This window comes from Ralstonia sp. GX3-BWBA, from assembly GCF_003290055.1.
Taxonomy (GTDB): domain Bacteria; phylum Pseudomonadota; class Gammaproteobacteria; order Burkholderiales; family Burkholderiaceae; genus Ralstonia; species Ralstonia holmesii.
Map to the genome: position 1 here is coordinate 112284 of NZ_QMKS01000004.1, position 56180 is coordinate 168463.

54 protein-coding genes (2 of these 54 cut by a window edge) are annotated in these 56180 nt (G+C 62.6%); 22 read left to right on the plus strand and 32 right to left on the minus strand.

The genetic code is table 11. The annotated features are described in order from the left end of the window. On the plus strand, positions 1 to 678 hold the 3' portion of the coding sequence (gene argF, locus DOD19_RS02270) for an ornithine carbamoyltransferase (protein WP_024974875.1). Its footprint begins 249 nt before the window's first position; only the last 678 of its 927 coding nucleotides appear in the window; the start codon falls outside the window, past its left edge; its stop codon occupies positions 676 to 678. 83 nt (positions 679 to 761) lie between these two features. Here argF and argG read toward each other — a convergent pair whose 3' ends face one another. The 3 genes from argG to murB form a co-directional block, all read right to left on the minus strand. Beyond that, on the minus strand, positions 762 to 2099 hold the full coding sequence (gene argG / locus DOD19_RS02275; RefSeq protein WP_112183791.1) for an argininosuccinate synthase: 1338 nt from the start codon (positions 2097 to 2099) through the stop codon (positions 762 to 764). 42 nt (positions 2100 to 2141) lie between these two features. Next, complete coding sequence (locus tag DOD19_RS02280; RefSeq protein ID WP_024974877.1) at positions 2142 to 2459, minus strand: pyrimidine/purine nucleoside phosphorylase; 318 nt, start codon at positions 2457 to 2459, stop codon at positions 2142 to 2144. 148 nt (positions 2460 to 2607) lie between these two features. Beyond that, positions 2608 to 3636 carry a UDP-N-acetylmuramate dehydrogenase gene (gene murB / locus DOD19_RS02285; protein WP_112183793.1) on the minus strand — a complete coding sequence of 343 codons (1029 nt, stop codon included), beginning with the start codon at positions 3634 to 3636 and terminating at the stop codon, positions 2608 to 2610. Between the two features lie 106 nt (positions 3637 to 3742). On the opposite strand from murB, the gene DOD19_RS02290 reads away from it, so the two are divergent. Further along, a complete protein-coding gene (locus DOD19_RS02290) occupies positions 3743 to 4228 on the plus strand; it encodes a YajQ family cyclic di-GMP-binding protein (protein ID WP_009241389.1) in 486 nt (161 codons plus the stop codon). Positions 4229 to 4294: 66 nt separating this feature from the next. Here the strand turns inward: DOD19_RS02290 and DOD19_RS02295 are convergent, their stop codons facing one another. Beyond that, positions 4295 to 6682 carry an acylase gene (locus DOD19_RS02295; protein ID WP_112183795.1) on the minus strand — a complete coding sequence of 796 codons (2388 nt, stop codon included), beginning with the start codon at positions 6680 to 6682 and terminating at the stop codon, positions 4295 to 4297. A gap of 160 nt (positions 6683 to 6842) precedes the next feature. Between DOD19_RS02295 and DOD19_RS02300 the strand changes: the two genes are divergently transcribed. Then, positions 6843 to 7859, plus strand: coding sequence for a helix-turn-helix domain-containing protein (locus tag DOD19_RS02300; RefSeq protein ID WP_112183797.1), 1017 nt, complete (start codon positions 6843 to 6845; stop codon positions 7857 to 7859). Here DOD19_RS02300 and plsY read toward each other — a convergent pair. From plsY to queG, 7 genes are all read right to left on the minus strand, one after another. After that, a complete protein-coding gene (gene plsY, locus DOD19_RS02305; protein ID WP_112183799.1) occupies positions 7856 to 8479 on the minus strand; it encodes a glycerol-3-phosphate 1-O-acyltransferase PlsY in 624 nt (207 codons plus the stop codon). The genes DOD19_RS02300 and plsY overlap by 4 nt on opposite strands. 70 nt (positions 8480 to 8549) lie before the next feature. Beyond that, on the minus strand, positions 8550 to 9041 hold the full coding sequence (ybaK, locus tag DOD19_RS02310; RefSeq protein WP_112184299.1) for a Cys-tRNA(Pro) deacylase: 492 nt from the start codon (positions 9039 to 9041) through the stop codon (positions 8550 to 8552). A gap of 22 nt (positions 9042 to 9063) precedes the next feature. Beyond that, the gene (gene xerD, locus DOD19_RS02315; RefSeq protein WP_024974883.1) at positions 9064 to 10008 is read right to left on the minus strand and encodes a site-specific tyrosine recombinase XerD; all 945 of its coding nucleotides are present in this window, start codon (positions 10006 to 10008) and stop codon (positions 9064 to 9066) included. Next, entirely contained in the window at positions 10005 to 10481 is a 477-nt protein-coding gene (locus tag DOD19_RS02320; RefSeq protein WP_112183801.1) for a methylated-DNA--[protein]-cysteine S-methyltransferase, read from the minus strand. Before DOD19_RS02320 ends, xerD begins: the two co-directional genes overlap by 4 nt. Positions 10482 to 10541: 60 nt before the next feature. Continuing rightward, a complete protein-coding gene (locus DOD19_RS02325) occupies positions 10542 to 11519 on the minus strand; it encodes a tripartite tricarboxylate transporter substrate binding protein BugE (protein ID WP_112183803.1) in 978 nt (325 codons plus the stop codon). Between the two features lie 123 nt (positions 11520 to 11642). Next, positions 11643 to 12293, minus strand: coding sequence for a chalcone isomerase family protein (locus DOD19_RS02330; RefSeq protein ID WP_024974886.1), 651 nt, complete (start codon positions 12291 to 12293; stop codon positions 11643 to 11645). 257 nt (positions 12294 to 12550) lie between these two features. Then, a complete protein-coding gene (gene queG / locus DOD19_RS02335; RefSeq protein WP_112183805.1) occupies positions 12551 to 13708 on the minus strand; it encodes a tRNA epoxyqueuosine(34) reductase QueG in 1158 nt (385 codons plus the stop codon). Between the two features lie 16 nt (positions 13709 to 13724). Here queG and tsaE point away from each other — a divergent pair, with 16 nt between their 5' ends. From tsaE to DOD19_RS02350, 3 genes are read left to right on the plus strand one after another with little or no spacing between them, the layout of a single operon-like run. Further along, on the plus strand, positions 13725 to 14303 hold the full coding sequence (gene tsaE / locus DOD19_RS02340) for a tRNA (adenosine(37)-N6)-threonylcarbamoyltransferase complex ATPase subunit type 1 TsaE (RefSeq protein WP_112184301.1): 579 nt from the start codon (positions 13725 to 13727) through the stop codon (positions 14301 to 14303). Then, positions 14297 to 15820: an N-acetylmuramoyl-L-alanine amidase gene (locus DOD19_RS02345; RefSeq protein WP_024974889.1), complete on the plus strand. Its 1524-nt coding sequence runs from the start codon at positions 14297 to 14299 to the stop codon at positions 15818 to 15820. Before tsaE ends, DOD19_RS02345 begins: the two co-directional genes overlap by 7 nt. Positions 15821 to 15823: 3 nt before the next feature. Continuing rightward, on the plus strand, positions 15824 to 16369 hold the full coding sequence (locus tag DOD19_RS02350; RefSeq protein WP_112183807.1) for a GNAT family N-acetyltransferase: 546 nt from the start codon (positions 15824 to 15826) through the stop codon (positions 16367 to 16369). Here the strand turns inward: DOD19_RS02350 and DOD19_RS02355 are convergent, their stop codons facing one another. Continuing rightward, complete coding sequence (locus DOD19_RS02355; RefSeq protein WP_112183809.1) at positions 16370 to 17401, minus strand: bile acid:sodium symporter family protein; 1032 nt, start codon at positions 17399 to 17401, stop codon at positions 16370 to 16372. A gap of 119 nt (positions 17402 to 17520) precedes the next feature. Between DOD19_RS02355 and DOD19_RS02360 the strand changes: the two genes are divergently transcribed. Continuing rightward, complete coding sequence (locus DOD19_RS02360) at positions 17521 to 18414, plus strand: LysR family transcriptional regulator (protein ID WP_024974892.1); 894 nt, start codon at positions 17521 to 17523, stop codon at positions 18412 to 18414. 17 nt (positions 18415 to 18431) lie between these two features. On the opposite strand, the gene DOD19_RS02365 is transcribed toward DOD19_RS02360, so the two are convergent. The 7 genes from DOD19_RS02365 to DOD19_RS02395 form a co-directional block, all read right to left on the minus strand. Next, positions 18432 to 19190: a 3-hydroxyacyl-CoA dehydrogenase gene (locus DOD19_RS02365; RefSeq protein ID WP_112183811.1), complete on the minus strand. Its 759-nt coding sequence runs from the start codon at positions 19188 to 19190 to the stop codon at positions 18432 to 18434. 146 nt (positions 19191 to 19336) lie between these two features. Then, positions 19337 to 20005, minus strand: a complete 669-nt coding sequence (adk, locus tag DOD19_RS02370) for an adenylate kinase (RefSeq protein WP_024974894.1) — start codon at positions 20003 to 20005, stop codon at positions 19337 to 19339. A gap of 346 nt (positions 20006 to 20351) precedes the next feature. Further along, the gene (gene kdsB / locus DOD19_RS02375) at positions 20352 to 21158 is read right to left on the minus strand and encodes a 3-deoxy-manno-octulosonate cytidylyltransferase (protein WP_024974895.1); all 807 of its coding nucleotides are present in this window, start codon (positions 21156 to 21158) and stop codon (positions 20352 to 20354) included. A 16-nt stretch (positions 21159 to 21174) separates the two neighbouring features. Continuing rightward, positions 21175 to 21363 carry a Trm112 family protein gene (locus tag DOD19_RS02380; RefSeq protein WP_004631803.1) on the minus strand — a complete coding sequence of 63 codons (189 nt, stop codon included), beginning with the start codon at positions 21361 to 21363 and terminating at the stop codon, positions 21175 to 21177. Between the two features lie 69 nt (positions 21364 to 21432). After that, entirely contained in the window at positions 21433 to 22482 is a 1050-nt protein-coding gene (gene lpxK / locus DOD19_RS02385) for a tetraacyldisaccharide 4'-kinase (RefSeq protein WP_112183813.1), read from the minus strand. A gap of 30 nt (positions 22483 to 22512) precedes the next feature. Next, complete coding sequence (locus DOD19_RS02390; RefSeq protein ID WP_004631807.1) at positions 22513 to 22941, minus strand: biopolymer transporter ExbD; 429 nt, start codon at positions 22939 to 22941, stop codon at positions 22513 to 22515. A gap of 28 nt (positions 22942 to 22969) precedes the next feature. Beyond that, positions 22970 to 23590, minus strand: a complete 621-nt coding sequence (locus DOD19_RS02395) for a MotA/TolQ/ExbB proton channel family protein (RefSeq protein ID WP_024542269.1) — start codon at positions 23588 to 23590, stop codon at positions 22970 to 22972. Between the two features lie 1075 nt (positions 23591 to 24665). Here DOD19_RS02395 and xseA point away from each other — a divergent pair. The 5 genes from xseA to DOD19_RS02420 all read left to right on the plus strand — a co-directional run bounded on the left by xseA (position 24666) and on the right by DOD19_RS02420 (position 32222). Beyond that, the gene (gene xseA, locus DOD19_RS02400; RefSeq protein ID WP_112183815.1) at positions 24666 to 26075 is read left to right on the plus strand and encodes an exodeoxyribonuclease VII large subunit; all 1410 of its coding nucleotides are present in this window, start codon (positions 24666 to 24668) and stop codon (positions 26073 to 26075) included. A gap of 147 nt (positions 26076 to 26222) precedes the next feature. After that, a complete protein-coding gene (gene sodB / locus DOD19_RS02405) occupies positions 26223 to 26801 on the plus strand; it encodes a superoxide dismutase [Fe] (RefSeq protein ID WP_009241368.1) in 579 nt (192 codons plus the stop codon). A 765-nt stretch (positions 26802 to 27566) separates the two neighbouring features. Beyond that, positions 27567 to 28481 (plus strand): TnsA endonuclease N-terminal domain-containing protein, encoded by a 915-nt coding sequence (locus DOD19_RS02410; protein ID WP_162634336.1) that lies wholly within the window; start codon positions 27567 to 27569, stop codon positions 28479 to 28481. After that, on the plus strand, positions 28474 to 30762 hold the full coding sequence (locus tag DOD19_RS02415; RefSeq protein WP_162634337.1) for a hypothetical protein: 2289 nt from the start codon (positions 28474 to 28476) through the stop codon (positions 30760 to 30762). Before DOD19_RS02410 ends, DOD19_RS02415 begins: the two co-directional genes overlap by 8 nt. Next, entirely contained in the window at positions 30759 to 32222 is a 1464-nt protein-coding gene (locus DOD19_RS02420; RefSeq protein ID WP_112183821.1) for an ATP-binding protein, read from the plus strand. Before DOD19_RS02415 ends, DOD19_RS02420 begins: the two co-directional genes overlap by 4 nt. A gap of 448 nt (positions 32223 to 32670) precedes the next feature. Here DOD19_RS02420 and DOD19_RS02430 read toward each other — a convergent pair whose 3' ends face one another. The 8 genes from DOD19_RS02430 to DOD19_RS02465 form a co-directional block, all read right to left on the minus strand. Continuing rightward, positions 32671 to 33177 carry a hypothetical protein gene (locus tag DOD19_RS02430; RefSeq protein WP_204360019.1) on the minus strand — a complete coding sequence of 169 codons (507 nt, stop codon included), beginning with the start codon at positions 33175 to 33177 and terminating at the stop codon, positions 32671 to 32673. 13 nt (positions 33178 to 33190) lie between these two features. Next, the gene (locus tag DOD19_RS27670) at positions 33191 to 34387 is read right to left on the minus strand and encodes a helicase-related protein (RefSeq protein ID WP_204360020.1); all 1197 of its coding nucleotides are present in this window, start codon (positions 34385 to 34387) and stop codon (positions 33191 to 33193) included. Then, the gene (locus DOD19_RS27675) at positions 34372 to 35976 is read right to left on the minus strand and encodes a hypothetical protein (RefSeq protein ID WP_204360021.1); all 1605 of its coding nucleotides are present in this window, start codon (positions 35974 to 35976) and stop codon (positions 34372 to 34374) included. Before DOD19_RS27675 ends, DOD19_RS27670 begins: the two co-directional genes overlap by 16 nt. Continuing rightward, positions 35960 to 38317, minus strand: a complete 2358-nt coding sequence (locus tag DOD19_RS02440; RefSeq protein WP_204360022.1) for a hypothetical protein — start codon at positions 38315 to 38317, stop codon at positions 35960 to 35962. Before DOD19_RS02440 ends, DOD19_RS27675 begins: the two co-directional genes overlap by 17 nt. A gap of 444 nt (positions 38318 to 38761) precedes the next feature. Then, on the minus strand, positions 38762 to 40399 hold the full coding sequence (locus tag DOD19_RS02445) for an N-6 DNA methylase (protein ID WP_112184303.1): 1638 nt from the start codon (positions 40397 to 40399) through the stop codon (positions 38762 to 38764). Positions 40400 to 41182: 783 nt separating this feature from the next. Next, positions 41183 to 41902, minus strand: a complete 720-nt coding sequence (locus DOD19_RS02455; RefSeq protein ID WP_112183829.1) for a site-2 protease family protein — start codon at positions 41900 to 41902, stop codon at positions 41183 to 41185. A 3-nt stretch (positions 41903 to 41905) separates the two neighbouring features. Further along, positions 41906 to 42835: a DUF2167 domain-containing protein gene (locus DOD19_RS02460; protein ID WP_112183831.1), complete on the minus strand. Its 930-nt coding sequence runs from the start codon at positions 42833 to 42835 to the stop codon at positions 41906 to 41908. A gap of 145 nt (positions 42836 to 42980) precedes the next feature. After that, positions 42981 to 43523, minus strand: a complete 543-nt coding sequence (locus tag DOD19_RS02465) for an ester cyclase (RefSeq protein WP_112183833.1) — start codon at positions 43521 to 43523, stop codon at positions 42981 to 42983. Positions 43524 to 43777: 254 nt separating this feature from the next. Here DOD19_RS02465 and DOD19_RS02470 point away from each other — a divergent pair, with 254 nt between their 5' ends. From DOD19_RS02470 to DOD19_RS02500, 7 genes are all read left to right on the plus strand, one after another. After that, entirely contained in the window at positions 43778 to 44308 is a 531-nt protein-coding gene (locus DOD19_RS02470; RefSeq protein WP_024974910.1) for a hypothetical protein, read from the plus strand. A 109-nt stretch (positions 44309 to 44417) separates the two neighbouring features. Then, positions 44418 to 45188, plus strand: a complete 771-nt coding sequence (locus DOD19_RS02475; protein ID WP_112183835.1) for an IclR family transcriptional regulator — start codon at positions 44418 to 44420, stop codon at positions 45186 to 45188. Between the two features lie 59 nt (positions 45189 to 45247). Next, positions 45248 to 46012, plus strand: a complete 765-nt coding sequence (locus DOD19_RS02480; RefSeq protein WP_024974912.1) for a glutamine ABC transporter substrate-binding protein — start codon at positions 45248 to 45250, stop codon at positions 46010 to 46012. Between the two features lie 18 nt (positions 46013 to 46030). Further along, positions 46031 to 46699 carry an amino acid ABC transporter permease gene (locus tag DOD19_RS02485; RefSeq protein ID WP_024974913.1) on the plus strand — a complete coding sequence of 223 codons (669 nt, stop codon included), beginning with the start codon at positions 46031 to 46033 and terminating at the stop codon, positions 46697 to 46699. Then, a complete protein-coding gene (locus DOD19_RS02490) occupies positions 46696 to 47499 on the plus strand; it encodes an amino acid ABC transporter ATP-binding protein (protein WP_112183837.1) in 804 nt (267 codons plus the stop codon). The genes DOD19_RS02485 and DOD19_RS02490 overlap by 4 nt, the downstream gene beginning before the upstream one ends. After that, a complete protein-coding gene (gene hutG / locus DOD19_RS02495) occupies positions 47496 to 48455 on the plus strand; it encodes a formimidoylglutamase (protein WP_037031474.1) in 960 nt (319 codons plus the stop codon). The genes DOD19_RS02490 and hutG overlap by 4 nt, the downstream gene beginning before the upstream one ends. Beyond that, positions 48452 to 49030, plus strand: coding sequence for a HutD family protein (locus DOD19_RS02500; protein ID WP_112183839.1), 579 nt, complete (start codon positions 48452 to 48454; stop codon positions 49028 to 49030). Before hutG ends, DOD19_RS02500 begins: the two co-directional genes overlap by 4 nt. Positions 49031 to 49128: 98 nt before the next feature. Here DOD19_RS02500 and DOD19_RS02505 read toward each other — a convergent pair whose 3' ends face one another. Next, positions 49129 to 49413 (minus strand): HU family DNA-binding protein, encoded by a 285-nt coding sequence (locus DOD19_RS02505; protein WP_003272088.1) that lies wholly within the window; start codon positions 49411 to 49413, stop codon positions 49129 to 49131. 311 nt (positions 49414 to 49724) lie between these two features. Between DOD19_RS02505 and DOD19_RS02510 the strand changes: the two genes are divergently transcribed. Continuing rightward, on the plus strand, positions 49725 to 50477 hold the full coding sequence (locus DOD19_RS02510; RefSeq protein WP_112184305.1) for an oxidoreductase: 753 nt from the start codon (positions 49725 to 49727) through the stop codon (positions 50475 to 50477). A gap of 49 nt (positions 50478 to 50526) precedes the next feature. Here the strand turns inward: DOD19_RS02510 and DOD19_RS02515 are convergent, their stop codons facing one another. After that, positions 50527 to 51858, minus strand: coding sequence for an MFS transporter (locus tag DOD19_RS02515; RefSeq protein ID WP_024974918.1), 1332 nt, complete (start codon positions 51856 to 51858; stop codon positions 50527 to 50529). A 180-nt stretch (positions 51859 to 52038) separates the two neighbouring features. Between DOD19_RS02515 and DOD19_RS02520 the strand changes: the two genes are divergently transcribed. Together DOD19_RS02520 and DOD19_RS02525 are read left to right on the plus strand one after the other, a co-directional pair. Then, positions 52039 to 52404, plus strand: a complete 366-nt coding sequence (locus DOD19_RS02520; RefSeq protein ID WP_080693636.1) for a hypothetical protein — start codon at positions 52039 to 52041, stop codon at positions 52402 to 52404. A gap of 154 nt (positions 52405 to 52558) precedes the next feature. Next, entirely contained in the window at positions 52559 to 53959 is a 1401-nt protein-coding gene (locus DOD19_RS02525; protein WP_024974919.1) for a GntP family permease, read from the plus strand. A 65-nt stretch (positions 53960 to 54024) separates the two neighbouring features. Here DOD19_RS02525 and DOD19_RS02530 read toward each other — a convergent pair whose 3' ends face one another. The 3 genes from DOD19_RS02530 to DOD19_RS02540 form a co-directional block, all read right to left on the minus strand. Further along, positions 54025 to 54468, minus strand: a complete 444-nt coding sequence (locus tag DOD19_RS02530; RefSeq protein WP_024974920.1) for a hypothetical protein — start codon at positions 54466 to 54468, stop codon at positions 54025 to 54027. A gap of 169 nt (positions 54469 to 54637) precedes the next feature. Then, positions 54638 to 55405: a sulfite exporter TauE/SafE family protein gene (locus tag DOD19_RS02535; RefSeq protein ID WP_024974921.1), complete on the minus strand. Its 768-nt coding sequence runs from the start codon at positions 55403 to 55405 to the stop codon at positions 54638 to 54640. Positions 55406 to 55469: 64 nt separating this feature from the next. Then, positions 55470 to 56180, minus strand: partial view of a glycine betaine ABC transporter substrate-binding protein gene (locus DOD19_RS02540; protein ID WP_112183840.1) — the final stretch only. The gene runs 846 nt beyond the window's last position; the window shows 711 of its 1557 coding nt (coding positions 847–1557); its start codon lies off the right edge, out of view; it ends in the stop codon at positions 55470 to 55472.

A 56180-nucleotide genomic window follows, 5' to 3' on the forward strand; every position in this document is an offset into this window, starting at 1 on the left:
CAACTGGGGCGCGGTGAGCCGATTGAAGACGCCGCGCAGGTCATCTCCCGCATGACTGACATCATCATGATCCGCACCTTCGGGCAGGAGATCATCGAACGTTTTGCCGCGCATTCGCGCGTGCCGGTCATCAACGGGCTGACCAACGAATATCACCCGTGCCAGGTGCTGGCCGACATCTTCACCTTCATCGAACAGCGTGGGCCCATCAAGGGCAAGACCGTCACGTGGGTGGGCGATGCCAACAACATGGCGTACACGTGGATCCAGGCGGCTGAGATTCTCGGCTTCCGCTTCCATTTTTCTGCACCGAAGGGCTATCAGCTTGATCCGGCCATGGTGGCTGATTCCGCTTTGCCGTTCGTGCATGTGTTCGAAAGCCCGCTTGAAGCCTGCGATGGCGCGCACCTGGTGACCACCGACGTGTGGACCAGCATGGGCTACGAAGCCGAGAACGAAGCGCGCAAGAAAGCCTTCGGCGACTGGATGGTCACCGAGGCGATGATGCAGCGCGCGCAACCGGATGCGCTGTTCATGCACTGCCTGCCCGCGCACCGCGGCGAGGAAGTCGAGGCGGCCGTCATCGACGGCAAGCAGAGCGTTGTGTGGGATGAGGCGGAAAACCGCCTGCACGTGCAGAAGGCGCTGATGGAATACCTGCTCTGCGGGCGCTATTGAGCCCAGCGGCCAAGCCCGCAGCCATGAAAAAGGCCGCTCCGATTGACGTCGGAGCGGCCTTTTTGCCTTGAAGCGGCAGGCGGTTACTTCTTGCCGCCGTCGAGCTGGGGCAGTGCGTTGGCGGTACCAAGCGACAGCAGGCCGGCCTTCGAGTAGATCGACAGCTTGTCGCGCGTGTCCATCAGGTCCAGGTTGCGCATGGTCAGTTGGCCGATGCGGTCGGCGGGGCTGAACGGTGCGTCTTCAACCTTCTCCATCGACAGACGCTCAGGTGCGTAGGTCAGGTTCGGCGATTCGGTGTTCAGGATCGAGTAGTCGTTGCCGCGGCGCAGTTCCAGCGTGACGGTGCCGGTCACGGCGCGGGCCACCCAGCGCTGGGCGGTTTCACGCAGCATGATGGCCTGCGGATCGAACCAGCGGCCCTGGTACAGCAGACGGCCCAGGCGCAGGCCGTTGATGCGGTACTGCTCGATGGTGTCTTCGTTGTGGATGCCGGTCACCAGGCGCTCGTAGGCGATGTGCAGCAGCGCCATGCCCGGGGCTTCGTAGATGCCGCGGCTCTTGGCTTCGATGATGCGGTTTTCGATCTGATCGCTCATGCCCAGGCCGTGGCGGCCGCCGATGCGATTCAGCTCCAGGAACATCTCCACCGGGTCGGCGATTTCGCGGCCGTTGACGGCGACCGGACGGCCTTCGTCGAAGGTGACCGACACTTCTTCCGCCTTGACCTCGACTTCCGGCTTCCAGAACGCCACACCCATGATCGGGTTGACGATGTGGATGCCGCTGTTCAGGTGCTCCAGGTCCTTGGCCTCATGCGTGGCGCCCAGCATGTTGCTGTCCGTCGAGTAGGCTTTTTCGGCGCTCATCTTGTAGCCGAAACCTTCCTTGGTCATGAAGGCCGACATTTCGGCGCGGCCGCCCAGCTCGTCGATGAAGGCCTGGTCCAGCCAGGGCTTGTAGATCTTCAGTGCGGGGTTGGTCAGCAGGCCGTAGCGGTAGAAGCGCTCGATGTCGTTGCCCTTGAAGGTCGAGCCGTCGCCCCAGATGTTGACGTCGTCTTCCTTCATGGCAGCGACCAGCATGGTGCCGGTTACGGCGCGGCCCAGCGGCGTGGTGTTGAAGTACGTGATGCCGCCGGTGCTGATGTGGAAGGCGCCGGCCTGGATGGCGGCAATGCCTTCATTGGCAAGTTGCGGGCGGCACTCGATCAGGCGAGCCTTCTCTGCACCGTACTCCATGGCCTTGCGCGGGATGGCATCGTAGTCTTCCTCGTCGGGCTGGCCGAGATTGGCGGTGTAGGCGTACGGCAGGGCGCCTTTGTTCTTCATCCAGCGCAGCGCGGCGCTGGTGTCGAGACCGCCGGAGAAGGCAATGCCGACCTTCTGGCCGACGGGAACGTGTTGCAGGATGGTTTCCATACTCTTTCTCTTCAGATGATCGCTGCTGGCGCTTAGGCGCGCTTAGGCATAGTGGCAGATGTAGTGGTAGGCCTCGGTCACCCGAATGTCGAACTTCGAGTTGGCCGGAACCTGGAAGCTTTCGCCAGCGCCGGACGTCTTCCACTCATCGGAGCCGTCGAGCTTGTATTCGCACGAACCGCCCACGCATTCCATGATCTCGGCTGCGGCTGTCCCGAAGGTCAGCGTGGCCGGCAGCACCACGCCCACGGACTTCTTGGTGCCGTCGGGCAGGGTAAAGCTGTGACTGACGCACTTTCCGTCAAAGTACACATTGGCCTTGGTGGTCAGGCGGACGCCGTCAAAGGTTTCGGTGGTCATGAAATGGAACGCGAAAAGGGAAGTCGTAGGGTCAAACCAGCCATTTTAGGCCATTGGGTCGACCGCGGGTACGTCAAGCGAGGGGCAGGCCGGGTCCAGACGGGCGGGATGTGGCGCAAGGCTCTCAAGAAGCCGTCCGCCGGGCTATTTACACCACCACGGGTTCGGGTTCGATGCGTACGCCAAAGCGCGTATGAACCGCGTCCTGGATCTCGCGCGCCAGCGTCATCAACTGGACCGCGCTGCCGCCGCCACGGTGCACCAGCACCAGCGCCTGCTTCTCATACACGCCCACAGCGCCGCTCTGCCGACCCTTGAAGCCGCATTGATCGATCAACCAGCCGGCGGCAAGCTTGTAGGTGCCGTTCGGCTGTGCATATCCGACCAGATTCGGGAAGCGCGCAACCAGCGCATCGCGCGTAGCGGCATCGACGATGGGGTTCTTGAAGAAGCTGCCCGCGTTGCCGATCTCCGCCGGGTCGGGTAGCTTGCGGCGGCGGATAGTGACCACCGCATCGAAGATGTCCTGCGCAGTCGGGCTGGCGATGTTTTGCGCGGCCAGCTCGCGTGCGAGTTCGGCGTAGTGCGTGTCGGGCTGCCAGTCGACCGGCAGGGCGAAGGTCACCTCGGTGATGACGTAGCGATCGGCACCGGCGCGTTTGAAGACGCTGTCGCGGTAGCCAAAGGCGCAATCGGCGGCGGTAAGGGTGACGAACTCGCCGGCGTGGCGGTCGTATGCGCACAGGGAGTGGAAGCGGTCCTTGATCTCGACGCCGTATGCGCCGATGTTCTGGATGGGGGCCGCGCCCACCGTGCCGGGAATCAGTGCGAGGTTTTCCAGCCCAGGCAAGCCATGGGAGACGGTGTGAGCCACCAGGCCGTGCCACGATTCGCCGCCGCCTGCGGTGACGGTGTGGACTTCGCGGCTCTCGACCGTGCTTTGGCCGGCGGCGATGCCCGGAATCTCCATCAGCAGCACGAGGCCTTCGAAATCGCGCGTGAGCACGACGTTGCTGCCGCCACCCAGCACCAGAACAGGCAGGCCCTGCACGCGCGGGTCGGCCAGCGCGGCGGGAATGTCTTCCGGCGTGCGCACGTGCGCGGCGTAGCGGGCGGTGGCCTCAAAACGGAACGTGTTGTGCTGGCCTAGGGGATAATGCGTGTCGAGCAACGCCATGGCGCCAAATCTGCTGGGAAAGCCGAGATTATAGAAGCCATGGCACACGCGGCACCCGCAGCGAGGCGCCGCAGCAACCCGAATTCAAGTCTGCAAGGAGAACACGATGCCGTCGTTTGACGTGGTATGCGAAGCCAACATGGTGGAAGTGAAGAACGCCGTGGAACAGGCCAACAAAGAGATTTCGACGCGATTCGACTTCAAGGGCTCGGACTCCCGGGTCGAGCACAAGGAGCAGGAACTGACCTTGTTTGCCGATGACGATTTCAAGATCGGCCAGGTGAACGATGTGCTGATGAACAAGCTCGCCAAGCGCAACGTCGACGTGCGCTTCCTTGACTACCAGGACAAGCAGAAAATCGGCGGCGACAAGATGAAGCAGGTCGTCAAGATCAAGAAGGGTGTCTCTGGCGACCTGGCCAAGAAGATCGTCAAGACGATCAAGGACAGCAAGATCAAGGTGCAGGCAAGCATTCAGGGCGATGCGGTGCGTGTGACCGGCGCCAAGCGGGATGACCTGCAAAGCGTGATTGCCATGCTGCGCAAGGACGTGAGCGACACGCCGCTGGATTTCAATAACTTCCGCGACTGAGCCCGTCGCGCTTCCAAGCAAAACGCCCCGCACGAGCGGGGCGTTTGCATTTGCAGCGGCAAAACCTCACTGCGACAGCTTGGTCACCTTGAGTGCAGGATCCGCGGCGATGGCGGCTTCCGAGAACGGCAGCCGGTTCCAGCGCTTGGCAGAGAACTCGCGCATCTGGTCGAACGCATGCGGCGATGCCGGATCGGTCGATTCACCGTAGGTCAGAAGCGCATCGGCCACGGGGCCCTGATCGTCGAACGTGACGGTCTGGATGTAGCTGGTGCCGAAATACACCTGCAAGCCCTTCGGCCCGATCGGCGTGCTTTGCAGCTTGTTCAGCACGCCTTCGTATTCCTCGCCGCCATGCAGGGCGATGTCGCCGCCCGGCGCGTGGGCCGCTTGGACAGTGCCCAGCGGCGTATCCAGCGCAAAGCCGGCGGTGCGGACGGCGCCCACGGCATCTTTCAACGCTTTGAACACGGCCGTGCGCACGGTTGCATCGCTCATGCGCAGGTTGCGCGGTGTGTGGATCGGATCAGCCGGGTTGAAGTCGACCGCGTAGACATGGGGGATGTCCTTGGCGCGCATCCAGAACTCGCGGAACAGGTGCGCGGCGCGGGCGTCGACGTTGTCCGTGAGGTTCCATTGTGCAAGGGCAGCGCAGCCGTCGCGCACATCGGCATCGAGGTTGGCCGTGGCCTTGCAGGCGGCCAGCAGATCGTCGCGCACGAGGTGGCCGGCGAGGTTGGCGTCGCGGAAGATCATCGCCTGCAGGTTCGGCAGGTTGACCTTGTTGCCGGGCAGCCCGTCGGTGCCGGCGAGGCGGCGCTCGATCTCGATCAGGCCGATGCGGGTGCGCAGGCGTTGCGGCACGTCGGTCGAGCCCATCACCGGCGAGAAGCCCGTCAGCTTCTGCGCCGGATTGCTCAGCCACGAGCTGTCGTTGCTGTTGGCGACGTAGTCATCGCGCTCCAGCACCGGCATGCGTGCGGGGGCCACCAAGCCTGGCACCGGCGACGCCGGATCGACCCGCCAGTTGCACGCACTGCGTGAGCCATCGAGCAGCACCAAGCCCACGCCCTTGAAGAGCTTGTCGGCCAGCGGAGAGGGCGCACAACGCTTGAGCGCTTCAGCCGACACATCCGGCGTGGTTGAAACGTCGGCAAACAGCGCACGGCCGTTGCGGTCGGTGGCAATGGTGTTCACCCAGGGGATGCCGAGGTTGCTGATGGCCTGCCGGATGGCCGCCACGTCCTTGGCCTGCGCGATATGCAGCCACGTATCGATGGAGCGCGTGTTGTTGCGATTGACGTCGCGTAGCGTGTAGGCCTTCTGTGTGGTCCACGGCATGCCGCCGGCCGGCATCGACAGCACCGGCCCGTACACCGTGTTGTAGAAGGTGTGGGTGCGATGCTCGATGCGGCCGTCCGGCAGCTTCACGTCAAAGGCCACGGTGCGCGTGGTCATCTTGTGCGGCTTGCCGTCGATCAGGTAGGTGGTCGGATCGCCCTCGGCAAGCTTCAGTTCGAACAGCGTGAAGCGGCGGCCGGTGGAAACGGTGTGCGTCCATGCCACGTCTTTGTTGAAGCCGATGCTGACGACGGGGAACGCGGCAATCGACGCGCCCATCACGTCCAGCTTGCCCGGCACGGTCAGGTGGACCTGGTAGAAGCGGTTGGTGGTTGTCCACGGGAAGTGCGGGTTGCCGAGCAGCACACCCCGACCGGTATCGGTGGCGGCCTTGCCGAAGGCCCAGCCGTTGGAGCCGATCGGCATGTCGCGCAGTTGCAGGTCGCGGTCGAGTGCAGCGGTGTCGACGGCATGCGGTGGAACGACCGCTGAGGCAGGCGCGCCGCCCGGCGGCTGCGCGGCGACGATGCTCGCCAGCATGGCGCCCGCGCTGGCCTGGATGGCCTTCTCTTCGCCCATCAGCATCATGTCGGCCACTGTAAGCGGGCGCACCCATTCCGCATTGCGGCAGGCTGCCGGGCGGTTCGCGGCCGGCGTGTCTTTCAGATAGCGGTTGTAGCCCGCGATGTAGCCGCGCAGCAGCTCGCGCGCTTCAGGCGACATCTGTGCATAGCCAGCGCGCAGGCCAGCTTCATCAAACGCACTCTTGAAGAAAGCGTCGGCTTGCGTGTTGGGCACCGGCTTGAACGACACCACGACGGTGCCGTCCGGCCCGAATGTCTTCGAGCGCTCGCCGTTGACGGTGACGACCTGGTCGGCGAGCAGGCACACGTTGTCCTGCGCATAGGCATAGGCCATCCCGAAGCCGAGGCTGGCGTAGTCGTTGGCCCGGATGTGCGGAATGCCGAAGCGGGTGCGGCTGATTTCGGCCGAAAGGCCGGTGTCCGAAGGCGTGGCCCAGCCGCTGTCTGTGCTGGCGCAGCCGGCCAGCGCCGCAAGCGCGGCCGTGGCAAGCGTGGCGCGCAATGCGAATCCCTGCATGAATCGCTGCATCGTGCGTTGTCTCCTGATGTCGGTGTTGTTATGGGCGGTTGCGTCTGCGCGCAGCCGTCGCCGCATCGTCAATCGGGCCAGTCCTATTCGAAAGAGGTATTCCCGCCAAAGTTGGGGTCGATATCGCCACGTGGATTGCAGCCCGCGCCTATACTCGCGCATGCCCAGAATCGACCTGCTGACCTATCCCGACGTCGCCTTTTCCACGTTGGCGACCGCTGCCGACACGCTTGGCGTGGCCAATGCGCTGGCCTCCATGCAGGCGGGCAAGCGGGCCGATGCCGCCAAGACGCCGGTGTTCGGCTGGCGACTCATTGCGCGGGACCCGTCGCGTTGGCAGGCTGCGGCAGAAACGCTCGCGTGCCCTTGTGACGCACTACCGGAAGACGACACGCAGCTCGGCGATGCGTTGATCGTTCCCCCGCTGCATTTCGACCACATCGGCACGCTGGAGCAGCGTCTGGCCTTGCTGGAAGTGGAACGCGCCACGATCCGCCGTTATCTGGATGCAGGACGGCTGGTGGCGTCATCCTTCACAGGTGTGGCGATGCTGGCCGACGTGCTGCCCGCCGGCCAACGGTTGACGGTGACATGGCTCATTGCAGGTTGGGTGCAGGGCTACTTTCCGCATTTGAAAGCCGCGCCGGCGCAGGCCATCGTCAGCAGCGGCAACGTCATCACCGCGCGGGCGATGGAGCATGGCGTTGCGCTCATGCACCGCGTGGTCGCACGCCTGGCTGATGCGCGGCTCGCGCGCACGCTGGGCAATACGGTGCTCGACCACCCCTCACGCGGCGAGGCCATCGGCATCTGGCTGCGCAGCAAACCAGCCATCCGCGACAGCGTCGTGCTGCGCGCACGGCGTTATCTGCAGCAGCATCTGCACGAACCGTTTGATCTCGGAAGACTTGCTGCCGTCGCCTCAACCAGCGAGCGGACGCTGCTGCGGCATTTCACGAAAACGGTGGGGATGTCGCCGCTGCAATTGCTGCACCGGCTGCGCGTGGAACGCGCGTGCCACCTGCTGGAAGTCAGCACGCAGAGCCTGACGACGATTGCCGAGCAGTGCGGCTATCAGGACATGTCCGCCTTCCGACGGTTGATCCGGCGGCACACGGGCCGGCCGCCAGGCGAACATCGGCGCGCGCATTCGGTGCGCGCCGAGTTGCGCAATTAAGCGGCTTTTTTCTTCTCGCCGATGCGGCTTTCCTTGCCGGCCAGCAGCTTGGCGATATTGGCGCGGTGGCGCGCGATGAGCAGCACCGCCATCAGCCCAACCGCACCGGCAATCCAGTCGAAGCCGTTCATCAGCACGTAGAAGAACGGTGCGAACACCGCCGACACCAGCGCCGCCAGCGACGAGTAGCGGAAGAACACGGCGATGATGAGCCACGTAGCCAGCGTTGCCAGCCCAAGCCACACGTTCAGCGCCAGGAGAATGCCCGCCGCCGTGGCGACGCCCTTGCCACCCGCAAAGCGATGGAACACCGGATACAGGTGCCCCAGGAACACGGCGATCACCACCAGCGCGATGCCGGTCTCATCTACGCCAAAGCGCGGCGCCAGGAATAGCGCCAGCCACACCGCCAGCCAGCCCTTGGCCGCATCACCGAGCAGCGTGAGGATGGCCGCCTTCTTGTTGCCCGAGCGCAGCACGTTGGTGGCGCCGGGGTTGCCCGAGCCGTAGGTGCGCGGGTCCGCCAGACCCATCGCGCGGCTGACCACCACGGCAAACGAAATCGAGCCGATCAGGTAGGCGGCCACGGCAAAAATGACGGTTGCGACGACTGGTGACATATGGAATGTGAGAAATCAGGCTGCGGGATTGTAGCGTGGTCGCAAGCGTGCCCCAGCGGCGGCGTTCGTTTCAATCGGGGTTTGCACAATTGACGGGCTGCGCGTTCAGCACCGACGTCAGCACGCTGGGCGCCAGGCTCACGAGAAAGCCGCGCCGCCCCCCGTTGATATAGATGCGCTCCAGCTCCAGCACGCTCGCCTCCACATACACCGGCATCGCCTTACGCACGCCAAACGGCGACGTGCCCCCGACGAGGTAGCCGCTATGCCGCTGCGCTACCTCGGGCTTGCATGGCTGCACGGTCTTGCGGCCGGTTTGTCGTGCGAGATTCTTGGTGGACACGGAGCAATCGCCGTGCATCAGCACGATGAGCGGCTTGGCGTGCTCGTCTTCCATGACCAGCGTCTTGACGACGGCGTGTTCGTCCACGCCGAGTTGGCGGGATGACTCGGTCGTGCCGCCCTTGTCGACGTAGTCATAGGTGTGTTCAGTAAAGGCCACGCCATGCGCCTTGAGGTACTGCGTGGCGGGCGTCTCGGAAACGTGCTTGGACTTGCTCATACGGGGCAGGGAAGAACGATCGCTATCCGCGCGGATGGTGCTGCGCATGCAACGTGCGCAGCCGCTCGCGCGCGACGTGGGTGTAGATCTGCGTGGTGGAAATATCCGCGTGGCCGAGCAGCATCTGCACCACGCGCAAGTCTGCGCCGTGGTTGAGCAGGTGCGTGGCAAACGCGTGCCGCAGCGTGTGCGGCGACAGCGGCGCGTGAATGTCGGCCAGCAGCGCGTAGCGCTTGATGAGATACCAGAACGCCTGGCGCGTCATGCCTTCGCCGCGCGTGGTGACGAATAGCGCGTCAGTCGTACGCTCGCCGAGCAGCGCCGTGCGACCCGTTTGACGATCCTGCAGGTACCGCCGCAGCCAATCGCTGGCTTCGGCGCCAAACGGCACCAGACGATCCTTGCCGCCTTTGCCGCCAACCACGCGCACCACACCTTCGTTCAGGCCGACTTCCACCGTTTTCAGCGCGACGATTTCCGACACGCGCAGCCCGCTCGCATACATCAGCTCGATCATCGCGCGGTCGCGTAGGCCGAGCGGCGTGTCCACATCCGGCGCGTTGATGAGCGCCTCGACTTGCGTTTCGGACAGCGTCTTCGGAAAGCGCGGCGGTTGCTTGGCCGTCGGCAGCAGGCGCGACGGATCGGTGCTCACAACGTGCTCGCGCAGTGCCCACTGGAAGAAGCGCTTGAACACGGTGCGGCGCCGGTTGGCAGACGATGCGCGACTCTCGGCATGGCGTGCGGCAAAGTAATCGGCCAGGTCGCCGTCTTCGGTTTCGGCGATGGACTTGCTGCGCTCGGCCAGCCAATGCGCGTAGAGCGTCAGGTCGCGCCGGTACGCATCGAGCGTATTGCGAGCGAGGCCATCTTCCAGCCACAGCGCGTCGCAAAAGCGCTGGATGGCATCTGCGCTTTGTGGCGGCAAGGCCGGGGCTTCGGCGTCTTTCAGTGCAGCCTTTCTCATATCAGCATCACGCCTTCGTGGCGCAGCAGCCAGTGCTTGATGTTCAGCAGGTAGCCATCCGTGTGGTGCGAAAACCCGCCGATGCCGGACGCGCTCACCACGCGGTGGCAAGGGATGAGGATTGGGAACCAGTTGTCACCGCATGCCTGGCCCACCGCGCGCGGCACGCTGCCGATCTGTTGCGCGATGGTGCCGTAGGTGATGACGCTGCCGCATGGGATGGCGCTGATGGCCCGCCACACGCGGTGCTGGAAATCGGTGCCGGCGGGGGCGAGCGGGATATCGAAAGTCGCGCGTGGGTCGCTGTAGTACGCCTCGAGCTGGCGGGCCAGTCTGGCGATCAACGCGTCTGATGAATCGACGAGGGGCGTGCTTTCGGGCAGGTAGATGAGTTCACGCAGGGCGCCTTCGGCCACGCGCACGCCCAGCTTGCCGAAAGGCGCTTCCAGAACGGCGTCGAAAGGGGATGGCATGGCGGGGCCGGCGCTCAAAAACAATCCTGCGAATCTAGCACAGGCCCCAGGCGGGCAGCGTTACTGATCCAGCTTGATGTTCTGCTGCTTGACCAGCGTGCGCATTTTGTCGAATTCACGCTTGATCTCGGCCGTGTATTGCTGCGGCGTATTGCCGACGGGCTCGGCACCGGCACCTCGGAATCGATCGACCAGGCCTGGGTCTTTCAGCGCCTTGACCGACGCTTCGTTGAGCTTGCGGATGATGTCGTCGGGCGTGCCGGCCGGCGCGACAAGTCCGTACCACGCCGGGTCATTTGCGTCCTTCAGGCCGACTTCGGCAAAGGTGGGCACGTCGGGCAGGCTATCGATGCGCTTGTTCCACGCCACCACAATTGGCCGCAGCTTGCCGCTCTTGATGAACTGCATGGACGAGGGCAGGTTGTCGACCATGATCGGCACCTGATTGGCCAGCACGTCGTTCAATGCCGGCCCTGCACCCCGATATGGCACATGGACCATCTGCGTTTTGGTCAGCACCTTGAACTCTTCGCCCAGCATGTGGCCGATGCCGCAGGTGCCCGATGTCGCGAATGAATATTTGCCGGGGTTGGCCGTCAGCGCCGCGACAAACTCCTTGTAGTTCTTGGCCGGAAAGGTTGGGTTGACCGCAATCACGTTGGCCACGGTGGCCAGGTTGGTGATCGGCTTGAAATCCTTGAGCGGGTCGTACGAAAGCTTCGCATTGCACGCCGGGTTGACGGCATGCGTGGAGACGGTGGCGATGCCGATCGTGTAGCCATCCGGCGCAGCCTTGGCGATGGCATCGGCGCCGATCGAACCGCCGCCGCCGCCCTTGTTTTCCACTACCACGGCCTGGCCCAGCACCTTGGAAAGCTGATCGGCCACGCCGCGCCCCACGATGTCCGTCGTGCCGCCCGGCGGAAACGGAATGATCAGCTTGAGCGGCTTAGCCGGGTAGTTGTCGGCCAGCGCCGGCCCGCATAACAGCGTTCCAGCGGCTGCGATCAGGCTGGCGATCAGTCGTCCCTTGGTCATCGTCATCCTCCTTGTGGCTTGGTGTGCGTTCTGCGTTCTTGTGGGGAAACTGCTGAATAGCACAACCGCACACGCCAACCACGCGGCAACCGGGGAAACCCTGAAAAGCGAATCGTCAGATTGTCAGGTTCCGAGCAGCCCGCTTTTCAGATCGCGGTCGACCGGGCTGTTGCCGATGAAGATGCTGAGCACAGCCTGGTAGAAATCTTCGCCGGGGATGGCCTTGGTGCGCGCCACGCCATTGATGCTGATGGTGGTGCCGGCATCGGGCGCGTAGTCAAAGTTGATGGTGTCGCCGCGCTTGGTGGAGCCGATCTGGCGCATCGCGTCTTCCAACTGCGTCAGACGGTCGGCCAGCCTCTGCATTTGAATTTCTGTCTGGTTGCGGTGGATGCCGTCGTTCAGCGCGTGGATGAACGTATCGGCGCCCACATTACGCAGCGGGTGGATCTGCAGCCGCTTCGGTCCCTTCATGCCGAGGATGACCGCCGCGTTCTTCGCACGCTCGGGCAGGTACAAGCCTGCGACATAGCCCTTGATGACAAACACTGAACGCAGGCCCGTGCCATTGAGCAGCAGTTCGCGGCCAGCCACACGGGCGGCGTCGTCGAACGGCACACCCTCGACGTTAACCGTGGCCCATGCGGGGCTCGCGCACGCGGCGCAGAGCATCGCGCCCATGACGCCGCCGCGCCACGCGCGTGCCATCCTGGATGAACGGGCACGCACAGCAACCTGCAATGCGCAACGGAGATGAACAAGAGCGGAAAACATCGAAATGGGCGGTTTGAGATTAAGCCGCCATTTTCCCGATATTTTATTTGCAAACAATTAGTGTCTGCCCTGATGCGCAAGCGTTTGCGTACTAGGCGGTATAAGGGCCCACTGGCGTGAGCGTTAAGCACGTATTCGTGGTTTTGTGCTACACGCACTTTGTTGGTTTTTAAACTAATCGGCGTGGCAACTTGGAAAGCCAGATTAAAGGCACATCACAGTCCTGATGCGTTGGCGTGCCTAACCCGAGCGAGCGCTCACGTCGTCTGCGCCAGCGCCCAGGCCACGTGTTCACGCACGAGTTCCGAGGCGTCATCGGTGCGTGCTTTCAAGGCGGTAATCAGTTGCGCGCGCGTGGTATCCGGCAGCGGGGCGCGCAGTGCGTTGCCGATCGCCACGGCAATGTTGCGCAGCCAGCGCTCGTGCCCGATGCGGCGGATCGGACTGCCTTCCAGTCGCTGGTTGAATTCGGCGTCGGTCCAGTTGAACAGCTCAGCCAGCGTGGCCGCGTCCAAGCCGTTGCGCACGTCAAAGTCGGGCAGGTTGGCCGGCACGGCAAACTTGTTCCATGGGCAGATGAGCTGGCAGTCGTCGCAGCCGTATATGCGGTTGCCCATCGCTGCGCGCAGGTCGACCGGGATGCTGCCCTTGTGCTCGATGGTCAGGTACGAGATGCAACGGCGTGCGTCCACCGTGTACGGCGCGACGATGGCCTGCGTAGGGCACACGTCGATGCAGCGCGTGCAGTTGCCGCAGTGGGGCTCCACGGGTGGATCAACGGGAAACGGCAGGTCGACGAGGATTTCGCCGAGGAAGAACATCGAGCCCGCATCGCGGTCCAGCAGCAGCGTGTGTTTGCCACGCCAGCCCAGGCCGCCGTTGGTCGCCAGCGCGACTTCCAGCACCGGTGCCGAATCGGTGAACACGCGAAAGCCGTACGGCCCGACGGCGCCTGCAATCTTTTCGGCCAGCTTCTGCAGGCGTTGGCGCAGTACCTTGTGATAGTCGCGGCCGCGTGCGTAGAGCGAGACAGTCGCGTCTTCGGGGCGGCTCAGGCGGGCCCACTCGATGGTGCGCCAGTCGCCGCCGGCCATTCGCGGATCGGCCAGATGTGGCAGATACGGCATCCGCGCGACGATGGCGCGTACCGTTCCGGCAACAAGTTCGGCCGGGCGTGCGCGGAGCATGCCGTGGTTCGCCATATAATCCATGTCACCGTAAAACCCCTGCGCAAGCCATGTCTGGAGCCCTTCTTCAGCGTGCGACAGGTCGACATCGGCGATGCGGATTGCATCGAAACCGAGTTCGGCACCCCAGGAGCGAATCTGCGCCACAAGCGCGTGCATGCCGGCCTCATCGGCTGGCAAGCGTGCATCCAGATTCGTTTCAGGTGATGACGTGGGGGTGGCGGACATGCCCAAATTGTACGCAATGCCCACCGTGCTTCCTGCTGACGCGCCTTCTGGTTTGACCTCTCCGCTCGCTGAGCGCACGTTTTCGCTCGTCGATGAAGTGGCCACGTCGGCTTTTGGTGCAGCGCTCGCGCAGGCCGTGCTGGGACTAGGTCCGCGCCCCGTGCAGATGCAGCTCTCGGGCGATCTGGGCGCGGGCAAGACGACGCTCTCTCGCGCCATCCTGCGCGGCCTCGGACACACGGGGCGCGTGCGCAGTCCCACCTATACGCTGGTCGAACCTTACGACGTTGCCGGAACCATGGGCACGCAGAAGGTCTATCACTTCGACCTGTACCGCTTTGCCGATCCCGAAGAATGGACTGACGCCGGGTTCCGCGATTGCTTTGCCGAACCCGCGCTGTGCCTGGTCGAATGGCCCGAGAAGGCGCAGGCGCTGCTCGGCACGCCTGATCTGCACATCGCTTTATCGGTCGACGTTGTGCACGAAACCTACGATGACGGCGTTGAGCATGCACCGCGCCTTGTACGTCTGACCGCACGCACGCAGACCGGCCTTCAACTTTTACAGTCCTTGCAACACCTGCTCCCATGCTGATCAAGCATCTGCCGACCGACCAACCGGATGATCCGAACCTGCCGAGCCAGGCCCGCCGCCAATGGCTCACGCGCATGGCGAAGGCCAGCGCAGGCACGGTCATCCTGAGCCTGGTGGGCCCGCAGATTGCGCGCGGCGCCAACATCGTCGCCGTGCGCGTATGGCCCGCCGAGGACTACACGCGCGTGACCATCGAATCCGACGTCGCGCTCAAGGCTACGCATCAGCTCATCAAGGACCCGGATCGCCTGATGGTCGATATCGACGGGCTCGACCTGAACCCGACGTTGCGCGAGCTGGTCGCCAAGATCGCGCCGAACGATCCGTACATCCGACAGGTGCGCGTGGGTCAGAACCGGCCGAGCGTCGTGCGTCTGGTGTTCGACCTGAAGGAAAGCGTCAACCCGCAGGTGTTCACGCTGCTGCCGATTGCGGGCTATCGCAACCGGCTCGTCTTCGATCTGTACCCGACCAACCCGCCCGACCCGCTGATGCAGCTCGTGCAGGCCACCGAGGGCAAGCAAGAGCGTTTTGCTGCGTCAGGCGGCACGCCGATGCCGTCGCCGTCGGATGACGATGACCCCATCGCCGCGCTGGCACGCAGCAGCAGCGGCAGCAGCCCAACCAAGCGGCCGATCGAAGAGCCGCACCCCCCGGCGCTTGCCAACCGCACGCCGCCGCGCAAGGTGCCGCCGGCGACCTCTACGAATCCTCCGTCGACGCTCGCCAACGCGCCGAACACGCCGCCGCTGGAGATCGTTCCCGAGCAACCCGTGCCGCGCGCGCCGTCGAACGGCCCGCGCATGCGCCGGCTGCTCACGGTCGCCATCGATCCTGGCCATGGCGGCGAAGACCCGGGCGCCACGGGCGGTGCCGGCACACACGAGAAAGACGTGGTGCTCTCGATCGCCCGCATGCTCAAGGCCAAGATCGACGCCCAGCCCAACATGCGCGCCATGATGACGCGCGATTCCGACTACTTCGTCCCGCTGGGCGTGCGTGTGCAAAAGGCGCGCCGCGTGCAGGCGGATCTGTTCGTCTCCATCCATGCCGATGCGTTTCTCTCGCCGGAAGCGCGCGGGGCATCGGTGTTCGTGCTGTCCGATCGTGGTGCTTCGAGCGCGCAGGCCAAGTGGCTCGCCAACAAGGAAAACGCGGCCGACATGATCGGCGGGGCGAATCTTGGCTCGAAAGACGCGCAAGTCACGCGCGTGCTGCTGGACTTGTCGACCACCGCACAGATCACCGACAGCATGAAGGTCGGCAGGGCGGTGCTGGACCAGATTGGCGGCATCAACCGGCTGCACAAGGGGCAGGTCGAGCAGGCGGGCTTTGCGGTGCTCAAGGCGCCGGATATTCCGTCGATCCTGGTCGAGACGGCCTTCATCTCGAACCCGGAAGAAGAAGCCAAGCTCAACGACCTGGGCCACCAGAACCAGCTTGCCGACGCCATCCTGCGCGGCATTCGCGCCTACTTTGCCAAGAACCCGCCGTTGTCGCGCAACCCGGGCGTCTGACGCATGACGACGCTCGTGCTGCGCGAAGGCGGTGCGTCTGACGCCAGCACCATCGCCGACATCCACACGCGGAGCTGGCAGAGCGCATATCGCGGGCTCGGCATCCTGTCCGACGCGTATCTCGACGACGTGGCCAACGTCGAGATGCAGGCCAAGTGGCGTGAACGCATGATTGCACCCGTTGTTGGGCAATACGTGTGGTGTGCCGATCTGGACGGCGAAACCATCGGCTTTCTCTGCACCCTGCGTGAAGACGACACGCCCTGGGGTGCGCTCGTCGACAACCTGCATCTGCTGCCGGCGTCACGCGGCCATGGTGTCGGCAAGCGCTTGATGGGCGAAGCGGCGCGCTTGGCCGCGGCCCAGGGCATCACACAGTTGCATCTGCGGGTGTACGAGGCGAACACCGCCGCGATCGCCTTCTACGAAGCGCTGGGCGGTGTGCCGGTCAGCCGGGATTGGCTGGAGACGGCCGACGGCGGGCACGCTTGGGTGCGCACCTACCACTGGCCGGAAGCGGAATTCGCGAGCTTGACGAGCTTGCGCTGATCAAGCCGGGCGGCTGGCCGGGGCAACTGCGCCGGCCTCCGCATGGGCAACGCGATCAGCATACCTGCGCGCCAGCGTCGAGCACACGATGAGCTGCAACTGGTGATAGATCATCAGCGGCAGCACGATCAGGCCGAGCGCGGGGTTGCCGGCAAATAGGATCTTCGCCATCGGCACGCCGTTCGCCAGGCTCTTCTTCGAGCCGCAGAACACGGCGGTGATCTCGTCGGCCAGGTTGAAACCCGCGCGCCGCGAGAGCCATGTCGTCGCACCCAGTACGACGAACAGCAGCGCGCCGCTCATGACGGCCACCGCCACGATGGTCTCCCACGGATACTTCGACCACACACCTGCGTGCGTGGAATCGGCAAACGAGTTGAACACGATCAGCAAGATGACCGCGCGGTCGACCTTGTTGATGATCGGCTTGTGTTTGTTGATGAAGCCGCCGAGCACTGGGCGCAGCAACTGGCCCAGCACGAACGGCAGCAGCAGTTGCTCGGCCACGCCCAGCAGCGCCTTGCCGACTGAGAGGTCCGCGCCTGACGCCTGGATGACGAAGCTCATCAGCAGCGGCGTGGCGATCATGCCGATCAGGCCCGAGATGGTCGCGTTGAAGATGGCGGCCGGCACATTGCCCTTGGCCATCGCTGTCATCGCCACCGACGACGAAACCGTGGATGGCAGCGCGCACAGATAGAACACGCCCAGCAGCAGCTCAGCCGGAATGAACGGCTTGCACGCAAACAGGATGACCGCGCCGATCAGCGGAAACAGGATGAATGTGCAGCTCTGCACGAACAGATGCAGGCGCCAGTTGCGCGCGCCTTCCACGATTTTCTCGCGCGAGAGCGCTGCGCCGTGCAGAAAAAACACCAGCGACACGCCGACGATGGTGACAATGTCCAATCGCAACGGACCGTCGCTCGCGCCCAGCGCGGGGAAGAACAAGGCGAGCGCGACCATCACCAGCATGGCGCGAATGAACCCATCGATATGGGACAACAACGGAGACAACAGCGGAATCTTCATGTGCGTGCGCGGTCACCATTACGTAACGGCGTGGGTTGGATGGCGGGATAGGCGCTATTGCACAACATCCCTATCTAGAATACAAATGCATTGATCAAATCAATTCATACGCCGTCAGCATGAATGTCACCCTGCGCCAATTGCGTGTCTTCCTCGCCGTGGCACGTGCGCACAGCTTCAGCCGCGCGGGCGACACCATTGGCCTGACACAGCCGGCCGTGAGCCGCTCGATTTCCGAGCTGGAAGGCGAACTGGGCTTGAAGTTGCTCGACCGCACCACCCGCGAAGTCGTGCTGACGGAAGTGGGGCGCTCGCTTGCGACGGCGCTCGACCGCCTCGTCGCTGATCTGGACGACACGTTGCAACAGGCGCGCCAAGTGGGCGAGCAGCGGCGGGGGCGCGTGGTGGTGGCGTCCAGCCCGACGGTGTCGACCCGGCTGATGCCGGTGTACGTGGCAGAGTGCGCGGTGCGCTATCCGGATATCCGCATGATCGTGCGTGACTCCGTGCAGGTCGACACGCTTCAATTGATCCGCACGGGCGGAGCGGATTTCGGTGTGGTGGTGGAGCCGCTCGATACCGAGGGCCTATGGACCGAGCCGCTGCTGATCGATCCGTTCTGCCTCGTCTGTCGCAAGGATCATCCACTCGCGCAACGCAGCAGCGTGCGCTGGAAAGATCTGCATCGCACGGCGGTCGTCTTGCTCGACCATGCTTCGGGCAGCCGCCCGCTCATCGATCGTATTTTCCTGCGCCACGGCGTTCACCCTGACGTTGCGCAGGAGATGGGCCACAGCAGCGCTGTGTTTGGCATGGTGGAAGCGGGCATCGGTGCGGGCGTGGTGCCGTCGCTGTCATTGCCGCTGCCGTCGTCGTCGCCATTGGTGGCGGTGCCGCTGTCACCAAAGGAAACGCGCGCCATCGTGCTGGCGCGTCGGCATGACCGGTCGCTCTCGCCGGCGGCCGAGGCGGCGTGGCAGATGATTCGCCGGATGGCGCTGCCCGCCACCTGATGGCCTGATCGATTCGCTTACTTAGGCTGCATGCGGATGGCGCCATCCAGGCGGATGGTTTCGCCATTGAGCATCGGGTTCTCGACGATCGCGCGCGCGAGCTGCGCATACTCCGCCGGCTTACCGAGGCGCGGCGGGAACGGCACCATCTTGCCCAGCGCGTCCTGCACTTCGGCGGGCATGCCGAGCAGCATCGGTGTCTCGAAAATGCCCGGTGCAATCGTCATCACGCGGATGCCGTCGCGCGACAGGTCACGTGCAATCGCCAGCGTCATCGCCACCACGCCGCCCTTGGACGCCGCGTAGGCCGCCTGGCCAATCTGCCCGTCAAACGCCGCCACCGATGCCGTGTTGATGATCACGCCGCGCTCGCCGCCGGCGTTGGGCGTGTTAGCGGCCATGGCCGTCGCGGCCAGGCGGATCATGTTGAACGTGCCGATCAGATTGATGTTGATCACACGTGCGAACTGATCCAGCGGATGCGGGCCCGTCTTGCCCACCGTGCGCGATGCCGTGGCGATACCCGCGCAGTTCACCAGCCCGCGCAGCGTGCCCAGCGATGTAGCGGCCGCCACAACGGCTTGCCCGTCCGCTTCGGACGTAACGTCGCAGCGCACGAAGCGGCCGCCCAGTTCCTGCGCCAGCGCGGTGCCGGCGGCTTCGTTCAGGTCTGCAATTACCACCTTGCCACCGGCTTCCGCCAACGTGCGGGCCGTGCCTGCGCCCAGTCCCGACGCGCCGCCGGTGACGATGAATACCTGATCGCGAATCTCCATGCCGTGTCTCCTCGTTTGTGGATTGCGAGTTACTTGACGTTTACGTCAACGTCATATGGTAGCGCGAAGCGGCCGACGATCGCGCAAAAAAAACGGCGCCTCGATCATGAGGCGCCGTTTTCCCTGGCGGGTATTTGCGGGTGCGCTTAGTCCTGCAGGGCACCGAACACGCGGGCCGTGATTTCGTCCACGTTGCCCACGCCGCTGATCTTGCGGTACTTCGGCGGCGCAACCTTGGCGGCGCCATTGCCGTTGGCGGCCCACTGCGAGTAGTAGTCGACCAGCGGACGCGTCTGGTTCTCGTACACGTCCAGGCGCTTGCGCACGGTTTCTTCCTTGTCGTCGTCGCGCTGGATGAGCGCTTCGCCGGTTTCGTCGTCCACGCCTTCGGTCTTGGGCGGGTTGTACTTGATGTGGTACGTGCGGCCCGATGCCACATGCACGCGGCGGCCGCTCATGCGCTCGATGATGGCGTCGAACGGCACGTCGATTTCCAGCACGTAGTCGATTGCCACGGCGGCATCTTTCATGGCTTCCGCTTGCGGAATGGTGCGCGGGAAGCCATCGAACAGGTAGCCGTTCTTGCAGTCAGGTTGTTGCAGGCGGTCTTTTACGAGGCCGATGATGATGTCGTCCGACACCAGGCCGCCGGCATCCATCACCTTCTTCGCTTCGATACCCAGCGGGGTACCTGCCTTGACGGCCGCGCGCAGCATGTCGCCGGTGGAGATCTGCGGAATGCCGAACTTTTCGCAGATGAATTTGGCTTGCGTACCTTTGCCGGCGCCGGGCGCGCCCAACAGAATCAACCGCATGGTGACGAGTTCCTCAAGTTTTCGAATCCTGTCGCGCTGTCAGGCCAGATGAAGCGCGTTGGGAATCGGTCCGAGAGGGCGGATTCCCAATACGCCTGGTGATAAAGCCATGGCGACGCAATCGACGCAAACAGGCAGCCTAGCGGGCGAAGTTGACGCCAGCCTTACCGGACTCTGGGGAATCAGGCGTCCGCCGGACGGCGGCACCCATGGCTCGATTTGTCTCCCTGTCGCCGCTGTGGCGCCTGCGTGGGCGCCGTCATGCGGCTTGTCGTCCTCGCGATTATGCCATGGCGGGGCCGGGGTTTTAGCAGCCCTGCGCGCAAAGTTCAGAGAAATCGCGGCTTCAGGGGCCGTCCTGGGACAGGAGTTCGGCCCAGGCAGCGCGCACTCGGGCGAGGTCTTCGGGGGTGTCGACACCGGCGGCGGGGGCGTCATCGGTGGTCAGCACGGCAATGCGCTCACCGTGCCACATGGCGCGTAGCTGCTCCAACTGCTCGGTTTGCTCGATGGGGGCAGCGGCCAATTGCGGGAAGCGGCGCAGGAATCCGGCGCGGTACGCGTAGATGCCGATATGACGCAGCACGGGCATGGCCGGCAGCGGGCGCTCCGCAACGGACCGCGCCATGACCGCGGGTGTCCAGGTATCGCGCGCCCAGGGCAGCGGCGCGCGCGAGAACAGTAGTGCGCGGTCAGCGGCGTCCAGCACGACCTTGACGACGTTCGGGTTGAAGATGTCGGCCGGGTCGTGGATGGGGTGGGCAGCGGTGGCGATGGCGCAGTCGGGGTGATCGCGCAGATGCGCGGCCACGTTGTCGATCAGCGTCGGTGCGATCAGCGGTTCGTCGCCTTGCACGTTGACGACGATGGCGTCATCGGGCAGGCCCAGCACGGTGGCCACTTCGGCGAGGCGGTCGGTGCCGGAGGCGTGGTCGGCGCGCGTGAGCACGGCTTCCACGTGATGCTGCATGCAGGCGTCGGCGACCGATGCGGCATCGGTGGCGACCACCACGCGCGCGGCGGACGACTGATGCGCGCGTTCAGCCACGCGCACCACCATCGGCTTGCCGTCGATATCGGCCAGCGGTTTGTTGGGCAGCCGCGTGGACGCCAGCCGCGCGGGAATGACAGCGATGAACGGCGCGTGCGACATGGCGGCGACCTTCGTATCAGGCCGGATCGACCGGCGTGCCTTCCACGGTCTGGCGTGCTTCATCGGCCAGCATGACCGGGATGCCGTCGCGGATCGGGTAGGCCAGCTTGTCGACGTGGCAGATCAGTTCGTTGTTGGCGCGGTCGTGTTGCAGCGTGCCCTTGCACAACGGGCAGACGAGGATTTCCAGCAGGCGATTGTCCATGGCGGTAGAGGCTCCGTGGCGGTCGCTCAAAGGGTAGGGCGGCGCGCCGGTACAGCGGATAGGGTGACGTTATTGTGCGCTCGCCTTGAGCGTTGCGCGATCGGCCAGGGCGCGTACGCGCTGGCAGACCTGTTCGACCAGCGCTGTGTCGACCACCGGTGTGGTCGGCACCACCCAGATGCGCGGGTCGTCTAGATGGCCGCATTTTACGGCATCCTTTTCGGTGATCAGGATGACCTCGGCGTGGCTATCGGTGAAGGGGCTGTTGGCGAAATCGTAGTGATCGGGCAACGGCAGCGTGCTCGGCTTGAGGCCGGCGGCCCGGAGCGAGGCGAAGAAGCGCTCCGGGTTGCCGATGCCGGCCGCCGCCAGCAATTGCGCGCCTTCGATGCGCGCGAACTGGGCAAGCGGGCGGCGCAGCGCCGGGTCGGCCAGGTTGTACGCGTCCTGCAGTTCGAGGTGCATGCCGAAGACGTTCGGGCGGTCGGGCGTGGCGCGGTAGTTCGGGTCGTTGATGAGCGTGGCGTCACGGCGGCGCGCCATCGGTTCGCGCAGTGGGCCCGCTGGCAGTAGGAAGCCGTTGCCGCCCATGCGCGTGTCGAACACGATGATTTCGATATCGCGGCGCAGACGATAGTGCTGCAGGCCGTCGTCGCAGACGATCACATTGCAGCCCGGGTGCGAGGCGAGCAGCGTCTGCGCGCACAGCACACGATCGGGGAAGACCCACACCGGCAGATCGGTGGCGCGTGCGATGAGCAGCGGTTCATCGCCGACGTCTTCTGCGCGGGAGTGTTCGCGCACAGGGCGCGGATGCTTCAGTTGTGCACCGTAGCCACGCGAGACGATGCCTGGCCGCAGGCCGGCTTCAGCCAGCGCCGACGCCAGCGCAATCACGGCAGGCGTCTTGCCGGCCCCGCCCACCGTCACGTTGCCGATCACCACCACCGGCATCGGCAGCCGCACCGAGCGCAGCACGCCAGTGCGGAACAGCAGCCGGCGCAAGGCGCTCACCCCGCCAAACAGCCAAGACAGCGGCCACATCACCCACGCAAACCAGCCGCGTTGCTGCCATTGGCGTGTGACGAAGCTGGCGAGGCGGTGCTGGGCGACGGGCATGCGGCGTGATTGTGATTTAAAGGCAGTCTCTTAGCGGGCGTTGCCGGTTTGCGTGGCGAAGGTCAGGTGCGACAGACCGGCCACACGCGCGGCTTCCATGACATTCACCACCGCCTGGTGCGCGGCTTGCGCATCGGCGTTGACGATGACGATGGGCTCAGGGCCGCCGGCCTTGCCTGCGGCATTGCGCAGGGCGTCGGCCAGGCTGGTGACATCGCGCGTGTCGAGCACTTGCTTGTCGACAGAGTAGACACCATTGGCCGTGACGGACACGACGATCTGGCCCGGGCGCTCGGTGGCTTTTTCAGCCTCGGCGGTGGGTAGGTTGACCTTCAGTTCGGTGTAGCGGGAATACGTGGTCGTGATCATCAGGAAGATGAGGATCACGAGCAGCACGTCGATCAGCGGGATCAGGTTGATCTCCGGCTCTTCGCGGGCACGGCGCGGGCGGAAGCGCATGGCTATTTCCAGTAAGGCGTGGCCCGGATCAGCCGCGCCGCGGCGGCAGGATCGCGTCGAGGTACGTGGTGGAGAGATGCTCCAGCTCGACCACGTAGTTATCGACCACGCCACGGAAGTAGCGCCAGAAGATCAGTGTCGGGATGGCCACCACCAGGCCCAGCGCGGTGTTGTACAGCGCGACCGAGATGCCGTGCGCCAGCGCCTGCGGGTTCGTGCCCGCGGCGGTCTGGCTGCCGAAGATCTCGATCATGCCGACCACCGTGCCGAACAGGCCCATCAGCGGCGCCACCGAGGCAATCGTGCCGAGCGCGTTCAGATAGCGCTCCAGGCGGTGCGCAACGTTCTGGCCGGCTTCTTCCACCACTTCCTTGGCGGCATCGCGCGTGGTGTTCGGATGCAGTACCACATGGCGCAGCGCAGCGGCCAGCAGGCGGCCCAGCGGTGAGCCCTGTTCCAGCGTGTTGACCACTTCTGGCGTGGCGCGGCGCTGATGCGCGACGGCCAGCGCCTCGTCATACACCTTGGGCGGAATGATCTTCTTGTGTTGCAGGGCGACGAAGCGTTCGATGATGAGCGCGAGCGCGAGCACCGAGGCGATCAACAGTGGCCAGATTGGCCAGCCGGCGGCTTGAATGATGGAAAACACTGGACAACCCGTTTTGTCGTTGTGGAAGGAGTGTGATTCTGTTCTGGTTTGCTGCTTGTGCCGTCCGCGTCCCCGAACGCTGTTCGTTGCGGCAAAAACAGGCAGCACTCTAGCGCGTCGGACCTGCCACGGCAACACGATGGCGCAGCATCGTGACATGCGCAGACGATGGTCAACGCGCTGTCACGAAAGATGCGGGCCGCGGCAATCCACAGCCAAGCGGGACAGTCTTGTGGACGGGTTGTGGACATTGCCCGAACAAGCAAACTAAGTGCTTGATGCGAAAGGAAGTTCGGTGCCGTGCTTAAAAAATATGCAAACGGCATTTCTGTGGCCAATCCATGAACAAGCGCTGTCGGATCCGGTAAAACGGCGAGTAATCCCCACCGCTGCGGGACAGTTGTGTGGATGGGTTGTGGACATTGCCTCAACAAGTACGTTAAGTGCTTGATCTAAAAGGAAGTCCAATGGCGTGCTCAAAAATGAGGCAACCGGGGTTTTGGCGTGGATCTCGAGAAAAACGCGGGCGCGCCTCGAAAAAGCGTGAGGAAATCCACACCGACACGGGACAGTCTTGTGGACGGGCTGTGGACATTGCCCGGACAAGCACCTTAAGTGACTGATTCAAAAGGGTGTTCTGGACTTCGCTTAAAAATTGTGCAGCGGGGTTTCACCCGAAAAAATTGGGATGCGCGGCCCGAACGTGTGAGAATCGACGGCCGATTTATCCACTGCCCAGGCGTCACACCACGGTTTTCCAGTGCCGCTGTGGATAACTTTGTGAACATCCTTGGGGCGCCTGCGCTAAATGCTTGACGCAGAACGAAATTACTTGCGCTGCTGAAATTTTGACATGGGTGGATTTTTCATAAGAATCAAGGGGTTGCGTCAAAATGCAGAGAGCGAGTCACCTAGCCTCTGTCAAGCTTGACAACCACGTTATGCTGTGGACAGGTAGCCCGCTTGGCGTGGATTGCCTCCCCTATTCAAGGTAGAAGTCGCCCCGAAGCCTCATCGTTTTGCGCTCCTCGCACCACTTATGACCCCGCCGCCGTCTTCCCGCCGCCCGTTTTGGATGGATGCCACTGCACCCACGCCCGCACCCACGCCCGAGACGCCGGCAGCACCCGCCGCTGCGTCTGGACTGAACCGAGGCTCGCAGGACGTGCTTACCGTCAGCGACGTCAACCGCCGCATTGCGGGGCTGCTTGAACGCAACTTTCCGCTGGGTTGGGTGCGCGGCGAGATTTCGAACTTCACGCGCGCGGCCAGCGGACATTGGTATTTCTCGCTCAAGGATGCGGGCGCGCAGATTCGCTGCGTGATGTTCAAGGGCCGTAACCAATACGCCGATTTCACCCCGCGCGAAGGCGAGGCCGTCGAGGTACGTGCGCTGGTCACGCTGTACGAGGCGCGCGGCGAACTGCAATTGAGCGTTGAAGCGATCCGCCGGGCCGGCCTGGGAAACCTGTATGAGGCCTTCCTGCGGCTGAAAGCCGCGCTGGAGGCGCAAGGCTTGTTCGAGGCCGACCGCAAACGGCCCCTGCCGCGGCATCCGCGTGCGATTGGCGTGGTGACGTCGCTGCAGGCAGCGGCCTTGCGCGATGTGCTGACCACGCTGCGCCGGCGCGCTCCGCATGTGCCGGTGGTGGTCTATCCCGTGCCGGTGCAGGGCGCCGGTGCGTCGGAGCGCATCGCCGCCATGCTGGAACGGGTCAATGCCCGGGCCGAGGTCGACGTCATCATCCTGTGCCGGGGCGGCGGCAGCATTGAAGACCTATGGGCCTTCAACGAAGAGCCGGTTGCACGTGCGGTTGGCGCATCGGAAATTCCCATTGTGGCGGGCGTCGGGCATGAGACGGATGTGACGATCGTCGACTTTGTGGCCGATGTGCGAGCGCCCACGCCGACTGCGGCGGCCGAACTCGTCAGCCCCGACCGTGCCCGCATGCTGCGCGATGTGGGGCGCGACTGGGATGCGCTCTCGGCACAGTTGCGCCGCCAGCTCGATCGCCGCGCGCAGACCGTCGATTGGCTCGCGCGCCGCCTGCGCAGCCCGCAGGCGCAGATGCGCGAACGCCGCACGCAGCTGGCGCATCTGGAAGGCCGCCTGCGCTTTGCCTTGACCGGCCGCGTGCAGCGCGCGGAACACCTCCAGCGTCTACTGACGATGCGCTTGGCCGCCGCCCGCCCCGACGCCACGCGAGAGCGCATTCGCCTGCAGCAAGCGGAAGCGACGCTGGCACGCGTCATGCGGGACAGGCTGGCTCGCGCGCAGGAGCGTCTGGCACGTCAGCACAGCGGGCTGGAACTGCTGGCGCCCCAGCGCACGCTGGAGCGCGGTTATGCAGTGCTGCTCGATGCCAAGGGCCATGCCATCCGCGATCCGAACGCACTGCATGCCCGGGCACGTATCGAGGCCCGGCTGGCGCAAGGCACGGCTGACATCGAAATCGCCCAGGTGCAAACCAAGCTCGAACTGTGACCGGCGCATGACCTTATAGCGGTAACGAATGCGATTCCGCACGCGTTTAGCGGGTATTCCCACTATTTGGCATGCGGTTTGCGCCGGTTTTGCAAGTCTCCTACAATCGTCGCTCCCAACCTGTACAACCCACAGAAGGCAAGAACAATGGAACACACGCTCCCCCCGCTGCCGTACGCCCAAGACGCTCTGGCGCCGCACATCTCCAAGGAAACGCTGGAGTTCCACTACGGCAAGCACCACCAGACCTACGTCACGAACCTGAACAACCTGATCAAGGGCACCGAGTTCGAGAACCTCAGCCTCGAAGACATCGTCAAGAAGTCCTCGGGCGGCGTGTTCAACAATGCCGCACAGGTGTGGAACCACACGTTCTACTGGAACGGCCTGAAGCCGCAAGGCGGCGGCGCTCCGACCGGCGCGCTGGCTGACGCCATCAACGCCAAGTGGGGCAGCTTCGACAAGTTCAAGGAAGAGTTCACGAAGACGGCCATCGGCACCTTCGGTTCGGGCTGGGCCTGGCTGGTGAAGAAGGCCGACGGCTCGCTGGATCTGGTGTCGACCTCGAACGCAGCCACGCCGCTGACGACCGATGCGAAGCCGCTGCTGACTTGCGACGTGTGGGAACACGCCTACTACATCGACTACCGCAACGCCCGTCCGAAGTACGTCGAGGCGTTCTGGAACCTGGTCAACTGGGATTTCGTTGCCAAGAACTTCGCCTAAAGCGAATTGTAGCGTGACAATATAGTTCGGAAAATGGCGTAATAGTTTGGAAAATTCCAACGTGTTGTGGCGCTAAAGTTCGGAAAGCGTAATTAGGTCAAGGCCCTCTGCAAGCAGAGGGCCTTTTCTTTTGGTTGCGGCAAGGCGGTAGGGGGGGCGGGTCTAATTAGATTTACCGATTCAGTTCTGCAAGCTGGTCGAGGTGCTGCTATGTATTAAAAATAATATAAAAAAATCACTGCGATAAACCGATGTGAAAATTCAAACAAATTCTGGACGTAATAATTCCAAAAGAGTATGTTTTCGTTGGCTGTGATTTAAAGGGGTCGCGAGCCAGAACTTGCTTTTCCAACGTAAGAAAGCCTGGGGTCGGCTGCTGCGGCGTGAAGACTGCCATGACAACCGATTTGCTCGGGCTGTCTCTGGGACGACCGACGGCTATGCCTCGAAACCTCCCCAAGGTTGGAGGCCTTCCCATTCCGCTTAGATGCAGGAGGTTGTGATGTAAAAAAAAAGCCAATCTCGGAAGACTGGCTTTCTTTCTTGGCTCTTGAGCAGAGAGTTACTGCGAGACTGGACATCCGCAGTATTGTCTCCCGCCTCAGCCAAGTCAAGCCCTTTTTTTCCCGAGATTTTCTCAAAACTCAGCAATTACGAGTGGTGCGTTGCCTTATGGGCACGTACCCATTTGTCACGAACGGCGCTCGCCCAACACTAACCGAAGAGAGCCGGTTCGTTGCGAATGACTTTTGGAGAACTCAGGCCATGAGCAAAGTTATGACGTGGGCGAAGCTACGAAAGATGATTGCATCGGGAATGGGGCAGGGACACGGGGAAGCCTACCGGCCATTCATAGAAGTGAGGCGAAAAAACGCGAGTCCAAAGGGAAATCAATCCGTAGGCCCACTTCCGGGCACTACTAGGCCTTACCATGCCCTGACGCGAGTTGAGCGACAGATCGGTGTGCTTTGCTATTGGCTTGGTGCGCTCGACGTTCGAGAGCAGTTCCCAGCTTGGCCTTTCGCGCACCCGCATCCGCTGGCCGGCACCGAGGGCGCCGGCTCATTCGGCAAGATCACTGCTCCAGGATTGCTGACACTTGCTGAAGAGGCTGGAATCGCCCATGGGGTATTTCCTGGCAGCGATGTTCCCTATGTTGCGACTCTCGATGTTGTCGTGACTCTAGCAGGGCAGGTGGCTCCGCGGATCGTAGTCTTTTCCTGCAAGGGCCGAGGGGAACTTGAAAGCGCGTCGTCCACTTCGAGGATGATCCAGCGGCTTGAGCTTGAGCGTCGCTACTGTGCTGCGATTTCGGCGACGTATCACGTGGCTCACGAGCTTGCGTTATCCCCCACACTTCTGTCCAACCTCGAAGACTGTGGTGCCTCGTTACAGGTAGAACAGCAAATACGCGCCGCAGCCGGTTTTTCGCGCTTCGCCAGTCTATTGAACGAGGCAATTTCGCATACTTCAATCCGTGCCGCAGTCGAGTATGCGACCGCCGGCTCGAGCATGCAGAGGCAACTAGCATGGCCTGCATTCAAGCTGCTCGCCTGGCGACTTGACGTCGACATCGATCTATCCGTTCCCACTCAGACCTCTCAGATGGCCGAGTTGGGAGGAAGGGGGCTGCGAGCAGCGTTGCGCCGCCGGCTTTTTCAGGAGCCGCGGAATGCATGAGATTCGAGCAAATCTCCTCTTGCGAATGCCTCCTGCCTCCCTCTTTGCTGGTTCCTACCGGGTCGTATTAGTCAATCGGCCAGCAGACAGTCTATGGCTGATTTCGCTTTCTAAAGTAACCGGAAAGTCACTGGCCTACTATCGTCGTCCCCGGCGCTACTCCCTCCGAGAAATGGAAGTTCTTCTGGGGCAGTCTGGGGCGGAAATTGGTGAAGGGGACGTTCCAGCAGAATGGCTGCTTTCCGATGATCAAATTCAGTCGCGATACGAGCGTGAGAACGGGTCTTCCAAGCGCTGCAGTCAGCTTTCAATACGCGATCGGCGATGGAGCATCCTTGCGCCGATACTGAACCAATACACCACATTCGCCCTACTCGAAGGCGGCCTCTACTATCGCGTGCTCGATCAGCGTGCCCGAGAACTTGGAGTCCGAGTAAAGGTCGTTGCCTCTCTGCTGCACCTGTACTGGGCCGGCGCATGCATCATGAATGCGCTGCTGCCTAAGTACTACAACTCAGGGGCGAAGGGCCAGATACGCATTCAACGAAAAAAGCTTGGGGCACCAGATATTGCTGCGCGCAATGGCGTTGCTCATGCCGCTGATTTCATCATCACCCAGGAGGATCGCGAAAAGCTAAGTTTCGGTTGGGAGACATTCCTCAGGCCGGGAAAAACGGTGCCCTCGGCTTACCTCCGAACGATGGAAGCTTTCTATCGTGCCAGTGTCAGTGTGGTGGACGGGCGGGAAACTCCCATTCTCAAGGAAGTGCACGAACGACCTACGATCCGGCAATTCCGCTATTGGGGAAAGGGGCGATCAGATATGCGATCAGCGTCGCTGTTGCAGTTGCGTGAAGGAGAGTTTGAGAAGCGTCATCGTGCTCTGCCAGGAACCGCTCGCGATGGTGTGCACGCAGTTGGTCAACTCGCGTACTGCGATGCAACGCCAAATGATGTGCATTTGGTTTCTGCGGTGTCACGCATTCGCCCGGTTGGGACCGCACACAGGATCTTGATCGTGGACGCATACACTGGGCTGTGGGCCGGCCTCTATTGTGGTTTCGAGCCTCCCTCGGCATGCACTGCTCTGCTGGCTGTGGCCAACGCGGCACAGGAAAAAGTCGACTTCTGCGCTCGTTTTGACATCGAGATCACGCCGCAGATGTGGCCAGCGATAGCCTTTACTCGGTACTTAGCTGATAACGGCGAGTTTAGAGCGCAGGCATCGATTCTTCCTATTGCCGCCTTCGGCAGCACCCTAGAGTTTGCACCTGTCGGCCGAGCGGACATGAAGGGGCCGGTTGAATCGAGCCACCATGTCGCTCAGGTGCGGCTCGACCATAAGATCGACGGAACTACGCGTGGCAAACGCCGTGATCGCGGGGAGGATCATCCGGCCCTCAATGCGGTAGTGACCTATTTCGAGTACATGAGGCATTTGATTCGCCGGATCTTGCATCACAACAACGTTGAACGCTGCGAACACCTGCTCACAACAGAAATGCGCCGCGATGGCGTGTGTCCCACGAGAACCAGTATCTACCAATGGTGCGTGGACAACGGCTATGTTGCTGGTGTGCCGCCGTCCTCTGAGGTTGTCCGAGCCCATCTGCTACCGGCGATGCCAGCCATCCTGACGGGTTCTGGCGTGTACCTTCTCAGGCCCGATAGAGGTCGCAGGGCCGAATATGTTCGCGGCGCGCGCTTCGTTGGTGATGTGCTGCTACGGGATGGGCTCATGCGCGAGGCGCGCCGGCGACACAGAGAAATTCAAGTGCGGGGCGACCCACAAGATCTCAGCCGAGTATGGCTTGTACGAAACGGCGTGCACGAACTGAAGAACGTCGTTTGTCACGATCCTCTAGCCATCAAGGAGTGGACGCTCGCCGATCATCTTGCAGTTCAGGACGACGATGCGCTGGCTAGACAACAGGCACGGGGAGAAGACGAGCAGTTGGAGTCAATGCTCGACACGCTCTTGTTCGCGGATGTCGATGCCGCGAAGCGGGAAAAGCAGTTGGAGGTCGAGCGACAGCATAGGCGGCCGTCCAAACGAGAACTCACCTCGAACATCCGACAGAATCGAGAACTTGAAAAGACTCTGATGGAGTCGGCCTCCCTGGGCGCGAGCGGCGTCGTGCCGCAATCCGCCGACCCGCAGCATGAAACGGTTCCGACAACGGGCAGCGGACCAGTCGAGCCCGCCGCCGCATCGACTGAGTGTAGTTCGGCGGCATTGGATTTGTTGCGACAGTTCCATGGCAGAAGGTCGCGCACATGACGTCCATCTCCCGCTCTAGCGATAATCCACTTATCACCGAATTGCCGTTGCCGGTGCCATTTGATCGACTTCCCGCGCTTCTGATGGGGGCGCCATTGATTGACACGCTGGCTCGATCAGCGACCGTCTGTGACAGGGAGAACCTGCTTTCAAGAATCGAGAATCACTTTGTACCTACGCCCATAGCAGTCGAGATTGCCGATGCGCTGCTGACCGCCATCTATACCAGCTACCTAGATCGCAACCCGAATCTGCTTGAGGTAAAAAGGCAACGTTATGTTGCGGTCGGAAACGATGCGTCAAACAGCACAACCAAGCCAGGTTTTGCGCCAAGGAGCGCGCGTTGCATAACGATTTCTGGAGTCACCGGCCTGGGTAAATCGACAATCGTCGATCGAACGCTGACCTTGTTGCCTCAGACGATCGAGCATGGTCCCAATGAGCCTGCGGGCTGGCATAGCCAGAAGCAGCTTGTGTGGATCAAGGTAGCGATGACGTCGGACGGCAGTAGACTGGGATTCATCATGCAAATCTACCAGCAGGTTGATGCGGCATTAGGGACCGACTATTTCGCTCAGTACTCAGGTAAGAAGTTGACCATTGAGCATCATCTGGTTGCGGTCTCGAAGATACTGTTTAACTGTTTCCTTGGTGCGTTGATCGTCGAAGAGATTCAGCCGCGCAACTTTGGGGAAGTGGCTTCTCGTGACGTCATGCTGCTGTTCTTTCTTCGTCTGGCGAACCTCGGCATTCCGATCATACTCATCGGCAATCCTATGGGGTTCAAAGGGTTCGAGAACTTTACGCAGGACGTACGACGCTTGACCTCAGGTGGGCAGTTCGAGCTTTGGCCCGCGCTGTCCAGCCAGGATCGGGATTGGCTGGAGTTTTTAGTTCCGGGCATGCTCGAGTTCAACGTCATGCCGAAGCCGCCGGCGCTGAACGACGCCGCAGACTTGCTGTTTCGCCATACTGGAGGCGTTACAGATTTTCTGTCGAAGATCGTTGCTCAGGCGCAATTGCTTGCCCTAAGGCGAGGGCAAGACCAAATTACTGATGCGGATGTAATGGCGGCGTATCAGGGGCCGGTCATCAGGGCGAATCATCCGATAATTCGGACCTTAGTCGCTCGAGATGGGGTTGCATTGCGCGAAATTCTCGATGTCCCTCATCAGGCGTTCTTGGCCAGGTGGGGCGCGAGCGATGCCGCCAGTGAGGAGCAGAAGCCTACGTCTAACGACGCCAACAGTTCTTCATCCCAGAGAGGAGGGAGTCCGCGCTTCAAGAATGTTGAAGTGGCCTACAAACGCAAGACGACGACCGCCGCGCGCAGAGTTGAACGATACGGTGAGGGAGCAGGGCAACTACCTTCTGATGACCTTCGCCGAGATGGGCTCAAGAAGGTCCTGCTCGAGAATTTCGAGATGTCGATGCTGCGTCGACGCAAGCACAAACGCTAGAATTCGCGTCGCGCCCGGGGGGCATGCGGGAGAGGCGAGCCGACAGATGTCTGCCGACGATCTCCGGCATGATCGGCTGAAGTAGTCCTGTTCGAGAATTTCGAGATGGTGGCGCGGCATCGGCGTAGGGACAAACTCTAGACGTGCAAGTGTGCGGCCTCCGGCCCTCATGGAGACTACTTTCGTTCCCGCCTGATCTGTTCTGCGATTTCCGTGAGTTTCGCCATAGACCTTGGCATTTTGTTTAGCTGGACAGAGAAGGGGAGTCGGCCCATCGTTCTAAGGACTGTCCTCGGTGTGATCCTTGCTGCCGGTGCGAGCGATTCACCGCGTTTCTTGCTGTCGATCAAGTCTACAAGCGTCGCATCACGTCTTTCGATGAACGCCGCCATGGCCAAGGTGGCCAAATCGAAAGGCTATGACGAGTGGCGCTTGTTCCAGCTCGCCTTCATCCTGGCGTCAATCCCAGCGTTCGCGACTCGCATCTCCGATTGGGGCAATGGTTAGGTGTCAGGTTCACCAGGTTCTTGTCTAGCTCCGCAAGCGTCTCATAGTCCTGGAACATCCCGCAGGTCCGACAGACGAATGTCAGAGGTGCCGGCGTGTACTCCATGTGGGACGGCCGGCAGAGGTAGAAGCGGTCCTGGCCCGGCAGCTGGAATTCCGTCCTGGCCGGGTTCAGCAGGGCATTGTCGACGCACTGGCTCGGCAGGACGCGCGGCTTAGTTGGGTCGCCGTCGCGCGCAGATGAGGCTGTGTTGAACCAAGCACGCCCGAGTTCGTTCATCCGCTCGAACACCAAGTCCATGGTCGATGCGGATAGTTCTATGGACTCACCAGCCACCGAGCGGGCGATGCATGCCCCCATTCCTCCCTCGAAGGTGAAGAAGCTTTCTGGTGCATAGGCCGTCGCAAGCTGGTTGCGAGAGCGATTCATGGTCTTGGCTTTGGCCATCTTATTGGTTCCCTCAGCTACGCGCTTCCGTGGCACTGTCTGTGGAATCGATGTCTGCTCCGGAACCTCGCCGGATGAAGAACATCGCCCGAGCCGTCATACCGTCCCTCACGGGCTTGAATGAGGCATCGACGCCCGACTCGTGAATTAATCCTGGCTGGTCCACGTCGCGCAGTGATGTCATCGGCCGCAGCAGGCTGTTGCGGGCAGCAAAGAACTTGACCAGGTGCGTCGCGTTGACCAGTCGGTCGACTCCAAAGTCCTGCTGGTAGTGGGTGAGCTGCTCCTTGAGCAGGGACCGGTAATAGCTCTTGCCTTCCGGCGAAGGCGAGAAGGATAGGCCTAGTGCCTTCTCCATGAACGCTTCCGTGGCCTTCATGTTGGCCGGCACGTCCAAGAAGTCTCGCACATCGGGCGCCATCGCAAACGTGGGGCTGTTGCGCTTCTTGTCGTCATCGGCGGCACACAGGCGCTCGATGGCGTTCATGCCGCAGACGTACTCCTGGAAGAAGCTTGGCATCACGCGCACGAGCGCCTTCTCGGCCCACCGGTCTACAGCAGCAGGCAGAATCATCCGTTCTAGGAACCGGTGGAAGATGTCGTGAATCTCCAGCACAAACCGGTCTCGATACCGCTGGGGCACAGGTACCAGCAGTGAGAAGCCCACGTGCGTGCGGCCAACGCGTGACGATGCCTGGATGTATTCGGCAATATCCGACGGAATGCCCGCAAAGAACATCGCGTTGAACTCCTCCACGTCCACGCCGTGCGATATCGCGGAAGTGGCGATGACCGATCGGAGTGTGTCATTTAGCTCTGGGAAAGGCTTGTTGACGCCAACGCGGGTCTCGGCCCGCCGGACAATTTCTTGAATGTCCGCGGCAGAGACGGCACCTGAAATAAGCTCCGAGTTCAACTCGTGGTCGGCGTACCCCTCGGCTTGGTGGAGTTTCTCGAACTGCACCTTCTCAGTGTCTATAACCTGGTCGCCGCCTTTCTTGTTGGTGACGTAGGTCAGGGCAATGCGGTGCAAGTCGACGAGCGTCAGCAGTGTCGCAGCATCGGTGCCAGCCAGGAGCCGAACGAACTGCGCTTGAAGAGGACCGGCTGACACCCATCGAATCAGCTCGGCGCGGGCGGCTTTCTCCTTGACCGGGTCCTCACTGCGCAGGCGCTCGTACAAACCGGTGAGCATCAGGTGGTAACCCACGCCTCGAACGGAATACCTAGCGGCGACTTTTGCATGCCTGGCCCGCTCCAATGTGCGCGGGATTTCTCAAGGATTTCCAACCCGCAGCGGATGGCGCTCAATTCCCGGCGCCACGCCGCGAGGTCTAGATGCAGCTTCTCGCGCTCCGCGGTCAGTTGTTCGGCGGCATTCGGCCCCTCGAGGCCCTGGCCCACGGGATGTTTCTCAACCTCCGCGAGCCACGCGTCGTAGGTGGTAATGAGGGGCGTCAGGCCAGCTAGGCAATCGGGCTGGGATAGCTTTTCGATGTTGCGCTCAACGGCGCTATCTGTCGGGATGATTCGGGGCAGCACGTAACGTGGCGCCCACGTCGTCGTGAGCCGGTGTAGCGGACCGTCGGTGGCGAGGGTGATGCCACCGTTGAACCCCAACGCCGGGTATTTCAGGTACTGGTTGTACCGATAGGACGGTTTGACGCGGTCCAAGCGCAAGAACTGGTGGTCAGCCGCAGGCACTGTCACGGCCACGGAGACTTGGAAGAGCGAGGGCTCCAGATCCTTGAAGTTGACCTTGGTGAGCGGCGCGGTCCAGTTCTCCAAGGCCACGTGGACGGTCATGCGGGTCGCGTCGACTGGGTCAGGTACCGCCTGAACGACCCAGCGCAGCTCGATTTTGGGTATGACGACAGCGAGGTTCGAGGCACGAACTGCTTCTAAGTAGCGTTTCCAGTCGCGCACGTCGGACGGACGAACTCGGGCCCGACGGTAGCCCCACAACTTCCCTCCTGTGTCGGGGTCCGTGTTGGCCGCCCAGTCCGCGAGCTGCTTGGCGATGGTCTGGTTCAGAGCATCGCTCGCCTTCTTGGCATCGACGTCCGCCGTCGCCGCCGTGAATTCGAACGAAGGTAGGGAGAGCTCAAGCCGAAGCCACTTCGGAGGAGGAGAGATATTGTCTGCCAAACCGTCGGGCGTCGCCAGGCCGACGGCAATCTCCTGAGTTGGACGTGCTTCGCCTTCCTCGCCATTCTCGTCGTTAGCGCCTTCAGCCTCGGTCTCCTCTTCTGCCTGCGAACGGTCCAACCGGTTGTCAAAGGGCAATCCCATCGACTCGTACACACATTTGCGTGCATCGTAGCTTTTCGCAGCCCAGTCCGGATTCGTCTTGCCGCCTGGTAGCGAGGCAATGAGCTGGGTCAACGCCTCCTTAATTCTTCCGCGGATTTCGGCACGGGCTTCTTTGGTCAGCGGAAACGTGGGCTCTAGGCGGCCCCCGGGCTTTACGTCGTCCTCCCTCGGAAGGATGCGGACGTACACGGCGCCGGTCAGTGACACACTCAGAGTCGTATCTGCCGCGGCCGAGCGGATCTGGAAATCCATGCCGTGTGCGCTGATGCGGATTGGGTCCGCCTCCTCGTCACCACCGCGCTCCTCGGTAGGCATCGGCACGATGAATTCCGACATCAGTGCCGCACTGGGCTTGGTGCCATAGATGACCTTGTAGAACTCGCCCCGACCGGCAAGCCGCGCCGATAGGCCATTGAGCAAGCTGTCAACTACGGCCTCCTTGTACGCCGGATGGATGTCGCGTGGGTTTTTACTGAGGATGGGCACTTGTTTCCCCCTTCTTGTTTGTGGTCACACGCGCCGGCGGTGGCACAACGCGTTCGACTCGATAGACGTTACGAAGCGCCTCTTGCTGCAGCTGCCGGATGACGTCTTCGGGGACCTTGCGGTAGACCGCCGCACTTTCGGGCTGGAACAGGATTTCGGCGTACCGGGCCACCAGCTCTCTTCCAAGGTGTTGGTTTAAGAGTCGGGCATTCAGCACGAAACCCCAGTGCTGTTTTGCTGCCTCCTCGCTCATGCCCAAGGCTTTGCAGAAAGTGATGAAGTATTTGGCCTCTCTGGCGGCGTGGGGCCGCGTGTCGTTTTCCTGCAGGGCCAACCAGTAGTAGACACGTCCGAGCCTGCATTCCACCGCCTTAGGGTCAAGCTCAACCATCCTGGCGTGAATCTCACGTGCCACCGCCGACCGCTTCGTGGTTTTAAACATCAGAGCGCAGCGCCTCTGAACATCGTCGTGGTATAGCTTGAGCAACGTGCGCGCGGGGTCGACAACTGAGCTCACCCCTTCACTGTTCAGTTGGAGCGATGATTCCAACTTGGCGCGCAGTTCATCGCTCATGTCGAAGATGAAGTCGCCTTGTTGGATAGCGCTCGCCGGAGCACGCCGAAAGGGGGGATCGTCATCGGGCACGTGGCGATAGACCCAGCCGGATGCATACGTCTGGCCACCGCCCTCCAGCTCGAACTTGGAGTAGGAGTGCTCGCCGCTCTGACCGCTGTGGCCGTTCTCGTCGAACTTGAACGTCAGTGGCATCTCGCGAAGCTTACCGATGACGAGCGGGTTCGGAACCTCGGCTAGGCGCCGCTCGAGTTCCTGGGCTAGCAAGCCGATGCGTCCCCGGTAGGCTTTGAACGGTTCCAGCTCCTTCATGCCGGTCAGCGTCGCTAGGGTGGACTCGGCTTGCCGATAGGCGACCAAGACTGCGGTGCCGTGCTGCACTTCCGGATGCGTGACCAAGATGCGAAGCACGTCGGGGTTGATGCCGACGAACGCGAAATGCTTGCCTTTCCGGTCGCCGGCGAGTGTCTTGCCGACGGCGGAGAGCGTGTGCCACTCAATGCGTGTTTCCGCTGCGCGCCAATCGGCTCCTAGCTTCCGCTGGAGGAAACGATGCGCTAGCAGGACGTACCGGTTGCTCGGCAGCACGAGCGAGATGCCCTGTCGGCTGGCAACTACATGCTTCCGAACTTCGGCCAGCAAACGGGACGCCATTGGCGTGGCATCGTTCCAGTCGTCGATGAGTTTCTCCGCCTGCGCTGTGGCTTGTTCGACAGCGTCACGCACCTGGTTCAGCGCACCCGAGGCGAGGGCTGCCGCGAGTGCCAGCTTTACGGGTGTCCAAGCATTTTGTTGGCTGTAGTAATCGCTTTCTCCAGCTTCGACTGATGCTGCCGTGAGGTCGGTGTATCCCGCGGGCATGTTCGACAGCCGCAGGACATACATGCACGCTTGGAGTAACGCCTGAACAGCGGGGCTCTCCTCGCTGCCGGCAGACGAAGCCAAGCGTTGGAATTTCAGCGCGAGCTGAGATGCGTCCCGATCAACGATGCTCACGCTGAAATTCGAGTTGCTGCGCTGGGCGGGATGCCAGTCTTTAGCGACTGGATGCGCCGAGAGCAACACGTCCTCGGCTTCTGCGGCCCACACCTTCTTGGAGAAAGGTATCTTGGAATTCCGGAGTTGCACCTGCAGGTTGAAAAAGGTCTTCGGGTCATCCGTCACGATAACGGCCCCTGCATCAGAGAAGCCGTTCTCCCGAGCGAATGACAGGAAATCAGGAATGCGCTTAACCGCGGCGTAGTTCGTTCGCGACGCAGCGTCCGTCGCGTCAAGCAACAAGACCTCCGGGCGCCCTTGGCCCTTCAACGCTGGGTCGGCCAATGCAGTGCGCCACGAGTCCTTCTTTGCCGTGTGATGCATCACCATGAGAGCGCCTGGTGCCTTGTCAGGTGTGCCCCACTCGAGGTTAACTCTCTGCCGCAGGTCGCGCCGATGCGCGAGGCGTTCGACCTTAGTGAGGGTGCGCTCCAACGGGTTGGAGACTGTCGTGGTCCAAGTGCGTTTGGAGGGGTCGAAGACAAACGTTGGAATGAGTTCTGCGAGCGACGGGTCGGGGGACTCAGGGTTGTGCTGGCTGAGATCATTGAGGGCCCACAGCGCGGCCAAGAACGCGGGCGAGGACGTGCAGGCCTCCACTTCGGTTGAACCGTTTGCCCGCCGCACCCATAGGTCCCGATAAAGGGCGCTCATCAACTCGCGGTTGGCGAGCACGCTGTGGAGCGGGGCGCGGCATGCGTGGGTGCCGGGGAAGAGCAGGGTTCGCACGCCACGCAAGTCCTTAGCGAAAACGCGTTCAACGTTAGAGAGCGCGTGCAACAGGGGGAGTGCCGTCAGCTTGGCAGGCCAGACTAGGCAGAGTGTGACACCTCCTTGGTCGGCAGCGACGAGCAGCGTACTTACGAGTTCTTTCGCCCAGGGTTGTGGAGCGATGGTTTCATTGGCCGTCCGCGATAGGAAGGTCAAGGGAGCGCTTCCGGCACGAACCTGTGCCCATGGCCGTTGTGGGCGCGTAGGGACGGGTGGCGTGGCTGCGGCTGGTGGAACAGCTTCGGAATTTGCGGGTCGCAGCTTGTTTCCGACGGGCTTCGCAACAAACTTGCGAGCGAGTTCAGCAAGCTTTTCTCGCGCTTTCGCTTGGTCTGCCTGGCGTTTCGCCAATGATTTGAATGGAGGCATTACAAAGTCCGAACCATGTGTTGCCCTGCTTAATCATTTTTCGGAAACGAGCCCGAAAGCCAGGTCTACCGCTTCGTCCATTGACCTGCCTTTAGTAGCGGTTTCCTTGAGCACGCGCGGATCAGGCAGTGCGAGCTGGTTGAGTTCAAACACTGACACGTTCGTTGCGCCTGAGATGCACCGGAAGTAGCGTTCGACTGCGCTCGCGCTTAGCAGCTTTGCCAGCTTGCTGGGGGGTAGCGCTGGCTTTTCGCTCACAGCTTCGATGATGACGACGTGGTTTTCGCCTATGAACCCGCCAAAGGTGTCGAAGACACCAGGCGAGACAGCAGCTGCCACCAGGCGACGAGGCTGGTCGTTCGACGTCACACGCTGTACGACCACACAAGGTGAGGTGACAATTGACGTATGTTTTCTGTCACCGAGATCCACAAAGCGATGTTTACCATCGAAAGTGGATGTGTCCTCCAGTCTGACGATTCCTCCGGGGATAATGTCTCGGGACCACATCAGCGGCATAGCGGTGTGAGCCCTGAGGCGCCGGACATCCTGAAGGGATTCAAACTTAGGTCGCTTGTCGCGGTTCCACACGTACGCGCCGATGCGCACGCGGTAGCCATAGTCCGACAGGCGAGACTGAGATAGGGCGGCTGTCTTGAGCAGGGCCACGTCTTCGACCGAACGGGGAATCGGCCACGCCGCACCAGCATTGGGCAGGTTGCATTCACCGACGTTCGTGTACTGGCCAGTCGCCGACACTACCGATACGTTGGTTCTCAACTGTGTGCGGTCCGCTTCGGCACGTCGACATAGCACGGTCAACGCGGTCTCTTGCTCGACATCGATGAACACGCCCTGCCTGTCACTGACCATGCCTATATGCTCGACGTCAGTGTTTCGGAGAAGGAATTTGCGCAGCCGCCCGAAGTACTGGCCGGAAAGGAAGCTGGTCGGTGTGACCAGTGCGGCATGACCGCCGATACGCAGCAAGCGCACGCAGAGGGTTATGAAGAGAGCGTAGAGATTTGGCTGCGCTTCGATAACGTCTGTGTATACAGGGCGCAACGGTTCCAGCTCTTCCGCGGTCATCTTGCGGTATGGTGGATTGCAGACGACGACGTCGGCAGTCCCGAAGGCTGGGGCCAAGTGGGTCAGGGAGTCAGCCAAATTGACCATGAACGACGGAACATAGCCGGTCTCCAGGATTTCCTCGTGCAGAGCCATGCATAGGAAGTGCTTGGACAGCGCGCACAAAGTCTTGTCCAGGTCGAAACCATAGAGGTGCTTCTCAATGTGCTTGAGAATCCTTCTGGCCGTGTATCCCCGTCCTTTCAACGCTATTCGCATGCGCAACGCAATCGGGGCCAGGAAGGCCGCGCCACCGCATGCCGGATCGATGAAGGATTGGCTTCCAAAATCGACGCCTTGTGCCGCCAGGTCATCTAGCAGACCTTCGGTAAGCGATGCTGGCGTGAAGAACATCGCAAGCCGTTTTCGATGGCCTTCATCAGTTAACATCGCATAGGATGAACTGAGCCAATATGTGGCATCGAGAAAGCTGATCTGATTTAGTACTGTGACGAATGCACCCAGTTCGACCTCGGCAGCGAGGGCCTTCGAATAGGGTAAAGACGGCTTAGGAAGCCGGGGAAACGCTGTCTTGCACCACATGCGCAGCACGGTCCCAATGAGCGTTGGGACGTCAGCTCCGCAACGCCTAGCCGCCAAACCGAGGCCTCTGATGCGTCGCTTGATAGCGAGCTTCGATGGGTGCGTCATCCACCCATCCCGAGGCACGTCCTTTCCACGCCCGCGCTGTTGTCCGCTGGCCCTTCGGTCATTTACCCATCCCCTGACGCTGCTTTTTTATTACTGGAGGGGATTTTACTGGCCGGTAGATAATAATGAAATAATCTGCCGAAAAATGACTGACCCTCGGCAGGAGGAACAGCCGATGCACGTTCGTGTGGTCCAGTGGGAAAATAAGCTGCGAGCGACGTTCGAGGATGGCAGGGAACTCATCTGCAATGATGCGCAAGAGCTGGGGTTGCGGTTGCGTGGGCTCGGCGTGGCTCCGACCGATGTGTCAATACCTGACTGGCGTGAGGGGGATATTGCTCCGCACAGCGGGACCAAGATTGCACTGTTCATGGCCATGAAAGGGACTGAGAAGCCTGGGCATCGAACGTGACTGCTCCCGCGACAATGTTGAGAAAAATCCTTTCAAATCCTCCTCGACGGGTAGATTGACGGAAACCCGGGCGGCCGCCACACTACTGATGTGGTCAAACGAGCACAAAGTGTTAATTTGGCTCGAAAATTTGGCAGCGGGAAGTGTTGCATTGTGCTCGTGGCAACTTCCAAACTTTGTCGTACGCTTTCGAAACATAATTGTCACGAGACACGAATCGCTTCGGCGACCCCAAAAAAACCTCCGCTTGTGCGGAGGTTTTTTTATGCGCGCACGCTGCCGAGCATGTCGTGCAACTCGTGGCTCATCATCGCCAGAAAGACGACCAGGCCGATGTAGTACACCGTGTAGGTCAGCCGAGATTCGTTCGAGATGCTGTAGTACGCACGGTTTTCCGGCGCATGCGGGTCGTAACGCCAAGCCTTCATCAGCTGCGGCACGGCCAGCACCGCAATCAGGATCAGGATGGGGCTCGGCCGCCAGATGAACAGCGCCACCAGCACCGGCACCCCCAGAAACCAGATGCGCGGCGACAGCACTGCCGTAATGCGTCCGCCGTCAAACGGCGAGAGCGGGATCAGGTTGAACAGATTGAGGAAGCAGCCGGCGTAGGCCAGCGCCAGCAGCAACTGGCTGTCGGTGTAGCGCGCAAGCCCGTAGCACAGCATGGCGCCCACGGTGCCCGCCACGGGGCCTGCGAGGCCGATATGGGCTTCGGTTTCGACGTCCATCGGCTGCTCTTTCAGGTCGATCCACGCGCCCACGAACGGGATGAAGGTGGGCGCCCCCACCGCCAGCCCGCGTTGGCGTGCCGCCATGAAGTGGCCCATCTCGTGGATGAACAGCAGCACCACGAAGCCCACCGCATAGCGCCACCCGAATACGAAGGCATATGCGGCCACCGACAGCAGCATCGTGCCACCGGTGGTCAGCAGCTTGCCGAACTTCAGCCCTGAAAACAGCAGGATCAGCAGTTTGGCCACGGCTTATGCGCTCGGCTTGCGCTTGAAGAACTTGGCGATGGCTGCGCCAAAGCCCGCCACCGCCAGGATGGCCACCTTCGCAAACTTGGCCAGGAACGCAGCCATCACGGCAAACAGGCCCAGCTTCTTGGCAGCGATGCCACCCACCAGCGCGGCCAATCCGTACTCGGCCACCTTGTCGGTCTTCGAGTTGAAATCGGTGTACCGCTTGCCATCTTTGAAATCGAGATCGGCGAGCAGCTTTTGCACGGCGGGCTTGTCGGCGTCGACATGGTCGCGGCCGGTGATCAGGTTCAGGCTGATATAGCCGTCGCGGCCGAGTGCGTAGGTGTTGTAGTTGACCGCGCCGGGGTCGTCGGCCGGCTGGCCTTTGGAGCGCGCAGCCATCGACCAGATGAGGCGGTGCGTGGCGGCGTCATAGTGCGGACGCTCGACCCAGCCCTGGATTTCCAGTGCGGGGATGTCGCGCTTTTCGCGCTCTTCGTTGGCGGCAGCGGTGCCTTCCTTGAGCGATTTGTACAGATCGTCGACGTTCCAGTCGCGGGCGTCGTCATCCTTGATGTAGCCCGAGGCTTCGTACTTGGCGACCACCATCCATTCGTCATCGGCACTGGTGGGCATGACCAGACCGAGCATGTCGGGGTTGTTGCTGTTGCCCATGGCGTGCATGAGCTGCCCGGCAGCCGGCTGCGGGATGAACACCTCGTCCTTGCCGATCTTGAGCGTGGCCTGGTCACGCAGTTCGATCGACGTGGGGCCAACCTTCGCAGCGGCCTTGGCGGCGGACCAGGCCTGCTTCATTTCCTGTTGCGGATCGCTGGCCTGTTGCGCGTGGGCTGCCGTAGCGCCCATCGCCTCCATCGCACCCAGCACCGCCGCGCAGGCGAGCGTGCCCGCCCAGACGCGCAACGCGCCCTGAAACCCCTTTCCCATGGACTTCTCCCGAAGATGTTCTTGTGTGTTGATTGGCTCGATTCTTCTGATGCTTTGGCAGCCGCCGAGCGGTCTGCAAGCTGGGCCGAAGCATAGCGGGAGCGGGGAGTTGCGCTGTTAATGGGCGTTAATGAAGCCGTGTGGATTACGGTTGAAGGCCCATCTGCCGCAGCAGCGTCTGGTTGTCTTCGAGGTGCCAGTTTTCGGCGATCTTGCCGTCGGCAATCCGGTACAGGTCGAAGGCCTGGAAGTCGATCGGCTGGTTCTGCCCATGCGTGCGGCCGAACTCTCCGGTGAAGTGTCCGCGAAAGCGCAGGTGAACCGAAACGCGGTCACCGGCGACGACCATGTCTTCGATCTCCACGCGCATGTCGGGCACCGCCGTGCGGAACGCCTTGGATGCATCGAGCGGGCCTTGCGTGCCCTGCACGCGTCCGGCGGGCAATGTGCGGTCGACAAACGCGGGCGACAGGGCTTGCGTGGCATAGCCCGCATCACCGGTATGCCAGAAGGTGGCGTAGCGACGTGCGGCGAGCACGGCGGCTGCGGCCTGCGGCGTATCAGGCGCGGCGACGTGGTCCGCGCGGATGAGATCAGCATCGGACGTTGACGCAATAGCTGCGGGTGCCATTGCGAGGGCGGGCAGCGTCAGCACGGCGGCGGCAAGCAGGGCGGGGCGAGAAAGCATGGTGGACTCCGTTGGGTGGTGAAGCGCTGCACTGTAGATTTCCAATCACAGACGATAAAGGGCTTGTGAGTCGATCTGGTTTCAATCCAGATTTGATGATCGATCGCCATGCTGGTCGCCCGCACGAACGCAATGCTGCGCACGTGATAGTCGGTATCGCACGCCCGGCGGCGCGCAAATGGTCCGCGCTGCGCCGGGTTTTTCTAGACTGGCCCTTCATCGAACAGACGCATAAAAAAACAAGGGAGGGGACGGTGGATCTGAGCTACATCCTGTCGCGCACCGAGCGCGGCTCACAGGAGCTGCAGGCGCGCAGTGGGCACGTCACGCATCGGCAGCGGGCGATCCTGCTGCTGGTCAATGGCGAACGCTGCGCGGCAGAAATCCTGGCGCAGTTGAGCAGCGTCGGCCCAGACATTGACGATCGTGCCGAAGACCTCGCGCGCCTGATTGCCGACGGCTATGTCGCAAGCCGCGCGCCAACCAAGGTGGTGCCCAAGCCCAAGACGTCGCCCCAGCCGGCGCCTGCCACGCCATTTGCGCCGCGCCATGTGCGGCAGGCTTCGATTGCGGACTGGCGCCTGAGCCAAGCGGGCGCGTTCTCGGCCTTGCAGCGTTATCTGGCCGAAGGTCCGGAAGCGCCGATCGACTTTCTGAACGGCTTGGCCGCCCCGCTGTACGCCGCGCTGACGACGTGCCGCAACGAGGCATCGGCCCACGCCGTCGTCGCGTTTCTGGAAGCGCGCCTCGATGAGGAGGCTGGGAATGTGACCGCGGCGTCCTAGGTGTAAATACTGAATTCGCGATCTATTCCCGTTAAGTGGGAATGTCGCGTTGAAGTATTGAGAAAATCGTCGCATTCTCCGTCGCAACATCACTCGACGGAGTTTCGCGATGACCGAGCCGGGCCAGGCACCTTCACCAGCACAATCCGCTGCCGCTACCAGCGGCTCGGACCGCGTGCTGATGGTGCTCGCCACCATCGCGCGCCACGGCCGCCCGGTTGCGGCGCGCGAGCTGGTCGAACTGACCGGCCTGCCGCAGAGCACGCTCTACCGTCAGGTCGCGATGCTCAAGCGCTGGGGGTTCGTGCTCGAATCGGCCGGCACTTATGCTCCTGGCCCGATCAGCTTGCAGCTCGCACTGGGTTTCGACCACGCTTCGCACCTCGTGCAGGAAGCGCGCATCGGCATGGCCAAACTCGTGGCCGAGTCGGGCGAATCGGTGGGGCTGGTCGTGGCCGTCAAGGATCAGGCCGTCTGCCTGGAGATGGTCGAGAGCCAGCAGTCGCTGCGCTGCTCATTCGAAAAGGGGCGCGGCGTACCCCTGCTGGCCGGCGCCTCTGCCAAGTCGTTGCTGGCGTTCATGCCGCCCGCTGCCGCGCGCGCCATCCTCGCCGACTTGCTTGCCATCGATGCCGAGAGCCAGGCGCAACTGCAAACCGAACTCGCTGACATTCGCGCCGCGGGCTATGCGCTGTCCGAAGGCGAGGTCGACCCCGGCGTCTGGGGTGTGAGCGTGCCGGTGTTCCGTCTGCCCGGCCACGCGCTCGGCTCCATTACGTTGATGGCGCCAGCAACGCGCGTGCGTGGCAAGGAGCAACGCCTGATCGACATGACCGTTGCAGCGGCTGCATCCATTTCTGCGCGGCTGCAGGACATCTGAATTTTTGATTTTTCCGATTCTTTTTCTCACCCCACATGCATCACACAAGGAGACCACTCATGGGGAATCGTCGTCACTTCATGCATTCGATGCTGGCTTGTGCCGTGGCGTTGTCCGCTGCGGCGTCCTTCGCAACCGCTGCGCACGCTGCCGGCGAGCCACTGCGCGTGGCCACCGACGCCACGTTCGCGCCGATGGAGTTTGTCGAAAACGGCAAGCGCACCGGCTTTGATGTGGACCTGATCGACGCGCTGGCCCGCACCATGGGCCGTCCGGTCGAGTGGACCGATATCGACTTCAAGGGCCTCGTGCCTGGTCTGATCTCGCGCCGCTTCGACGTGGCCATCTCCGGCATCTACATCACGGAAGAGCGCAAGAAGGTGGTGGACTTCACGGTGCCGTACTACCACGGCGGTCTGGTCGCGCTGGTCAAGCAAGGCAACACGGCCATCAAGACGCCGGCTGATCTGAACGGCAAGAAGGTCAGCGTGCAGGTGGGTACCAAGTCGGTCAACTACCTGCGCGAAAACTACCCGAAGGTCGAGCGCGTGGAGGTCGAGAAGAACAACGAGATGTTCAACCTCGTCGAGATCGGCCGGGCCGATGCCGCTGTCACAGGCCGCCCGGCTGCCGCGTACTACGTGAAGGCGCGCCCGGGTCTGCGCCTGGTTGAGCCGGCGCTCACCACCGAGGAATATGGCATCGCCGTGCGTCGTGACCAGCCCGAGCTGACCAAGGCGTTGAACGCCGCGTTGGAGAAGATCAAGGCCGACGGCACGTACGAACAGATCGTCAAGAAGTGGTTTGGCGCCGCCGCCAAGTAACGACAGACGGACACGCTGATGGAACTGGATTTTTCTCCCGTCTGGGCCGGCTGGCACGACATCCTGCGCGGTACGCTCGTCACCGTTGAGGTGACGGCCGCGGCGCTGGTGCTCGGCTGCGTGCTGGGCCTGCTGATCGGCATCGGGCGGTTGAACCCGCGCCGCCGATTCATCTACGGCATCTGCACGGTGTACGTGACGTTCATCCGTGGCACGCCGCTGCTGGTGCAGCTCTTCCTGTTGTTCTTCGGGCTGCCGCAGTTCGACATCCTGCTGCCGGCGTTTGTGTGCGGCGTGCTGGGGTTGGGCGTGTATTCGGGCGCCTATGTGTCGGAAATCGTGCGCGGTGCGATCCAGTCGGTGGATCGCGGGCAGATGGAGGCGGCACGCTCGATCGGCATGTCGTCGGCGCAGTCGATGCGCGCCATCATCCTGCCGCAGGCCGTGGTGCGGATGATTCCGCCGCTGGGCAACGAGTTCATCGCGCTGATCAAGAACTCGGCGCTGGTGTCGCTGCTTACGATCCACGACCTGATGCACGAAGGGCAAAAGATCATCAGCGTGTCGTATCGCTCGCTGGAGGTGTACCTGGCGATTGCGCTGGTGTACCTGGTGCTGACCAGCGCTGCCAGCTATCTGCTGCATCGGCTCGAACGCCACATCCGTGCGGGAGGCATGGTGCAATGAGCATGACAAATGCGGCTCACCCGCAAACTCTCAAATCCGCGCTGGATGTTCCCATGATCCAGATCCGCGGGCTTACCAAATCGTATGGCGATCACACCGTGCTCAAGGACATCGACTTCGAAGTCGATGCGTCGCAGGTGGTGGTCGTCATCGGTCCCAGCGGCTCGGGCAAGAGCACGTTCCTGCGTTGCTGCAATGGGCTGGAGACGGCCGAAGGCGGCACCATCGACATCTGCGGCAAGCGCCTGATCGACAACGGCAAGCTGCTGCCCGATGGCGAGCTGAACCAACTGCGGCAGCAGGTCGGCATGGTGTTCCAGTCGTTCAACCTGTTCCCGCATCTTTCAGTGCTGCACAACGTCACGGTTGGGCCGCGCATGCTGAGTGGCAAGTCGAAGCAGGAGGCGGAAGCCGAAGCGCGCGAGCTGCTGCAGAAAGTAGGGCTGGCACACAAGGCCGACGCGATGCCCGCCAGCCTCTCCGGCGGTCAGGAACAGCGCGTGGCCATTGCGCGTGCACTGGCGATGCGGCCCAAGGTGATGCTGTTCGACGAGCCGACGTCTGCGCTTGACCCGGAACTTGTTGGCGAAGTGCTGCAGGTGATGAAAGTGCTCGCCAAGGAAGGCATGACGATGCTTGTGGTCACGCACGAGATGGGTTTCGCACGTGAAGTGGCCGACGTGGTGGTGGTGATGGACGGCGGCGGCATCGTCGAAGCCGGGCCACCGTCGGTCATCTTTGGCGAGCCCAAGGAAGCGCGCACGCGTTCGTTCCTGCAAGCGGTGCTGACACGCACATGACGATGACCGAAGCTGCAACGTTCGATGCCTCCATCTGGCAGGGGCGTGACGACACAGGCGAACGCGGTGACGTGACGCGCCTGTTCCAGGTCGTGCAGTCGGCCTATGCGACGACGTTGTCCGGCGCGCCTGCGCTGGTCGGGTTTGCGTGCGATGCGGGCGTGGTGCGCAACCACGGCCGCGCCGGTGCTGCACAGGGCCCGCGCGAAATCCGCCGGGCGTTGGCCAACGTGCCCGCGCATGGCCTGTCGGTGCTTGCGGACGCGGGCGATGTCACGTGTGACGACGGCGATCTGGAAGGCGCGCAGGCCGAGCTCGGCGACACCGTGTGCGAACTGCTCGATGCCGGCGCGCGTCCGGTCGTGCTCGGCGGTGGCCACGAGGTTGCGTTCGGTACTTATCAGGGCTTGCGTCAGCATTGGCAGAAACAAGGCTGGCGCGGACGTCTGGCGGTCGTCAATTTCGATGCGCATTTCGACCTGCGCACGAGCCGCCCCGGCAACTCCGGTACGCCGTTCGACCAGATCGCAGAAGACTGTGCCGCACACGGCATTGACCTGACGTATTGCTGCCTGGGTGTGAGTCGCCTGTCGAACACACCCGCGCTGTTCGACCGCGCCGATGCGCTGCACGCGCACTACGTGGAAGACACTGATGTGCAGGAGCGCCACCTCGATGCGCGCATGACCGATCTCGATGCATGGCTGGCTGATGCCGATCACGTCTACCTGACCATCGACATGGATGTGCTGTCCGCTGCCGTGGCGCCTGGCGTGTCCGCGCCCGCGGCTTACGGCATCACGCTGCCGGTGCTTGAGGCCCTGGTGCAGCGCGTCTGTGCGACGGGCAAGGTGCGCGTGGCGGACATCGCCGAGACCAACCCCGAATACGATCAGGACCGCCGCACCGTGCGCGTAGCGGCGCGTCTGGCGTATCACTTGTTGCGCCGCTCATGAAGCTGATTCCCACAGATGCAATGCGTCGCATGCCGTGGAAAAACGGTGGCGGTGTCACGACCGAAATCGCCATCGCCCCGGCGGGTGCCACGCTGGACAATTTCGACTGGCGAGTGAGCACTGCGCAGGTGGATGCGGCAGGGCCATTCTCGCGCTTTGCCGGCATTGACCGATCGCTGGCGGTGATTGCGGGCGGCCGGCTGACGATGCATCGCGCCGAAGCCGAAGCCGTGATGCTTGCGCCCGGCGAAGCACCCGCGCGCTTTCCTGGCGAAGCGGATGTGCATGCCACGCTCGACGCGCCGCTCTCGGATTTCAATGTGATGACGCGGCGCGACGCGTGGGCACATCATGCCGAGGCGATTGCCCTGGCAGCCGGCGAGCGCCGCTCGCTGCCGCGCTTGCATCGGGGCATGCAATGGCTGGTGTATTGCGTGCACGGCCTGCTGTCGATTGGTGCCGACGATGTACCGCAGGGCGCGGCTGCATGGCTCGATGCAGAGGGCGATCCGGACACGGTTGTCGCGCGTGTCGGTTCGGTCGGTTATCTGGCGGCCTTGTGGCCGGTCGGCTGACGTTGCGCCAGATCAAACGCACCAAAAGAAAAGGGACCCCGTAGGGTCCCTTGCAAGTCTCCCGGCCCGGCATGCATGCCGGGCTCGGCAGAAGACTCTTACTTCTTCTTGTTCACGGCGTCCTTGAAGCCCTTGCCAGCCGTGAACTTCACGGTCTTGGTTGCCGGGATCTTGATGGCTTCGCCGGTGCGCGGGTTGCGGCCCGTGCGTGCTGCACGCTTGCCCGACGAGAACGAACCGAAGCCAACCAGCGTGATGGTGCCGCCCTTGGCGACGGTCTTCTTGATGTTTTCCAGCGCGGAGTTCAGCGCGCGCTCGGCGGCGGCGTTGCTCAGTTCAGCGTCTTTCGCAATGGCGGCTACGAGTTCGGATTTGGTCGTCATGTCAGTTCCCCACTTCAGGTTTGTTGGACAGCGTTGTACTGCGACCCGTTTTATATCACCGTTGCGAAGGGTTGCACATCCCCTAACTGCAAGGGTTTGCGGGCCGTTGCTTGCAGCCGACACTTGCCCCGTCTAGGTTTGCGGGCGGGTATCCGGGAAACACCTGATATCGACAGGGTTTGTTTGCATTTCCGCCAGCGTTCTTCACGCTAGAAACGCACCGAAAGCGCGCAGGCGGCACTGCAGCAAACTGATCCGCCAGACGCCGTACACTGTGTTTCTGGGCCCGTGCAAACTTCATGGAGAACATCATGTCGAGTTCGCAAATGCCTGTCGGACAAGGCTTCGCGGCCGGCGGCGAAGCGCCGGAGCACCCGCGCGGACCGGCCGTTCTGGTGGCCGGCGCCAACGGGCTGGTGGGCCGCGCCGTGGTGCGTCGTCTCGTCGCGCAGCCCTGGGCGGGCGGCGTGACCGCGCTTGTACGGCGGCGCGGGGCCTTGACAGCAGGGCAGGCGACGCCCGGTCGATTGCGTGAATGCGTGGTCGATTTCGAGCGCCTGGATGCGCCGGAAATCCGGTCTGCGTTTGCCGCCGATATCGTCATCTGCGCGCTTGGCACGACGATCCGGCAGGCGGGCTCGCAGGCGGCATTCCGGCGCGTTGATGTCGAGTATCCGGTAGAAGTGGCACGGCGGGCGTTTGCTGCCGGCGCGCATCATTTTCTGCTGGTGAGCGCGTTGGGCGCCGATGCACGATCGGGTGTCTTCTACAACCGCTGCAAGGGCGAAGTGGAGGCGGAAATCCTGTCGATCGGCTTTCCGTCGGTGACGGTGGTACGGCCTTCGCTGCTGCTCGGCACACGCGCAGAATTTCGGCTCGGTGAACGTATTGCGCAAGGCCTGTCGCGCGCAATCGGATGGATGGTGCCCAAGACATGGCGACCGGTGTCGGTGGAGTCGGTGGCGGCAGCGCTCGTCGTGGCAGCGCGGGTGGATGCGCCGGGCGTGCGCGTGCTGGAAAACGCAGGGTTGCTGGGCGCAAAAGATGAACGGCCGGTGGGGTGATCCACCGGCCGTTTTTCGCTCGTGTTTCGCGTAGGGTTATTTCAAGCGATTACTTTTCGATGGGCTTGCCTGTGCGGTCGTGCATCAGCGACAGCGCAAACACGCTGATGATCGCCGCTGCCATCACGTAGTACGACGGTGCCAGCTTGCTGCCGGAACTGGCAATCAACCACGTCACGATCAGCGGGGCAAAACCACCAAAGATCGTGACCGCCAGGTTGTACGAAATCGACAGGCCGGTAGAGCGCACCGCCGTCGGAAACTGCTCGGCCAGCACGGCCGGCGCCGGGCCCGTGAACGCCGCCAGCAACACACCCAGGATCACCTGCACCTGCAGCAGCGTTTGCACCGTCGGGTTGACGTTGAGCCAATGGAAGAGCGGATACGCCGCAGCTGCGATGATGAGCGCCACCGTGCCCAGCATGCGCTTGCGCCCGATGCGGTCGGACAGCGTGCCCATCAGCGGGCACAGCACGAAGATGATCGCACCGCAAAGCGCCGTCGACTGGAACGTCGCGCCCAGGGGCAGACCGAGCTGTTGCTTCGCGTACGTCGGCATGTAGAACACCAGCGTGTAGGTGCAGACGGTCCAGAGAATCGTCACGCCCAGACCGCCGAGCACTTCGCGCGGATGATCGCGCAGCACTTGCGACAGCGGCGCCAGACGCGACTCTTTCGCGGCCTTTGCCTTCTGCGCTTCGAACGCGGGCGGCTCGTGCAGGTGTGAGCGGATGTACATGCCGACCGGCCCGATCAGCAGGCCGAACAGGAACGGAATGCGCCAACCCCACGCATCGATCTGCTCGGGCGACAGACCATTCGTGACGATCGCACCCATGGCGGCACCCAGGATGAACGAGATGCCCTGGCTCGCCTGCTGCCAGCTTGCGAAGTAGCCGCGCCTTTCGTCCGGCGAATACTCGATCAGAAACGCCGTTGCGCCACCGACTTCACCGCCGGCCGAGAAGCCCTGGATGAGCCGCGCGATCACGATGAGGATGGGTGCGCCGATACCGATTTGCGAGTACGTCGGTGCGAGGCCGATGAGGGCCGTGCCGATCGCCATCAGCATGATGGTGAGTGTGAGTGCAGCCTTGCGGCCCACGCGGTCGGCGTACACACCGAGTACGACGGCGCCGACCGGGCGCATGAAGAACCCCACGCCAAACGTGGCGACCGTCAGCATGAACGAGGTGAAGTCATTGCCTGTGGGAAAGAACAGCTTGGCGATGATGACGGCGAAGAAGCTGTAGACCGTAAAGTCGAACCATTCGAGGCCGTTGCCGATGGTGGCGGCGATGATGGCCTTGCGTCGGGTGGCCGCAGAGATGGCCGGTGCCGGTGCCCGATCGCCGTGGGTGGGCGCTGCCGTGGCTTGCATGGATGTGTCCTCCAGTGTTTTATGGGCATCGCCTGCCTCGATCTCTCCCCAGCGCGGGCGGCGAAGCGGTCATGGTAAGTGATCCGGCAAGGATTCGCTGCGGCGGTATACGAAGTCCTTGGAATTGAACCAGCCAGACACTGTCGAATGCATATGCACATGCATCCAACGGAGCACATCATGAACCGCACGCCGCAACCTGGAGGTCGTTTAGGCGCCATCCTGCCGGGCGCGGTGGCCGCGTGCGCGGCCATCTTGCTGGGCGGTTGCGTGGTCGCACCGTATTACGACGCCTACGGCAACCCGATCGCGCCCGCAGCCGTGGCGCCTGCGTATCCGTCCTATCCGTACGATCCCTATTACTACTATGGTCCGGCCTATTACCCTGCGCCGGTTTACCCGGCGCCGATCTTTGGCAGCGTGTGGATTGGCGGGGGCGGCTGCTGGGGCTGCCATCACGGTTGGGGTGGCCGGGGATGGGGCGGGCGCGGCTGGGGCCATGGAGGGGGGTGGGGGCACGGAGGAGGCGGGGGGCATCGTCATTGAATCGTCATCGTCGACGTGACGAAGACGCCCATCCCGCGCGGCTGAACGCCAGTTCCGCCGTCAGTTCAATACGCGTGATTGCGTAACGGAATCTGTTGCATCGCGACATACAATCCTTCGCTCTTAAAAAGAAAAGCATGCGAGGAGATTGTCGATGTCCGTCATCATCGTGCTGGCTGCGCTGGCATTTCTGATGTTCGCCGCGTATCGCGGCTACAGCGTCATCCTGTTTGCACCGTTGGCCGCCTTGGGCGCGGTGTTGCTGACTGATCCATCGGCTGTGGCGCCGGTGTTTTCCGGCATCTTCATGGAGAAGATGGTCGGCTTCGTCAAACTGTATTTCCCGGTGTTTTTGCTCGGTGCGGTGTTCGGCAAGGTGATCGAGCTGTCGGGCTTTTCACGCTCGATCGTCGCGTCGGTCATCCGCGTGGTGGGAGCCAAGAGGGCGATGCTTTCGATCGTGCTGGTGTGCGCGCTGCTGACATACGGCGGCGTGTCGCTCTTCGTGGTGGTGTTTGCGGTGTACCCGTTTGCAGCGGAGATGTTCCGCCAGGGCAATATCCCCAAGCGCCTGATCCCGGGCACGATCGCGCTGGGCGCGTTCTCGTTCACGATGGATTCATTGCCGGGCACGCCGCAAATCCAGAACATCATCCCGACCACGTTCTTCCACACCACCTCGTGGGCTGCGCCGTGGCTTGGCACCATTGGCGCGCTGTTCATCATCGTGGTGGGCATGTCGTATCTGGAATGGCGCCGCCGCGCAGCGGTGCGCAATGGCCATGGCTACGACCACGGGCTTACCAAGCTGGTGAACGAGCCCGAGACAGCCGACACCGGCACGCTTGCGCATCCGCTCGTCGCGCTGTCGCCGCTGGTGCTGGTGGGCGTGATGAACCTGCTGTTCACGCGCTGGATTCCGGCGTGGTACGGCAAGATCGTCACGGTTGCGTTGCCGGGCCTGCCCAAGCCGCTGACGGTTGAAGCCGACAAGCTGACCGCGATCTGGGCTGTGGAGGCTGCGCTGTTGATCGGCATCGTCGTGGTGCTCGTGTTTGGCTTCCGCGCCGTGAAGGGCCGCTTTGCCGAAGGCAGCAAGGCAGCGGTGTCGGGTGCGCTGCTGGCCGCGATGAACACCGCTTCGGAATACGGTTTCGGTGGCGTGATTGCAGCGCTGCCGGGTTTCCTGGTGCTGGCCGATGGCCTGCGCGCGATTCCGAATCCGCTCGTCAATGAAGCCGTGACGGTGAGCACGCTTGCAGGCATCACCGGTTCCGCATCGGGCGGCATGAGCATTGCGCTGGCGGCAATGGCCGATCAGTTTGTGCAAGCGGCGCAGGCGACGGGCATTCCGATGGACGTGCTGCACCGCGTGGCGGCAATGGCTTCGGGCGGCATGGACACGCTGCCGCACAATGGCGCCGTCATCACGCTGCTCGCCGTGACGGGCCTCACGCATCGCGAGGCGTATCGCGATGTGTTCTGCGTGACGATCATCAAGACGCTGGCCGTGTTCTTCGTCATTGCGGTGTTCTACGCCACCGGCATCGTCTGACGCAGACATCGCCGCAATAAAAAAGCCGACGCACAAACGTCGGCTTTTTTCATGGGCAGATACGGTTATTGCATGCTGCCGCCAGCTTCCGAGCGGCGTTCGCGGCAGACGCGCTGCGCTTCACCCACCAGCGAATCGCACTGGTTGGCGCGATGTGACCAGAATGCACGGTCCGACGACGATTCCGTCGTCGCCTTGGCCTTGCCATGGCGGTGCGTGACGTGCTTGTCGACCCACTTGTCGGTCTTCATATGCGCACGATGGACTTTCTGTTTGAGCGTGCCGGGCGTGGCTTCGGGTTGCGCGCCGGTGGCGTTGTTGTGATAGCCGGGATTGGCAGCGGCATCGGCGTTGCGCTGAACCTGGGTGCGTGGGCCCTCCATTTGGCTGTCGACGCCCGTCACTGCGCTGTGATCCTTCTGCTGGGCCTGCGCGGGCGCCGCGCCGATCCACGCACAGGCGGCCACGGCGATCGCCGCGGCCAGACTCGACATCTTGCGTGCTTGCATGCTCGTTCTCCTTGTTGTGAAACGGGGCGGACTCCATGACACGCATGCGGCGTGCCATCCTGGCGCGCGTCCCAAACGTCACAATAGGAAAGCGGCAAACCGGCAGACAGTAGACGTTGACTGAACCGTCTGTCGGACAAACGCTGTCAAGCAAGGTCGGATGCCGCTTTCAGGCCCGCATGAACAGCCAGACCGTCAGGATGATGCCGACGATGACGACGAAGCCGCGCAGCACTTTTTCCGGCAACCGGTGCAGTAGCCACGCGCCGGCAAATCCGCCCGCGATGCCGCCGATGCCCAGCGCCACCACGGCTGCCCAGTTGACCTGCGGCGAAAAAGCAAACACCGCCACGGCGGATGCATTCATCGTCATGGCGAGCACGTTCTTGGTCGCGCCCGCCATGCGCACCTGCTGGCCGGCCACAGTCAGCGCCGCGAGCATCAGGAAGCCGATCCCGCCGCCGAAGTAGCCCCCGTAAATGGCAATCGCAAACTGCGCGGTCGCCAGCGCGGTGGTCGAAATGCCGGATGTCGCGTGCAACGGCTTGCGGCGGAAGCTGCCCCACGCAAACACGCTGGTCGCAAACAGCACGAGATACGGCACCAGCTTGGCAAAGAACGACGGCGGCGTCGCCAGCAGCAACAGCGCGCCAAGCACGCCGCCCACCAGACTGATGACGATGAGTTGCTTGAGCGAGAGGTGATGTTCGCCAGCATCGACGCCGCCGGCCAGTTTGCGCCCGGCAATCGATGAGGTGATCTGGCTGGGGAACAGCGCGATCGTCGAAGTCATGTTGGCGCCCAGCGGGTTGAGCCCCGCCAGCAGCAAGGCCGGAAACGTGATGAACGACCCGCCGCCCGCGAGGGCATTCTGGGCGCCGGCATAGACGCCGGCGGCAGCGACGAGCAGGGCGGTGGAAAACGGAAGCGTGGTCATAAGCGGGGCGTGCAAGGCGGCTGGAATGACCGCGATGGTAATGGAACGCCCACGGGCGCGCTCGTCAGCGGAGCGGGGTGTCGCTGCCGTGTCGGCGCAGCCACCATTCGGCCACCTCGAACGTGCCCTGCACCAGCAGCGCCAGCCCTGCGGCAGGGATGGCGCCCGCGAGCAGCGTTGCACTGTCGTTGAGTGCGAGCCCCGTGGCGATGCGTTCGCCATAGCCGCCGGCACCGATGAACGCCGCGATGGTCGCTGTACCCACGCTGATGACCGTGGCGGTTTTGACGCCGGCCAGGATGACCGGCAGCGCCAGCGGCAGATCCACCACGCGCGTGCGTTGCGACGGTGTGAGCCCCAGCGCCAATGCCGCATCGCGCAAGCCATCGGGCACCTGTTCCAATCCGACAATGGTATTGCGCACGATGGGCAACAGCGCATAGACCGCCAGCGCAATCAGCGCCGGCACCACGCCAATCGATCCGACGATTGGGATGAGCATCGCGAGCAAGGCCAGCGACGGAATCGTCTGCAGCACGCCCACGACGGCAAGGATCGGCTGCTTGATCCGGCGACGCGCGGCCACGAGACCCAGCGGCACGCCGAGCAGCACGGCAATGCCAGTCGAAATACCCACCAGCATCAGATGCCGTTGCGTGAGCCGCCCAAGGCCGTCCGTCAGCCGGGTGAAGAATGCATGAGCCGGGGTAGCGGCTGGCGTGCTGCCATGCCCGGCGAGAAACTGCAGCGCGGCTTGCGAGAACGACTGGCCTTC

What these genes read in the sequence shown, in the direction of transcription:
- argG (WP_112183791.1), bottom strand. Translation starts at nt 2,099, where the DNA reads ATGGAAACCATCCTGCAACACGTTCCCGTCGGCCAGAAGGTCGGCATT.
- DOD19_RS02280 (WP_024974877.1), bottom strand. Translation starts at nt 2,459, where the DNA reads ATGACCACCGAAACCTTTGACGGCGTCCGCCTGACCACCAAGGCCAAT.
- murB (WP_112183793.1), bottom strand. Translation starts at nt 3,636, where the DNA reads ATGGCGTTGCTCGACACGCATTATCCCCTAGGCCAGCACAACACGTTC.
- DOD19_RS02290 (WP_009241389.1), top strand. Translation starts at nt 3,743, where the DNA reads ATGCCGTCGTTTGACGTGGTATGCGAAGCCAACATGGTGGAAGTGAAG.
- DOD19_RS02295 (WP_112183795.1), bottom strand. Translation starts at nt 6,682, where the DNA reads ATGCAGCGATTCATGCAGGGATTCGCATTGCGCGCCACGCTTGCCACG.
- DOD19_RS02300 (WP_112183797.1), top strand. Translation starts at nt 6,843, where the DNA reads ATGCCCAGAATCGACCTGCTGACCTATCCCGACGTCGCCTTTTCCACG.
- plsY (WP_112183799.1), bottom strand. Translation starts at nt 8,479, where the DNA reads ATGTCACCAGTCGTCGCAACCGTCATTTTTGCCGTGGCCGCCTACCTG.
- ybaK (WP_112184299.1), bottom strand. Translation starts at nt 9,041, where the DNA reads ATGAGCAAGTCCAAGCACGTTTCCGAGACGCCCGCCACGCAGTACCTC.
- xerD (WP_024974883.1), bottom strand. Translation starts at nt 10,008, where the DNA reads ATGAGAAAGGCTGCACTGAAAGACGCCGAAGCCCCGGCCTTGCCGCCA.
- DOD19_RS02320 (WP_112183801.1), bottom strand. Translation starts at nt 10,481, where the DNA reads ATGCCATCCCCTTTCGACGCCGTTCTGGAAGCGCCTTTCGGCAAGCTG.
- DOD19_RS02325 (WP_112183803.1), bottom strand. Translation starts at nt 11,519, where the DNA reads ATGACCAAGGGACGACTGATCGCCAGCCTGATCGCAGCCGCTGGAACG.
- DOD19_RS02330 (WP_024974886.1), bottom strand. Translation starts at nt 12,293, where the DNA reads ATGTTTTCCGCTCTTGTTCATCTCCGTTGCGCATTGCAGGTTGCTGTG.
- queG (WP_112183805.1), bottom strand. Translation starts at nt 13,708, where the DNA reads ATGTCCGCCACCCCCACGTCATCACCTGAAACGAATCTGGATGCACGC.
- tsaE (WP_112184301.1), top strand. Translation starts at nt 13,725, where the DNA reads ATGCCCACCGTGCTTCCTGCTGACGCGCCTTCTGGTTTGACCTCTCCG.
- DOD19_RS02345 (WP_024974889.1), top strand. Translation starts at nt 14,297, where the DNA reads ATGCTGATCAAGCATCTGCCGACCGACCAACCGGATGATCCGAACCTG.
- DOD19_RS02350 (WP_112183807.1), top strand. Translation starts at nt 15,824, where the DNA reads ATGACGACGCTCGTGCTGCGCGAAGGCGGTGCGTCTGACGCCAGCACC.
- DOD19_RS02355 (WP_112183809.1), bottom strand. Translation starts at nt 17,401, where the DNA reads ATGAAGATTCCGCTGTTGTCTCCGTTGTTGTCCCATATCGATGGGTTC.
- DOD19_RS02360 (WP_024974892.1), top strand. Translation starts at nt 17,521, where the DNA reads ATGAATGTCACCCTGCGCCAATTGCGTGTCTTCCTCGCCGTGGCACGT.
- DOD19_RS02365 (WP_112183811.1), bottom strand. Translation starts at nt 19,190, where the DNA reads ATGGAGATTCGCGATCAGGTATTCATCGTCACCGGCGGCGCGTCGGGA.
- adk (WP_024974894.1), bottom strand. Translation starts at nt 20,005, where the DNA reads ATGCGGTTGATTCTGTTGGGCGCGCCCGGCGCCGGCAAAGGTACGCAA.
- kdsB (WP_024974895.1), bottom strand. Translation starts at nt 21,158, where the DNA reads ATGTCGCACGCGCCGTTCATCGCTGTCATTCCCGCGCGGCTGGCGTCC.
- DOD19_RS02380 (WP_004631803.1), bottom strand. Translation starts at nt 21,363, where the DNA reads ATGGACAATCGCCTGCTGGAAATCCTCGTCTGCCCGTTGTGCAAGGGC.
- lpxK (WP_112183813.1), bottom strand. Translation starts at nt 22,482, where the DNA reads ATGCCCGTCGCCCAGCACCGCCTCGCCAGCTTCGTCACACGCCAATGG.
- DOD19_RS02390 (WP_004631807.1), bottom strand. Translation starts at nt 22,941, where the DNA reads ATGCGCTTCCGCCCGCGCCGTGCCCGCGAAGAGCCGGAGATCAACCTG.
- xseA (WP_112183815.1), top strand. Translation starts at nt 24,666, where the DNA reads ATGGATGCCACTGCACCCACGCCCGCACCCACGCCCGAGACGCCGGCA.
- sodB (WP_009241368.1), top strand. Translation starts at nt 26,223, where the DNA reads ATGGAACACACGCTCCCCCCGCTGCCGTACGCCCAAGACGCTCTGGCG.
- DOD19_RS02410 (WP_162634336.1), top strand. Translation starts at nt 27,567, where the DNA reads ATGAGCAAAGTTATGACGTGGGCGAAGCTACGAAAGATGATTGCATCG.
- DOD19_RS02415 (WP_162634337.1), top strand. Translation starts at nt 28,474, where the DNA reads ATGCATGAGATTCGAGCAAATCTCCTCTTGCGAATGCCTCCTGCCTCC.
- DOD19_RS02420 (WP_112183821.1), top strand. Translation starts at nt 30,759, where the DNA reads ATGACGTCCATCTCCCGCTCTAGCGATAATCCACTTATCACCGAATTG.
- DOD19_RS02430 (WP_204360019.1), bottom strand. Translation starts at nt 33,177, where the DNA reads ATGGCCAAAGCCAAGACCATGAATCGCTCTCGCAACCAGCTTGCGACG.
- DOD19_RS02445 (WP_112184303.1), bottom strand. Translation starts at nt 40,399, where the DNA reads ATGTGGTGCAAGACAGCGTTTCCCCGGCTTCCTAAGCCGTCTTTACCC.
- DOD19_RS02460 (WP_112183831.1), bottom strand. Translation starts at nt 42,835, where the DNA reads ATGGGAAAGGGGTTTCAGGGCGCGTTGCGCGTCTGGGCGGGCACGCTC.
- DOD19_RS02465 (WP_112183833.1), bottom strand. Translation starts at nt 43,523, where the DNA reads ATGCTTTCTCGCCCCGCCCTGCTTGCCGCCGCCGTGCTGACGCTGCCC.
- DOD19_RS02475 (WP_112183835.1), top strand. Translation starts at nt 44,418, where the DNA reads ATGACCGAGCCGGGCCAGGCACCTTCACCAGCACAATCCGCTGCCGCT.
- DOD19_RS02480 (WP_024974912.1), top strand. Translation starts at nt 45,248, where the DNA reads ATGGGGAATCGTCGTCACTTCATGCATTCGATGCTGGCTTGTGCCGTG.
- DOD19_RS02485 (WP_024974913.1), top strand. Translation starts at nt 46,031, where the DNA reads ATGGAACTGGATTTTTCTCCCGTCTGGGCCGGCTGGCACGACATCCTG.
- DOD19_RS02490 (WP_112183837.1), top strand. Translation starts at nt 46,696, where the DNA reads ATGAGCATGACAAATGCGGCTCACCCGCAAACTCTCAAATCCGCGCTG.
- hutG (WP_037031474.1), top strand. Translation starts at nt 47,496, where the DNA reads ATGACGATGACCGAAGCTGCAACGTTCGATGCCTCCATCTGGCAGGGG.
- DOD19_RS02500 (WP_112183839.1), top strand. Translation starts at nt 48,452, where the DNA reads ATGAAGCTGATTCCCACAGATGCAATGCGTCGCATGCCGTGGAAAAAC.
- DOD19_RS02505 (WP_003272088.1), bottom strand. Translation starts at nt 49,413, where the DNA reads ATGACGACCAAATCCGAACTCGTAGCCGCCATTGCGAAAGACGCTGAA.
- DOD19_RS02510 (WP_112184305.1), top strand. Translation starts at nt 49,725, where the DNA reads ATGTCGAGTTCGCAAATGCCTGTCGGACAAGGCTTCGCGGCCGGCGGC.
- DOD19_RS02515 (WP_024974918.1), bottom strand. Translation starts at nt 51,858, where the DNA reads ATGCAAGCCACGGCAGCGCCCACCCACGGCGATCGGGCACCGGCACCG.
- DOD19_RS02520 (WP_080693636.1), top strand. Translation starts at nt 52,039, where the DNA reads ATGAACCGCACGCCGCAACCTGGAGGTCGTTTAGGCGCCATCCTGCCG.
- DOD19_RS02525 (WP_024974919.1), top strand. Translation starts at nt 52,559, where the DNA reads ATGTCCGTCATCATCGTGCTGGCTGCGCTGGCATTTCTGATGTTCGCC.
- DOD19_RS02530 (WP_024974920.1), bottom strand. Translation starts at nt 54,468, where the DNA reads ATGCAAGCACGCAAGATGTCGAGTCTGGCCGCGGCGATCGCCGTGGCC.
- DOD19_RS02535 (WP_024974921.1), bottom strand. Translation starts at nt 55,405, where the DNA reads ATGACCACGCTTCCGTTTTCCACCGCCCTGCTCGTCGCTGCCGCCGGC.